Annotated in this window: 43 protein-coding genes, 3 tRNA genes and 1 pseudogene (2 of these 47 only partly in view); 19 read left to right on the top strand and 28 right to left on the bottom strand. The window is 49.8% G+C overall.

All coding sequences use genetic code 11. From position 1 onward, the window contains the following. Positions 1–249, bottom strand: the beginning of a protein-coding gene (locus tag METMA_RS24960; protein ID WP_198014534.1) for a non-ribosomal peptide synthetase. Its footprint begins 6168 nt before the window's first position; 249 of the gene's 6417 nt are visible here — the first part of the coding sequence; it begins with the start codon at positions 247–249; its stop codon lies off the left edge, out of view. Positions 250–1722: 1473 nt separating this feature from the next. Between METMA_RS24960 and METMA_RS24955 the strand changes: the two genes are divergently transcribed. The 4 genes and pseudogenes from METMA_RS24955 (at position 1723) to METMA_RS0117545 (ending at position 6121) form a co-directional block, all read left to right on the top strand. Continuing rightward, entirely contained in the window at positions 1723–3492 is a 1770-nt protein-coding gene (locus METMA_RS24955; protein WP_020160417.1) for an alpha/beta hydrolase, read from the top strand. A 51-nt stretch (positions 3493–3543) separates the two neighbouring features. Beyond that, entirely contained in the window at positions 3544–3936 is a 393-nt protein-coding gene (locus METMA_RS27120; protein WP_156830539.1) for a hypothetical protein, read from the top strand. 50 nt (positions 3937–3986) lie between these two features. Then, positions 3987–5125 (top strand): annotated as a pseudogene (locus METMA_RS24945) (IS3 family transposase); the annotation flags it as partial. 6 nt (positions 5126–5131) lie between these two features. Next, the gene (locus METMA_RS0117545; protein WP_232216450.1) at positions 5132–6121 is read left to right on the top strand and encodes a hypothetical protein; all 990 of its coding nucleotides are present in this window, start codon (positions 5132–5134) and stop codon (positions 6119–6121) included. A 237-nt stretch (positions 6122–6358) separates the two neighbouring features. Here METMA_RS0117545 and METMA_RS0117540 read toward each other — a convergent pair whose 3' ends face one another. The 4 genes from METMA_RS0117540 to METMA_RS0117525 form a co-directional block, all read right to left on the bottom strand. Continuing rightward, on the bottom strand, positions 6359–7540 hold the full coding sequence (locus tag METMA_RS0117540) for a BaiN/RdsA family NAD(P)/FAD-dependent oxidoreductase (RefSeq protein ID WP_020160415.1): 1182 nt from the start codon (positions 7538–7540) through the stop codon (positions 6359–6361). 104 nt (positions 7541–7644) lie between these two features. Then, positions 7645–7959: a hypothetical protein gene (locus tag METMA_RS0117535; protein WP_020160414.1), complete on the bottom strand. Its 315-nt coding sequence runs from the start codon at positions 7957–7959 to the stop codon at positions 7645–7647. A gap of 18 nt (positions 7960–7977) precedes the next feature. Then, positions 7978–10065, bottom strand: coding sequence for a V-type H(+)-translocating pyrophosphatase (locus METMA_RS0117530; protein ID WP_020160413.1), 2088 nt, complete (start codon positions 10063–10065; stop codon positions 7978–7980). A gap of 358 nt (positions 10066–10423) precedes the next feature. Beyond that, positions 10424–10870 (bottom strand): host attachment protein, encoded by a 447-nt coding sequence (locus tag METMA_RS0117525; protein ID WP_027147424.1) that lies wholly within the window; start codon positions 10868–10870, stop codon positions 10424–10426. Positions 10871–11127: 257 nt separating this feature from the next. Between METMA_RS0117525 and METMA_RS27115 the strand changes: the two genes are divergently transcribed. Together METMA_RS27115 and METMA_RS28055 are read left to right on the top strand one after the other, a co-directional pair. Continuing rightward, positions 11128–11295, top strand: a complete 168-nt coding sequence (locus METMA_RS27115; protein ID WP_020160411.1) for a hypothetical protein — start codon at positions 11128–11130, stop codon at positions 11293–11295. Positions 11296–12057: 762 nt separating this feature from the next. After that, positions 12058–12180, top strand: a complete 123-nt coding sequence (locus METMA_RS28055) for an ATP-binding protein (RefSeq protein WP_332248888.1) — start codon at positions 12058–12060, stop codon at positions 12178–12180. Between the two features lie 300 nt (positions 12181–12480). On the opposite strand, the gene METMA_RS0117510 is transcribed toward METMA_RS28055, so the two are convergent. The 5 genes from METMA_RS0117510 to METMA_RS0117490 form a co-directional block, all read right to left on the bottom strand. After that, positions 12481–12556: transfer RNA gene (locus METMA_RS0117510), tRNA-Glu, on the bottom strand. Between the two features lie 125 nt (positions 12557–12681). After that, a tRNA-Glu gene (locus tag METMA_RS0117505) sits at positions 12682–12757 on the bottom strand. Between the two features lie 29 nt (positions 12758–12786). Next, positions 12787–12862: transfer RNA gene (locus METMA_RS0117500), tRNA-Ala, on the bottom strand. Between the two features lie 47 nt (positions 12863–12909). Further along, positions 12910–14313, bottom strand: a complete 1404-nt coding sequence (gene gltX, locus METMA_RS0117495) for a glutamate--tRNA ligase (RefSeq protein WP_020160409.1) — start codon at positions 14311–14313, stop codon at positions 12910–12912. 7 nt (positions 14314–14320) lie between these two features. Next, a complete protein-coding gene (locus tag METMA_RS0117490) occupies positions 14321–14770 on the bottom strand; it encodes a tetratricopeptide repeat protein (RefSeq protein WP_027147423.1) in 450 nt (149 codons plus the stop codon). Between the two features lie 165 nt (positions 14771–14935). On the opposite strand from METMA_RS0117490, the gene METMA_RS0117485 reads away from it, so the two are divergent. Continuing rightward, positions 14936–16123, top strand: coding sequence for an OmpA family protein (locus tag METMA_RS0117485; RefSeq protein WP_020160406.1), 1188 nt, complete (start codon positions 14936–14938; stop codon positions 16121–16123). A gap of 499 nt (positions 16124–16622) precedes the next feature. Here METMA_RS0117485 and serS read toward each other — a convergent pair whose 3' ends face one another. The 4 genes from serS to orn are packed head-to-tail and all read right to left on the bottom strand — an operon-like array spanning position 16623 to position 19509. Then, positions 16623–17894 carry a serine--tRNA ligase gene (gene serS, locus METMA_RS0117480; protein WP_020160405.1) on the bottom strand — a complete coding sequence of 424 codons (1272 nt, stop codon included), beginning with the start codon at positions 17892–17894 and terminating at the stop codon, positions 16623–16625. A gap of 23 nt (positions 17895–17917) precedes the next feature. Beyond that, the gene (locus METMA_RS0117475) at positions 17918–18235 is read right to left on the bottom strand and encodes a DUF190 domain-containing protein (protein WP_020160404.1); all 318 of its coding nucleotides are present in this window, start codon (positions 18233–18235) and stop codon (positions 17918–17920) included. Beyond that, positions 18232–18939: a fluoride efflux transporter CrcB gene (crcB, locus tag METMA_RS0117470; RefSeq protein WP_020160403.1), complete on the bottom strand. Its 708-nt coding sequence runs from the start codon at positions 18937–18939 to the stop codon at positions 18232–18234. The genes METMA_RS0117475 and crcB overlap by 4 nt, the downstream gene beginning before the upstream one ends. Positions 18940–18945: 6 nt before the next feature. Next, on the bottom strand, positions 18946–19509 hold the full coding sequence (gene orn / locus METMA_RS0117465; RefSeq protein ID WP_020160402.1) for an oligoribonuclease: 564 nt from the start codon (positions 19507–19509) through the stop codon (positions 18946–18948). A gap of 90 nt (positions 19510–19599) precedes the next feature. Here orn and METMA_RS0117460 point away from each other — a divergent pair, with 90 nt between their 5' ends. The 3 genes from METMA_RS0117460 to METMA_RS0117450 are packed head-to-tail and all read left to right on the top strand — an operon-like array spanning position 19600 to position 25514. Beyond that, the gene (locus METMA_RS0117460; RefSeq protein WP_020160401.1) at positions 19600–20847 is read left to right on the top strand and encodes a M48 family metallopeptidase; all 1248 of its coding nucleotides are present in this window, start codon (positions 19600–19602) and stop codon (positions 20845–20847) included. Continuing rightward, a complete protein-coding gene (rsgA, locus tag METMA_RS0117455) occupies positions 20847–21734 on the top strand; it encodes a ribosome small subunit-dependent GTPase A (RefSeq protein ID WP_020160400.1) in 888 nt (295 codons plus the stop codon). Before METMA_RS0117460 ends, rsgA begins: the two co-directional genes overlap by 1 nt. Positions 21735–21791: 57 nt before the next feature. Continuing rightward, positions 21792–25514 carry an FAD-dependent oxidoreductase gene (locus tag METMA_RS0117450; protein WP_020160399.1) on the top strand — a complete coding sequence of 1241 codons (3723 nt, stop codon included), beginning with the start codon at positions 21792–21794 and terminating at the stop codon, positions 25512–25514. 213 nt (positions 25515–25727) lie between these two features. Here the strand turns inward: METMA_RS0117450 and METMA_RS0117445 are convergent, their stop codons facing one another. From METMA_RS0117445 to egtD, 4 genes are all read right to left on the bottom strand, one after another. Then, complete coding sequence (locus METMA_RS0117445) at positions 25728–26180, bottom strand: hypothetical protein (RefSeq protein ID WP_020160398.1); 453 nt, start codon at positions 26178–26180, stop codon at positions 25728–25730. A 153-nt stretch (positions 26181–26333) separates the two neighbouring features. Beyond that, positions 26334–27047 (bottom strand): hypothetical protein, encoded by a 714-nt coding sequence (locus METMA_RS0117440; RefSeq protein WP_020160397.1) that lies wholly within the window; start codon positions 27045–27047, stop codon positions 26334–26336. Between the two features lie 12 nt (positions 27048–27059). Then, positions 27060–28262, bottom strand: a complete 1203-nt coding sequence (locus METMA_RS0117435) for an ammonium transporter (protein WP_081917834.1) — start codon at positions 28260–28262, stop codon at positions 27060–27062. A gap of 247 nt (positions 28263–28509) precedes the next feature. After that, on the bottom strand, positions 28510–29247 hold the full coding sequence (egtD, locus tag METMA_RS24940; RefSeq protein ID WP_269634244.1) for an L-histidine N(alpha)-methyltransferase: 738 nt from the start codon (positions 29245–29247) through the stop codon (positions 28510–28512). Between the two features lie 79 nt (positions 29248–29326). On the opposite strand from egtD, the gene METMA_RS0117425 reads away from it, so the two are divergent. Continuing rightward, a complete protein-coding gene (locus METMA_RS0117425) occupies positions 29327–30640 on the top strand; it encodes an IS1380 family transposase (protein ID WP_020158288.1) in 1314 nt (437 codons plus the stop codon). Between the two features lie 115 nt (positions 30641–30755). Here the strand turns inward: METMA_RS0117425 and METMA_RS0117420 are convergent, their stop codons facing one another. The 3 genes from METMA_RS0117420 to METMA_RS0117410 all read right to left on the bottom strand — a co-directional run bounded on the left by METMA_RS0117420 (position 30756) and on the right by METMA_RS0117410 (position 33488). After that, positions 30756–31064 carry an L-histidine N(alpha)-methyltransferase gene (locus tag METMA_RS0117420; RefSeq protein ID WP_020160394.1) on the bottom strand — a complete coding sequence of 103 codons (309 nt, stop codon included), beginning with the start codon at positions 31062–31064 and terminating at the stop codon, positions 30756–30758. After that, positions 31054–32361: an ergothioneine biosynthesis protein EgtB gene (gene egtB / locus METMA_RS0117415; RefSeq protein ID WP_020160393.1), complete on the bottom strand. Its 1308-nt coding sequence runs from the start codon at positions 32359–32361 to the stop codon at positions 31054–31056. Before egtB ends, METMA_RS0117420 begins: the two co-directional genes overlap by 11 nt. 83 nt (positions 32362–32444) lie before the next feature. Further along, a complete protein-coding gene (locus METMA_RS0117410; protein WP_027147420.1) occupies positions 32445–33488 on the bottom strand; it encodes an alpha/beta hydrolase in 1044 nt (347 codons plus the stop codon). Between the two features lie 324 nt (positions 33489–33812). Here METMA_RS0117410 and METMA_RS0117405 point away from each other — a divergent pair, with 324 nt between their 5' ends. Beyond that, entirely contained in the window at positions 33813–38096 is a 4284-nt protein-coding gene (locus tag METMA_RS0117405) for a DEAD/DEAH box helicase (RefSeq protein WP_020160391.1), read from the top strand. A 91-nt stretch (positions 38097–38187) separates the two neighbouring features. On the opposite strand, the gene METMA_RS0117400 is transcribed toward METMA_RS0117405, so the two are convergent. Continuing rightward, complete coding sequence (locus METMA_RS0117400; RefSeq protein ID WP_027147419.1) at positions 38188–39927, bottom strand: multicopper oxidase domain-containing protein; 1740 nt, start codon at positions 39925–39927, stop codon at positions 38188–38190. A 927-nt stretch (positions 39928–40854) separates the two neighbouring features. Here METMA_RS0117400 and METMA_RS0117395 point away from each other — a divergent pair. Next, the gene (locus tag METMA_RS0117395) at positions 40855–41175 is read left to right on the top strand and encodes a heavy metal-binding domain-containing protein (RefSeq protein ID WP_020160389.1); all 321 of its coding nucleotides are present in this window, start codon (positions 40855–40857) and stop codon (positions 41173–41175) included. Positions 41176–41348: 173 nt separating this feature from the next. Here the strand turns inward: METMA_RS0117395 and METMA_RS0117390 are convergent, their stop codons facing one another. The 6 genes from METMA_RS0117390 to METMA_RS27110 form a co-directional block, all read right to left on the bottom strand. Further along, a complete protein-coding gene (locus tag METMA_RS0117390; protein ID WP_161786416.1) occupies positions 41349–42176 on the bottom strand; it encodes a zinc metalloprotease HtpX in 828 nt (275 codons plus the stop codon). A 149-nt stretch (positions 42177–42325) separates the two neighbouring features. Next, on the bottom strand, positions 42326–44275 hold the full coding sequence (gene ftsH, locus METMA_RS0117385) for an ATP-dependent zinc metalloprotease FtsH (protein WP_020160387.1): 1950 nt from the start codon (positions 44273–44275) through the stop codon (positions 42326–42328). 244 nt (positions 44276–44519) lie between these two features. Further along, complete coding sequence (locus METMA_RS0117380) at positions 44520–45266, bottom strand: hypothetical protein (RefSeq protein WP_152565067.1); 747 nt, start codon at positions 45264–45266, stop codon at positions 44520–44522. A gap of 101 nt (positions 45267–45367) precedes the next feature. Continuing rightward, a complete protein-coding gene (locus METMA_RS24935; protein WP_020160385.1) occupies positions 45368–45568 on the bottom strand; it encodes a DUF2934 domain-containing protein in 201 nt (66 codons plus the stop codon). A gap of 155 nt (positions 45569–45723) precedes the next feature. Further along, positions 45724–47880 (bottom strand): sensor domain-containing protein, encoded by a 2157-nt coding sequence (locus tag METMA_RS0117370; protein ID WP_020160384.1) that lies wholly within the window; start codon positions 47878–47880, stop codon positions 45724–45726. Positions 47881–48256: 376 nt separating this feature from the next. Further along, on the bottom strand, positions 48257–48424 hold the full coding sequence (locus tag METMA_RS27110; RefSeq protein ID WP_020160383.1) for a hypothetical protein: 168 nt from the start codon (positions 48422–48424) through the stop codon (positions 48257–48259). A gap of 648 nt (positions 48425–49072) precedes the next feature. Here METMA_RS27110 and METMA_RS24930 point away from each other — a divergent pair. The 6 genes from METMA_RS24930 to METMA_RS0117335 form a co-directional block, all read left to right on the top strand. Continuing rightward, entirely contained in the window at positions 49073–51970 is a 2898-nt protein-coding gene (locus METMA_RS24930) for a CheR family methyltransferase (protein ID WP_040590651.1), read from the top strand. A gap of 117 nt (positions 51971–52087) precedes the next feature. Next, positions 52088–53212 carry a PAS domain-containing protein gene (locus METMA_RS25880; protein WP_156830537.1) on the top strand — a complete coding sequence of 375 codons (1125 nt, stop codon included), beginning with the start codon at positions 52088–52090 and terminating at the stop codon, positions 53210–53212. Positions 53213–53236: 24 nt separating this feature from the next. Continuing rightward, positions 53237–53944: a sensor histidine kinase gene (locus METMA_RS25875; RefSeq protein ID WP_020160380.1), complete on the top strand. Its 708-nt coding sequence runs from the start codon at positions 53237–53239 to the stop codon at positions 53942–53944. Next, positions 53931–54554, top strand: a complete 624-nt coding sequence (locus METMA_RS0117350) for a response regulator transcription factor (protein ID WP_020160379.1) — start codon at positions 53931–53933, stop codon at positions 54552–54554. Before METMA_RS25875 ends, METMA_RS0117350 begins: the two co-directional genes overlap by 14 nt. A gap of 452 nt (positions 54555–55006) precedes the next feature. Next, positions 55007–55504, top strand: a complete 498-nt coding sequence (locus METMA_RS24920) for a transcriptional repressor (RefSeq protein WP_036250485.1) — start codon at positions 55007–55009, stop codon at positions 55502–55504. A 126-nt stretch (positions 55505–55630) separates the two neighbouring features. Then, on the top strand, positions 55631–57671 hold the 5' portion of the coding sequence (locus METMA_RS0117335; protein ID WP_020160376.1) for a TonB-dependent receptor. It continues 59 nt past the right edge of the window; 2041 of the gene's 2100 nt are visible here — the first part of the coding sequence; it begins with the start codon at positions 55631–55633; the stop codon falls past the right edge of the window.

The raw sequence follows: 57671 nt of genomic DNA, 5'->3' as shown, positions 1-57671 counted from the left end.
ATAATGTATAGCCCAGTTTTTATCGCCGGAAAAGTATTGCCTTGGTCCTTCCTCAGTAGTAATAAAACGAAGGTGAAAGCTGTCGCTTTGATCCAGAACAGTGCTCACTGCCAATCTGAACAGGTCCGGATCAATGGCGCCTGAAATTTCGGTATATTCACCAATGTTATAGGCTGGGTTTTCAGGGTCCAACATCTGAGCAAACCATATAGAGGCTTGCGCACTAGTCAATGGATAATATAAGGACATGATTTTTGCCAATCCTTGTAGATTGAGTTGAAATAACATCCCAAGAAGTCAGCCATAACTTTAGTAGCCACTCCCGGACAACCGTTTTTTTCATATTTTTCACGCAACACTGTAAGTTTGCTTAAATTTAATTCAGCGAATTGTTGAACCAGTGAATTATTGAGTCTTAGTTCTAATGCCCACTATAAGCCGACAATCTTTATCTGACGGCCATTAGTAAGGGATAACCTCTATCTAACACTTATCATAAGCTGACAATCCTTATCCCAAATTCCTTACAAGCGGATAATCTCTATCTAACGGTCATTATAAGGGGGACGAGCATTCGATACCATCGCAATACCCATCCAACTGGATGGAGGTGCGCAATTAAGACGCCAATCAATTTGAGGAACGATTATATAGTTTTGTGGAGTTGTAGTTCATTGGTAAAAACACCTATGGCAATTCAATCAAATCTTTTCATGGTTCATGGTCGTATCGCAAAATTTGTCAGGTTAGACGGTAATTGTCAATTTAGGAATCGAATGCTCGGGTAATACGTTTTAAAGGCGTCAACTTTCCAAAGGAGTATTTTACACGCCATGTTTTTCTGATATCCGCTAGGCCGTTTCCTCCGGAGTCTCGAAGAAATTCTATCGGAAAGAGGCGTTAAGGATTTGGCTAAATGACTTCTTGAAATTAGCATCCAGCATAGGAAGTGCTAACCGGAAGTAGGCGCTCCAGGCAGCGCGGTGAAGCGCATCGCTCGCGAACGATGCGCCTCCTGGCGTCGGCGCATCCTATGTTTAAACAGGGACGTTATTTACGACCAAATCCTGAAAAGGATCACACCTCGCTCAACTGTTGGATAATTAGTTACACCTGCTCTGGTTTTGGAAGCAAGAAATCGCAAGCGGGCCATAGCTTCTTCCTGGCGCATGGATGAAACCTCCATCAAGCCAGAGGAAAATGGGGTTACTTATGCCGTGCCGTTGATATATTCGGCGATACCGTTGACTTTATGCTTTGAACATCCACGGCCACTGCCTTTTTCAAGCAAGCGATTGATGGCAATGGCTTTCCGCATAAAGTTCTCATGAATAAAAGAATTGTTTACTAAATTTCGGTCAGCAAAATTGCCATAAAAATATCTTGCCCAATCTCTAACACATAAGTAGTGGTACGTATATAACTTCAGCTATAAAAAAATAAATAATAGCTACCGTCTTATGCAGAGAAAGACTTCTTCAAGATAGATAATCATTAAATCAACTCATCATAGCAGTTAGTTATTTACTGGCCGCTTATTATATAAGTTAGAAAAATACCTTATTACTATCTATTAATAAAGGAGGTGATGGTGGTGGTAGGTGGCAGTAAGATAAAAAAAATACGACTAAACACATAATTCTGCCAACCGATAGTCCGTCTGTGCCTATCAAAAATTAAAGCAACCGAACCTATTAAAACCTTATCTAAAGTGGTGTGATAATGATTCTTAAATATTTTTATCGGTGGTCTAGTGTCTTGTTACTTATTCCGGGAATAGTTTTGGCAAACCAGGGCGGAAACAGGGAATCGCCTGCTAATGACTGGAAAACGTGTTATCAAGAATCCGGTCTCCCATTTCTTTGTGGATCCAAGCCGCCAGCTATTGACTGGGAAGCGTGTTATCGAGAATCCGGCCTCCCATTTCTTTGTGGGTCTGTCGATGTACCTCTCGACTATAATGCGCCTGAAGGGGGAAAACTAAACCTTGCCCTGATTAAATTGCCAGCCGCCATGGGTGAAAGAAGCCGGCCTGTCAGAAAAATTGGATCGCTTTTCCTCAACCCCGGAGGGCCTGGTATTTCGGGAGTCGACTTCGTGCTCGGCGCTGGCCAGGTGCTTCCGTTAGAACTCCGCGAACGCTTCGACATAATCGGCTTCGATCCTAGAGGAACAGCCCGCAGCAATCCTCTAGTGTGCTTTAACGGTCCTGTTACCGCGCCGCCGTTCTTTTTCCCCCGCACTCCTGCCGAAGAAGCCTTGACGGCAAAATTCGATTTGCGTCTGGCCACGAAATGCAAAGCTAACGGAGGCAGTGTGTTTGATCATATGTCAACCGCTAATGTAGCCCGAGATCTCGATGTGCTCCGCCAGGCAGTTGGCGATAGCAGACTCAATTATGTGGGTTACAGCTATGGCAGCTTTCTCGGCATCACTTACGCGAACCTATTCCCCAACAGGATCCGAACCATGGTTCTGGATGGCATTGTTGATCCCATAGCCTACACGACCGGTGACGGCGACGAGGGATATACGCTACCAGTTACTACCAGACTCCGCAGAGCTGAAGGGTCGCAGGCGACGCTGAATGAATTTTTCCGACTTTGCGATCAAGCGGGCCTAGATCAGTGCCCCTTCGGCAATATGGCGGCCAGCAAGTTTGATTTCTTGGTCGATCACCTGCGAGCGGCTCCAGTTCATATCATCGATCCGATCACCGGTCCTTATGACCTTACCTATGATCGGTTCATTGCAACGGTTTTCGGCGCACTGGTGAACTCATTGGAATGGCCGCTGCTGTCGGTAACCTTGAATGAAATTCACGCCGCTATCAGTGATGGTTCGGAAGACACAGCCAAGAGGGCTGGAGAAGCATTAGCTGTTTTAGCAGCCACCATAGGTGATCCGGCTGATCCCGAAGATCCGACACAGACACTCGCCGCGCAGCAATTTTCGGTCTTGTGTACCGACTCCATTAATCCCGATAATCACGAAGCCTGGTCCTTAGCGGGAGCGGCAGCCGATGAAAATGTTGGAGTATTCGGGCGCATCGCAACCTGGCAATCCAGCCCTTGCGCGGTTTGGCGGAGTAACGATCCGGATCGCTATCTCGGCCCGTTTTCCCGCGTGACCTCAAAACCGATACTCATCGTTGCAAACCTTTTCGATCCCTTAACGCCGTATGAAGGAGCCCAGCAAGTACACGGTCTCCTGCCCAATTCAGCCCTTTTGACTCTGGAAGGCTGGGGACATACGTCACTTTTTCTCTCGAGCTGCGTGGACCAGACTGTGTTTAGCTATTTGCTCACCTCCAGAGTTTCCAGAACTGAAACCAGCTGCCAGCAAGATGTAACACCTTTCGCCGATACATTGGCGGAACCGATGATAGCCGCCGACGAAACATCACCTGAAGCTAACAGAGCGAATGCAAGACGGCGGACAATGCAAAAAATCGGGGGACCAGTCCTGCTGGGCCCAGAAAACAGGCAGTAGCTTTAAGTGATAAAACCGCTCATTGTGATCTCAACTTATGAGGAAAAAACAATGGGCAAGAAAAGAAGAAATCGCTCACTGCCATTAAAAGCCAAGGTGGCCAACCACCACAGATTGCAGCAATCAAAATGCTGCCGTAGTGAGCGTTGTTGGAAAAGGCGGATTCCTCCGTCAAGTGTGAGTCAAGGAGACGAACGTGAGCGAACCGCTGATGACGTGTCGAAACGTATTCCATCGTCATCAAACTCGGGTTTCAGATTTCTGCTCCGCGACGAAGCTTGGAAGATGCCGCTTTCATGCCCAATTAGTGTTAGGCATGAAGGCGGCATGACCTTGGTTAAGGCTTTGGTAAGAAGCGTAGAAACCTGTTATCCCTATGCAAGGGATAGTGCGCAAGGCGCTGTCAACTTCACGAGCAAACGAAAGATTTATAAAACAGCATGATAAAGATAATTGTAATGGTCTGATTTTGATGGACACCGTTATAGAAGGAAAACACCCTACCTAAACGGAGAAAATTAGACGCCAGCTTCAAGCTCAAAATTGTGCATCTGATCAAAGATCAAGAGTTGAGTGTCCCAAATCTGAACGAGACGGCCGTCAGGCGTTGCCTGGAACAGTGGGACAGTTGAATGCCGAACTGGTCGGCAAGACGGGTATCGGCAAACCGTTGGCAGCTGAACAGCAGCGTATCCGCCGACTGGATACAGAGAACCGGCAACTCTGCCTGGATAATAATATATTAATACCTCTATGGCACAAGAAAAGGCTTCCGCCTTCTTTGTCCGGGAACTGAAATGAACTACCGGCTGGATCAACAGTCGTAGCAAAGGCCATCCCGGTTCAGCATAGTTTCCGAGCCTTAGAGATCAGCCGTTCAGGCTATTATGCCACTCGGCAACGTGCTCGGCGTCAAAAGCTGTCCGCACCATAAAAGAGCAGTTGCAAAGTGCTTTCGAAACCAGTAGTCGCTGTTTCGGCTGGCAGCTTCTACAGGGTGCATTAAACACCCAAGGTATTCGGATCGGTCGTTATCGGGTGGGCAGTCTGATGTGGTTCATCTGCTCAAACCGGTGTGAAAGTGTGGTTTGACCATACTGACGACAGCAGGCATAACCTGCCGGTATTCGACAATGTGCTGAATCGTCAGTTTGAAACGGCGGAACCTGACCATGATTGGGTTGCCAGACATGACCTGTGTTCGCACTTGCAGCGGCTGACTGTACTTGGCCGGCGTACTGGGTTTGTATTCGCACAAGCTGGCGGGCTGGACCATGGCGCGCGGCATGCCGGCGGAATTGGCGTGTTAGGTTTTGCAGAGGACCATCTGTCAGCATCAACCAGCGCCGGGCCTGATTATCCATTCCGACCGCGGCAGCCAGCATGCCAGCCAGAACTATCGGAATTTGCTGGATCGGTATGGTTTACAAGACAGCATGAGCCGTAAAGGTATTTGCCGCGACAACAGTATGATGGAGCACTTCTTTCCGAACCTGAAAATGGAACGGGTTTGACGGCGAAATTATATAATCATGAAGAAGCCATACGGGATATAATCGATTACATCGTAAGCTTTTACAACAGCCAGCGTTTGCATTCCAAACCTGGCTATCTGCCGCCCAATGACTATGAACGAAAAATGATAGATAAACAACCTATTCTAGCGCCCGAAAAAACTTGGCCATTACAAATGAATAATCAACCGTTTATTTTCAATCAGCTTCATATCGAAGTGGCGCGCAACGCTTCTGATGACTTCAATTTGTTTCATGATAAACACAAATGGCTACAAATTGTGCATAACCCGTTCAAAGGCCCTATCGTGTTGGGTTTTCAGCTCAATACACTGATTGAATATCAAATGCGCCTCTACAGAGAAGCTCATCATGAAAACAAAGTGATTACCGAAAACAATCTGCGTTTCAGTAACTATCAAATCACTTTTGTTAATGCCGTTCGCCCTCAAATACCCGTTTATCTGAATATAAAAAAAACACTGATTAACACTGCCCCCAGTCTGACGCTCGGTAATCGCATTGCAATGAAATCGGACGGCAAAACCGTGTTGCTGGGCTATAAAAAAGAAACGCAAGAGTCACTATTTTTAGCTGACACCAAACTTGACAATTTGCCCGATCTTGATGAAGTCCCGGATTGCACCATCGTTCCCGGCACTCATTATTTTCTTAAACGGAAATATCTAAATAATGGATCGGTTAAAAACTTTCTATCCGGGTCTTTCGCCGAGCAATCCGACTATTTCGATGAGTTACGGCAGATTGCGCAGTACCCAGAGATATTTCCTTGCAGCCTTAGCTCCGGTGCATTATTGGAAAAGGCACAATTGGAAAATCATGACTTTAAGCTCAATCCCATGGTCTATACGTCTCATGAAATTTCAGTGGATCGGCACTATTTAAGTTCAATTAGGAATAATGAAAAGCTACATATTCTGGTGGATCAACTACCGGAATCTAGTAGTAATACATTAAACCAGACCAATATCATGCTAAGGACATATAATTGTTACGGTTTGTTACAAAACAATGTCGTATTATTCAGAATGACGCTGAACCTTGTTTCCTTAAAAGACATACTCAAAAATCTTTCTGATCAGGAAACAAACTGAAACTCCCGAAATTTTTGAAATCCGATTACCAGAGCATTATCCTTCAGTTGAATACATAGCCTGAATGCTTGAAGCAGTTCGGGCATTCGTCGGCCTGAAAACGATCCATTATTCGCGTTTCGTTTTGCCGCTGTCAACGGTCTTCACGACATGCAGGCGTAGGTGGAAGTCTTATGAATCAGGATTTATTGGCTCATCCCTGATACCAACAAAACTCTATTTAGCCGTACACCATCTCTACACATACTGCCCTGCGCACCAGGCTGACGACCACGCCCATTGAAAATTGTATCCGCCTAGCCAGCCGGTAACGTCCAGCACCTCACCAATAAAATAAAGTCCCTGCACGGCTTTACTTTCCATGGTTTTGGACGAGATGGCATCACAGTCAACCCCGCCGCAAGTCACTTCAGCAGTACGGTAGCCCTCAGTACCGCCAGGCTTAATGGTCCAGTTATGGATCTGTTCTGAGACTTGCCGAATCTGTGTATCGGAAAGATCCTGCAGAGAGCGCTCCAGAATTTCTTCAGCGAATAAACGGCTAATCAATCGCTTGGGCAAATAACCTCCCAGGCAAACTTTCAGCTTGCTGTTAATTTTTTGCTGTCGCTTTGATTTCAGTTCCTCATCCAGATTTATTCTTGGCAGCAGGTTAATGCTGATTTCTTCCCCCGGATGCCAATACGATGAAATTTGTAAGACAGCCGGCCCACTCAAGCCCCGATGTGTAAATAAAATATTTTCACTAAAGCTGCGGATTTTATTACTGATGACGCAGGGAACGGCAATTCCCGATAAAGCTGAAAATTTGCTTTTATCTTCCGGTTGCAATGTAAACGGCACAAGGCCCGCATACGTAGGCTGCACTTTTATGCCAAACTGCCGCGCAATTTTATAACCTAGCGGCGTAGCGCCCATTTTAGGAATCGACAGGCCGCCGGTCGCGACCACCAATGACTGACAAATATAATTACCATTGTCTGTTGTAAGATAAAACCGCTTGTCAGCCGTTTGTTCAAGAGTATCTATATGTGTGCTTAGCTGCACAGTCGCTCCCGCGTCATCGCATTCGGCTAACAACATATTGAGAATATCGCGAGCACTTTCGTTACAAAACAACTGTCCGTGCTCTCTTTCATGAAAAGGAATATGATAGCGCCCGATCAAGGCCAGAAAATCCCATTGCGTGTATCGACTGAGCGCCGACTTGCAAAAATGCGGATTATGCGAAATATAGTTATCAGGCCCAACTTCATAATTAGTGAAATTGCAGCGGCCGCCGCCTGACATCAGGATTTTTTTGCCGGGTTTGTTAGCATGATCCAGAATAATGACTTTCCGGCCCCTCTTGCCGGCTTCTATTGCGCACATCAGGCCCGACGCACCTGCTCCGATAATAATGACATCGGCCTCTTTCATGACCTACACCTACACAAAAGCAGCCAACTATACAATAAATCAGGTCATCGTTTAACTATAAAAAGCTTGAATGCATATTGATAAAATTTCGTTTCGCTAAAGCACTAGAAAAGTTCAGGAAAACTATCTGGCTCATGCATGATTTCAGGGCCGAGCTCACTGAATTTGAACAGCCTCATTGCCCGCTCACCGTTGTAATCAACCACACGTAAATGATCCGTTTCATACAAATCATGGGTTGCGATATCAAAGTGCTTGCCATAGCGTTCTTTTGCCAATTCCAAGGGAATTTCGTGAGCGATAAACTTATAAATACCCTTGCCCGCCAATTTTTCCAGAAATAACTTGTGCTCAACATCATCGTGCTGAGATAGAACCACCAAGGTACCGCTGCCGGAGAATAACAAATACGCTTTCATAATCAATACCCCTTTCCGCTAACCTAATAAGGGAGCAATAACCAGGCTGACAATAGCCATTACATTGATGAGAATATTCATTGATGGGCCGGCCGTGTCCTTAAAAGGATCTCCAACGGTGTCTCCGACAACTGCTGATTTGTGGGCTTCAGATCCTTTGCCGCCGTGATGGCCTTTTTCAATATATTTCTTGGCATTGTCCCAGGCACCGCCTGAGTTTGCCATCATTAATGCCAATAAAACGCAGGAAAGCAACGCCCCGCCCAGCATACCGCCTAAAGCTTCAGGGCCCAGTATAAAGCCAACCACAGGCGGCGCGGCAATCGCAATTATCCCTGGTAAAATCATTTTTTTGAGCGCCGCCGCAGTCGCTATATCAATACAAGTGGCAGTATCAGGATCGGCACTCGCGTCCAGCAAACCCGGAATCTCGCGGAACTGGCGGCGAATTTCCTTTATCATCTCAAATGCCGCCTCACCGACCGCTGTCATAGTAATCGAGGCAATGAGATAAGGCAGCATGCCGCCAATAAAGAGACCGATCAGCACATCCGAATTGCTTAAATTTAACTGAAAATTCTCAATGCGCATGCTAATGGTTTCGACATAAGCCGTAATAATCGCCAAAGCCGCCAATGCCGCCGCACCGATAGCAAAACCCTTGCCGATGGCGGCAGTGGTATTGCCCACTTCATCAAGAGAATCTGTAATCGCTCGCGTTTTAGGACCCAGTCCTGCCATCTCAGCGATACCACCAGCATTATCGGCAACGGGTCCATAGGCATCGATTGCCATAGTGATACCCACGGTTGCCAACATGCCTACTGCGGCAATACCAACACCATACAGTCCAACCAGTGAGCTACTTACCAAAATTACCGCGCAAATTGTCAGTACCGGTATGGCGACTGACTCCATTCCGACAGCCAAGCCCGTGATCATCACTGTGGCCGCCCCGGTTTCACCTGACTCGGCGATCCGATGGACCGGACTACTGGCTGTATAATATTCAGTGACTAAACCAATAATGACGCCTCCAGCAGCACCAGCCAGCACGGCTAATGCGACTTTTAGATCAATCCCCATGCCGGCCACCACCAAAAAAGCTGTCAAAATAAACAGAATAGATGCGCCTAAGGTACCGCTACGTAAGGCCAATTCTGGCTTTTCGCTGGCATTTAATTTTAGTTCCATTAAAGGTTTAGCGACAAACCCTAAAACATTATGCTGCAGAAGAACTTCAATTTGTTTATTACCCGCTTGATGCACCAAAGTAATTCCGACGATGGAACAGATCAAGCCTGCGGAAGATAAAGCCAGAGGCAAAAACATCAGATCTTCACGCACTCCCAGGGGATCAATAATATCCGACGCCATGGAGCCGGCCATGGCGATCGTGGCTATCATGGCACCGCAATATGATTCGAAGATATCCGACCCCATGCCGGCCACGTCGCCAACATTATCTCCTACATTATCGGCGATAACGCCGGGGTTACGCGGGTCGTCCTCGGGAATGCCGATCTCAATTTTACCCACCAGATCAGCGCCGACATCGGCGGATTTGGTAAAAATGCCGCCGCCTACGCGTGAAAACAAGGCGACAGTTGATGCCCCCATGCCAAAACCATGAATTGCGTGGACTGTTTCCGCATCACCACTAAAAAACAAATAGAGCGAACCCAACCCCAACAGTCCTAAAGAGGCCACAGCCAGTCCCATAACTGAACCGCCAAAAAAAGCAACCGATAACGCTGAGGACATGCCTTCCTCATAAGCCGCGGTAGTTGTTCTTGCATTAGCTCTAGTGGCAGTAAACATACCCAGAAAGCCGGCCAGTCCAGACGTTGTGGCACCGACAATAAAAGCCAATGTTGTCCTCCATCCCAGCGAAAAAAACAGCAATATAGCCAATACGCCGGCAAACAAGATTAGCATCGTATATTCGCGCCGCATAAAAACCATTGCCCCCAGGTGGATCTCACGCGCAATTTTTGCTACCTTTTCGCAGCCTTCGCGATAACGCATCACTTTATGAAAAATTATATAGGCGGCCAGTAGCCCTAATAGGCCAAACAATGGCGGAATAAAAGTCGTCAGTATCATTGCATTCCCCATTTTTATATTTTCAATCCATTCAATATTAGATAACCAGCATCATCCAGTAACGTATCTTTACCAACTAAAACAATTGCTGATTTTTATGGCTCTATTTCAAGTTGTTATATTAAAAAAATAACCAGAAATATAACTCATTCAAAAACAAATTATTATGTAAAAAATATTACAAAATACAGGCGCTCATAATCAGTCATTTAGCCATTAAAATAGCCCAATATAATTTATAAAAATTTAAGAAAACAACAGCGCCATTAAGTAAGAAGAAATAAGTTTCTAAATTCTTCTTTACCTAAGCGAATTAACCGACTGTCAAGATCAGCCTCCATCTTTCTTCAATTTAATTTCACAAATTGGGCAAATATTTCGGCAGGTATCCGCGAATATCAACAGCACTTTGTGTAGTAACGTCTTTATCAAGCTCTAAGCAGACATTTTTTCTAACCTGTTCCGATAAATTATTACGCAGCATTCCCAGAAATGAAGACTCTGCAATAATCACTAACCGATCATATTTATTCGCATTGAGCGACTCTTCCAGAAGCTTAGCGATAGAATGGGCAAAATTGCTGGCTTCGTGCTTTTTTGGATCGCTGGCAGGATCGTAAGCATGCCCGCCCGCACCGCCGGCATGGCGCATCCTTCCCGGTAAATCCGACGTTATTTCTCGATCAAATAAGCGCCCTTCCGTATGGGCAATGTCTTCAATCTCTTCTAAAGGCGAAGAAGGCGTATCAGCAGTAAATATTCGTGCCCGACTACTATCGGCAGCAAGTATCCAGAATAATTTCATAGCTATTTCCTCGTTAAGAAATTGCCTAATTGGTCAATGGTCATTATTTCTTAATTATTAAAAAGATCCATACGTATCCTTACCTATGGCTTTTTGAAAATAACTACTTTATATCTCATTTCTTGCTAAGTACTTATACTTAAGTTATTGCACTAATTCCTTTACTCTATCCGTTACGTTATAAATATTAGAAAAAATGGCAAAAGGGATTTAATAAAAAAACGTGAGTTTCATAATGAGAACAGGAGAGAAATACAGTGGCTGCTTCTTATAATAATGAATTAGATCATGTTCATGTCTTGCTGCAAGATAACCCCGAAAGTGATATGGAACCACAGGAGTATCAGAACATGATTGTTGAATCTATTTATTATTCTGAACTGGCAATTTCATATGATAATGAACGAGAAACTCATGATCAATAAAGCGATTCCAAGCCATACTTACTAATGACTATGCAATATCTCATTATTGTCGCTTTAGCATGTAATCTAGTATTTGCAAAAGTTCAAGCATCAGAACTCCCAAAAGATCAGAAGTCGTATCAAAAAATACAGCAACATGACAGTAACAAATTTCTTGTCCAAAATCCGCAGTTAGAAACCTATTTCAACGAGGGTCAATGCCTGTCATGCCACAGCATCAATCAGCTACAAAGGTTATTTATGGAAGTTAAACAGACCAATGATTTAACACATGGAAAAAACTAAATCGCGCCATTACTCAAATGCGAATCAAGAGCTGAATAGAAGCGAGTTGATACCATTAAACTATTGATATTCGCAATTAAGCTTTACCAATGAAGAAGTCATCGCTATTACATAATCAGTCTTGTTCTGACGAGTATGATTTGCAGAGCATTCATAGGGTGCGAACACCCTCAAGGGGTACAAGTACCCATAGGGCATAAATGAATTCGCGCCTACAATTTGCCCGTCATAAATAAATTGGCGAAATACTATTTAGGATTTGGCTAAAAATGACTTCCTGAAATTAGACTCTTGATAGGATGTGCTGAACAAAAGTAGGCGCTCCAGGCGGCGCAGTGAAGCGCATCGCTCGCGAACGATGCGCCTCCTCGTCGACACATCCTAATGTTTAAACAGGAAAATTGTTGACGACCAAATCCTTACCTGTTCGGAGTGATGGATAAGCACAGAGCGATCAAGAGTATTTAGACTACGCGGATCGGCATTTACACCCTTGTTTTCTCCGCGACTACCGTCGACCGCATCATCCATCACTCACATATTTTTATGATCGGCGGGGAAAATTATCGGCTGAAAGCGAAGCTAAACAATTCATATTAACCGGAAAAAGTGGCTCAATTTTAATAGCCGAAACTGGCTCAATTCTGTTGGCCATTGACAAACAAGAATCCAGGGTAAGCCTGGCTGATTGACTTCTTCCCAGTAGTCTTGGTCAAGCAAGGTCACCGGTTTAACGCTTGTGCGGCTAAAGAGTTGGCGGACTCGGGTTACCGATCAACAGAGAATCTGTTTTTCTGGGACTTTTTATGAACCAGTTCTTAAATCACATTTTAAGAAAGCTGAAAAAATAGCGGACATAAAAAAAGGATATCAGTATACTGATATCCTTTTTTTATATAATGGCGTCCCCAGGGGGGTTCGAACCCCCGTTACCGCCGTGAAAGGGCGGTGTCCTAGGCCACTAGACGATGGGGACTAAAACTGGTTTAGTCAGCCTAAACTCTTGGCAAAAATAAACAACTGCCAATACTATAACTGAAGTATCTAAACATCCTGAACTTATAAAAACTCCCATGCATTAGCATGGGGCTATAAGATTCATGGCGTCCCCAGGGGGGTTCGAACCCCCGTTACCGCCGTGAAAGGGCGGTGTCCTAGGCCACTAGACGATGGGGACTAAAACTGGTTTAGTCAGCCTTTGCTGTTTGGTGGAGCCAGGCGGGATCGAACCGCCGACCTCAACACTGCCAGTGTTGCGCTCTCCCAATTGAGCTATGGCCCCTCAGTAAAGAACCGCCATTTTACACGATTTTTTAGTCCTGTCCACCTTTAATTTAAATTTTTTATATAATTTATGGATCGTAATATTCTTGCCAAGGTTTTTTCCTTACCAAGCAGCGATAAAGTCACATCAATTGCGGGCGACACAGAGGTTCCGGAAACAGCGACTCGCAAAGGTTGAGCCACCTTACCCAGATTGAGCCCCATCTCTTCGGCAACATTAATAACAATCTGATGCAATTCTTCCCCCACCCATTCAGTGACCGCGGAAAATTCATCATGCAACCGCGCTAACACTTCCTCGGCATTCGAAGTAAGATTCTTTTTAGCGGCCTTCTCATCATATGAGTCAAAATCTTTATAGAAATAAACACTTGCATTCGCCATTTCAACCAACGTTTTACTGCGCTCTCTTTGCGCCTTTACAATATCAATCAAATCCGGCCCGTCTGAAGGATCAATGCCTGACTCGCCCATATGCCAGCTTAAGTGGCGAGCGACATGAACAGGATCGCTATTCATAATATATTGATGATTCAGCCATAAAAGCTTTTCATTATTGAACACGGATGCCGATACATTAACGTTTTCCAGTTGAAAGTACTCGACCATTTCATCCAGCGAGAAAATCTCCTGATCGCCATAAGACCAACCCAATCTGACCAGGTAATTGAGCAGAGCATCCGGCAAATAACCGTCGTTACGGTACTGCATGACACTGACGGCGCCGTGTCGTTTTGACAATCGAGCGCCATCGGAACCCAATATCATGGGCAAATGCGCATACTTCGGCATCTCGGCGCCTAATGCTCGGAGAATATTCATCTGCCGCGGCGTATTGTTGATATGGTCATCGCCTCGGATGACATGCGTCACGCCCATATCCATATCATCAACCACAACGGTTAAATTATAAGTGGGCGTACCATCGGCTCTGGCAATAATCAAGTCATCGAGTTCTTTGTTAGCAACGACAATGTCACCTTTAACCAGATCGGGAATGGTTACCACGCCATCAGTCGGATTTTTGAAGCGTATGACCGGCATCCCCTCTCCGGGTCCTTCTGCAGAATCCCTGCATTTACCGTTATAGCGCGGCTTCTGTTTGTTAGCCATTTGCTCGGCACGTAATTGATCCAACTCTTCTTTACTGCAATAACAGTAATAGGCATCGCCCTGATCCAGCAATTGTTGAATAACTTCTTTATAACGATCAAAGCGCTGGGTCTGGTAAAACGGCCCCTCATCATACTCCAACCCCAACCAGGTCATACCTTCCAGAATAGCATTCACCGACTCTTGTGTTGAGCGCTCCAGATCGGTATCTTCGATTCTTAAGATAAACCGTCCGCCATGCTTGCGCGCGTAAAGCCAGGAAAACAAGGCGGTACGAGCGCCGCCTACATGCAAATAGCCCGTCGGACTCGGGGCAAAACGTGTTTTTGTACTCATTTGATATTTATTTCTTCAGTAAAATTTTTTTAGCGTATTCTGTTGGAATTTGCCGGGCCGCGCTCAAGCGAGCCGTTTTATAATTAAAGGCTACACTGCCTTTAGCCGTATCATTTCTTCCTAGAAGCGCAAGCGAGGCACCATGCCCTTTAGCCGCTGCTTTCTCATACCACTGCGTTGCCATATCAACATTGTGCGGCACACCCAATCCTCTATCATATAAGGCCGCCATAACGACTTCGGCTTCAATAAGGCCTTGCTTTGCTGCTTTCAGCATCCATTCGGCGGCTTTTTGTTCATCGCGTTCAATATCCTCTCGGCCTAATATATACATTGCCCCCAATTTAGCCTGCGCCAGGGCATCGCCTTGCTCTGCCATTTTTTGAATATCGCTTTCTGCCGCCTGTATGTTTATACTGGCCATTAACATTGATAATAAAACTAATAGTCTAACCATTTTCCAACCTCATATTCATATTTATAAAACCATTTGTATTATTTCATGTCTTATTAAAAAGGTGAATTATTCATTTAAGAAAAGCCAGCACCTAATATTATTTAAATCATTGATAATAAATAAAAATATCACCTTTTCCATTCAGCATGATCAAGGAGAAAATAAATGAAAAAAATAATGATGATTACTGCATTTATAACTGGCGGAATTTTGTCAGGCTGCGCATCCCAACCCATCAGCACTTTTCAGCTATTTCACGCTAATGATTTGAATACCCTGATTCGCTCAGGCGAATATAAGCAAAAAACGGATAATTTCTTTGTTATTAACGATTCCTCTTCATCCATGAATGAAGCTTATCAAGGCCTAGGTTTTCCCGGCCAGCCGACCCCTACCAAATTCGCGGTCGAAAAAGAAATACTCAATAGAATAAACCAAACCATTCCCGATGATTTGCAATTGACTTCGAGCATTCGCAGTTTTGGTTTCGGCCCATGCCTATCATGGGGCTTTACGAAACTCAATCTGCCACCCGCAAGCTATTCAAAATCGACTTTCGGCCAAGGTATCGACTCATTAACCTGCGCCAGCGGCGGCTCACGCATGGACTCGGCAATTAACGCAACGTCCAAGGACTTGTCGACAACATCCGGCAACATAGCGCTTTTAGTACTCAGCGATGGCCACAACTTGGACAGCGACCCCGTAACGGCGGTTCAATCCTTAAAGAAACAGTACGGTGACAGGTTATGTGTTTATACCGTTTGGGTCGGTAATAAAAAAGATGAGCAAGGCCAAATCGTATTAAACAGATTATGGAAAACGGCCGGTTGCGGCTACGGGGTAGCGGCTGACCGCATTGCAAATCCCGATGATATGGGCAAATTTGTCCATAGCATCTTCTTAACAGCCGGCACGCCGGTCGCAATCGACGGTGATGACGATGGAGACGGCGTCCCAAACAGCCAGGATCAATGTCCTGATACACCTAAAGGCGCACACGTCAACAAGTTCGGTTGCTGGATTATCGAAGGCGTGCAATTCGATTACGATAAAAGCGACATCAAACCTCAATATTATGGTGAACTGGACAAGGTCGCCGCTGTTCTTAACAACAACCCTGGTCTGAAAGTTGAAATACAAGGCCATACCGACAGCAAAGGCTCTGTCGAGTATAACCAGAAACTCTCGGAACGCCGCGCTCAAGCAGTTAAAGCTTATCTGGACCGCGCGGTCAATGTCAATGTGACATTATCGGCTCACGGCTATGGCTTGACTCGCCCTATAGATACTAACGAGACGGCAGCAGGCCGGGCTAACAACCGCCGCGTACAACTGGAAGTAATTAAATAATCGCCGCTTGATACGAACAACCGGAGTAATTTCAATAACAGCCACCGGCCATAATAGCCGGTGGTTTATCCTTGATATAAGGGAAATATTGATTTCGCCAGATCATTATTAACTAAAATAATATAATGATTCTCACTATTGCCGGTAACGAAGCATTGTCCCACGAAGGCAACCCGGACTGATTCATCAGAAAAAATACGGACTATAGCCACTACCTACGATAAAAACTGTTTTATATAACTCCTAAAAAATGCCTTGCTTTTAACATACCAATAATATTTAACGGATTTAAAGTTTAGTACAACGAATTCGCATTTTAAAAATCAACAAATACCATTTCGATATAAAGTACTATTTCCGCATTATTACTTATTTGAGCGCATATATAGAACCTGGCAAGATACTGATGATATTCTGTCGAGCAATCATATTAAATTGCAAAGCACAACGGCGGACCGATTATAAAAAATCGGTCCGCCGTTGAATAATACCAATTAAATTACTCAATAATATCCAATCCGCCCATATAAGGCAGCAAGGCCTCCGGAATGCGGATCCGTCCCTGGGCATCCTGATAATTTTCCATGATCGCAATCAGGGTTCTGCCGGCCGCCAGACCTGAACCATTCAAGGTATGCACCAACTCGGGTTTACCGGTTTCCGGATTGCGCCAGCGCGCCTGCAGGCGGCGGGCCTGAAAATCCCTGAAGTTACTGCATGAGGATATTTCTCGATAAGCGCCCTGCCCCGGCAGCCAAACCTCGAGGTCATAGGTTTTCGATGATGAAAAGCCGGTATCGCCGGCGCACAACAACACCTTGCGATAAGGCAGTTTCAGTTTTTTCAGGACGTTTTCGGCATGCTCGGTCAGTTCTTCATGCGCCTTGGCGGACTCTTCAGGCTTGACGATCTGCACCAACTCGACTTTTTCAAACTGGTGCTGGCGGATCATGCCGCGCACATCGCGTCCGTAAGCGCCGGCTTCGCTACGGAAACAGGGCGTATGCGAAACGAACTTCAGCGGCATGTCCTTGGCGTCTACGATAACGTCCCTGACAATATTCGTGACCGGCACTTCGGCGGTGGGAATCAGGTAAAAGGCCGGATCATTGTCGACCTTAAACAGATCGGACTCGAACTTAGGCAACTGACCGGTACCGCGCAGGCTGTCCGCATTAACCAGAAACGGCACATACGTTTCGTTGTAACCGTGCTCCAGCGAATGCATATCCAGCATCAGCTGAATGATCGCGCGCTGCAGTCTTGCCAATGGGCCGTTCAAGACCACAAACCGGGCGCTGGCGATTTTGGCGCCCAGCTCAAAATCCATGCCTCTCTTTGACCCCAGGTCGACATGATCCTTGGGCTCGAAATCAAACACAGGAATGTCGCCCCAACGGCTGATTTCGATGTTATCGTCTTCACTTTTGCCGTCCGGCACGCTGACATCAAGTATGTTAGGAATGCCCTCCATCAAGGCGGCCATTTGCGCTTGAATACCGGACAGTTCCGTTTCCGCCTCTTTCAGCTGATCGCCCAAATGCTGAACCTGATCCAAAAGAGGCTGAATATCCTCGCCTTTGGCCTTGGCCTGCCCGATCGACTTAGAGCGGCTGTTACGCTCGTTCTGCAGTTCCTGGGTTTTAACCTGTATGTCTTTGCGCCTGGCTTCCAGGGCAGTGTAAGACTCCGTATTAAAACTGAATGAACGCCTGCTTAATTGTTCCTTCACATAATCAAGATCAGTTCTAAATATATGGGGATCTAACATGACGGTGTAGTTACCTTTTGAAATTAAGAAATTGAGTGAGTATGAGCTGTTGCCGGCCAGCTGACGATATGTTTGAGATCCAGTTTTAACTGGAGTTCATGAATAGCCTTTTCGACTTTCAAAGGCTCGTCGTAAAACTCGATGATCAACGGCAATTCCAGCGACAGATCAAGCAGCGACGACGTATGGATCTCGCCTGAAGCACCCATTCCGGCGATACCGCGTATCACCGTGATGCCTGTAATTTTTTCTTCGTTGCGCAGAATGTCCAGGACGCGATCAAGATAATCATGACCTTCCAGCATATAGACTCTGGCAATCGTTATATCTCTTGTATTCATATCTGCCTGCCTACCCATAAACCTGTCCAAAGCACTAAAACACTGATCAAACCATTACCGACAAAAATGCCCAGCATTAAATTCAAATGCGCTTCAAATGAATAACCGTGCTCAATCAAATACAGAACCAGATACAAACCTGACAAGGTTAAATAAAGTCCTACGATGATTATCATAATCGCAGCCCGGTATTCCATCGACAGCGCTACTTTCTGCAGCAGGATAGTCGCTACAATACCTATCAAGAAAGCACCAATGGCATTGACCACAACCAACGCATAAGGAAAAAGCCCGCCCGGCCATTGAATAACACCGTCCGAATAAAGAAACAGCGACCGTCCTGAAAGCAGACCCAGCCAGACGGCCAATAATCCGGCGCTGATACTGATCAGGACATTCAGGCCGGCCTTGGTGAAACTGCCCTGCTCCATCAAATAAATCGTTTCCAGCGAAAAGCTCGAAAACGTCGTGAATCCGCCCAGGATGCCCACCAGAATGGCGGCCCGGTATTCCATTGCGAAAGTGATACGCTGCAAAATCAGTGCCTCGGCCAGCAATCCGATTAAAAACGAGCCGATGACATTGACGGCTAGCGTGCCGTAAGGAAAGCCCCGGCCCAGCCACTGATAAACGCCTGTTGAAACTAAAAAACGCAGTACTGAGCCAAGCGAACCGCCCAGTGCCACGGCAATCAATTGATTCATATTTACTCAGGCGCTGCCCGCGCCCTTATAGGCAATAAAATGATCCCGGTAGTAACGCAGTTCTTCGATCGATTCGACGATATCGTTTAGAGCGATATGCGTGGCCTTTTTACTAAAACCGCCTTTCAGTTCCGGCGCCCATCGGGCAACCAGTTCCTTAAGCGTTGAAACGTCCAGGTTGCGATAATGGAAATAGGCTTCCAGTTTTGGCATATACCGATAAAGAAAACGCCGATCCTGACAAATGCTGTTACCGCAGATGGGCGACTTGTTTTCCGGCACCCATTCCTTGATAAATTCCAGAGTCAGACGTTCGGCTTCGGCATCATCGATCGTTGAAGCCTTGACCCGATCGATCAGGCCGGATTTGCCGTGGTATTTCTGATTCCAGTCATCCATAGCCGCCAGCGCCGCATCGGACTGATGAATCGCCAGTACAGGACCTTGAGCCAGAATATTCAAGTCCTTGTCGGTGATGACCGTGGCTATCTCAATGATTAAATCGGTATCGGGATTCAGCCCCGTCATTTCCAGATCTATCCAGATGAGATTCTGTGGATCCTGCGCCATATTATTGATTCCATAATATTAATAAGGTTGCGGTAAATTGTAGCATTGGCTAATCTGTATGCCTAATTCTTAAACTTGCGTTTTAAACCCATGAATACCTTTACCATTATCTTTATAATCGCATTGATAATTTCCTTTTCGGTTCAGTTCTGGCTGTCCAAACGCCAGGCCGCCCATGTCAAAAGTCATCGTTCCGACGTGCCCGAAGCGTTTAAAAACAGCGTTTCCCTGGAAGCCCATCAAAAAGCAGCCGACTATACCATTGAAAAAGGCAAACTAGGCGATATTGACAGCATTATCGGCGTTATCGTCTTGCTGCTGCTGACGGTAGGCGGAGGCATCAATGCCGCCTTCGAATTCTGGGCATCTTTTGACTTGTCGTCTCGGATAGCCGGCATCGGCGCCATAGCCACAGTTTTCCTGGCCATGTCCCTGATTGACCTGCCGACCAGCATTTATCAGACGTTCGTCATTGAAGAAAAATTCGGCTTTAACAAAAGCACGCCCAAACAGTTCGTCAAAGACCAGTTGCTGCAGATGGCGCTGGTCGCGGCAATCGGCCTGCCTTTGCTGGCTCTGATCCTGTGGGTAATGGACAATATCGACCTCTGGTGGTTATGGGCATGGGCTATCCTGATCAGCTTTTCACTCCTGATGAGCTGGCTTTACCCTACCGTCATCGCGCCGCTATTCAATAAATTCACCCCCATGCAGGAAGGTGCGCTGAAAGACAGGATTCAGGGCTTGCTGGCGCGTTGCGGCTTTAACAGCCAGGGCATCTTCATCATGGACGGTTCCAAGCGCTCGGGCCATGGCAACGCTTATTTCACCGGCCTGGGCAATAACAAGCGCATCGTGTTCTTTGATACGCTGGTCGATTCCCTGGATGACGAGGAACTGGAAGCCGTGCTGGCCCATGAACTGGGGCATTTCAAGTGCAAGCATGTGATTAAAATGCTGATCGCCACCTCGATCATGAGTTTGATCAGCCTGGCGGTCCTGGGCTGGCTGATCGATCAGCAATGGTTCTATACCGGACTCGGCGTGGAACAACCGTCCAATGCCGCCGCCCTGTTGTTATTCATGCTGGTTTCGCCGGCCTTTACCTTTTTCATGCAGCCTGTCAGCGCTTATTTTCAACGTAAGTTTGAATTCGAAGCCGATGATTTCGCATCAAAAAATGCCCAGGCCAGCAAGATGATCAGCGGCCTGGTCAAGCTGTATGAGGAAAACGCCAGCACATTGACGCCGGACCCTCTCTACTCGGCTTTCCATTACAGTCATCCGCCGGCGGCTATTCGCATCGCGCATCTGGAATCCAAGATACAAAGCGCATAATGGCTGAACTCCTTGAAGGCTTGGTGCTCTCTCATTTAGGCCAGGGCATCGCCGTTGAAACCGACGGCAAAATCTACCTGTGTCAGACCCGCCGGCGGCTCGATACCGTCGCCGTCGGCGACAGAGTATTGTGGCTGCAATCGGCGCCCGACCAGGGCCGTATCGAAGAAATCCTGCCCAGGCGGTCGTTATTGGCACGCCCTTCCAGAAATAGCAAGGTCCGCCCGGTAGCCGCCAATATCGACACCGTCTTCGTGGTGTTCGCCACCGAACCTTATTGCGATTTTCTGCTGATCGATCAATACCTGGCCGTCTGTGAGAACCATCATATCAATGCCGCTTTAGTGCTTAACAAAATCGATCTGGGGCAATCGGATAGTATCGAGCAGGAACTGCTGGACTACCAGAAGCTAGGCTATGCCCTGTACCGGGTCAGCACCAGAATCCCGGATCATAAAGGCCTGGAGGAATTGAAACAGGCGTTAAAAAACCAGGTCAGCATCCTGGCGGGCCAATCGGGTGTCGGCAAGTCTTCCTTAACGAATGCCCTGATCCCCGACAAGGAACTTAAAACCAATACGATCTCGGCGACGACCAAGCATGGCCGCCACACGACCACGGCCGCGACGCTGTATCACATGGAGCAAGGCGGTGATCTGATCGACAGCCCCGGAGTCGCCATTTTCGGACTGGCAGGTCTTACCGAACAGCAACTGGCTTATGGTTACAGAGAATTTCAACCTTTGCTGGATGAATGCCAGTTCAATGACTGCCGTCATTTACACGACAAGGGGTGCGCCGTGCGCGCAGCGGCCGAAAATGGCCGTATTTCAATGAAGCGCTATCAGCGTTTTTTGAAACTTAGGGAGAAAATGCCGCCCACATAGCCTCTTATTATCAAGAGAATCAATGATCATTATCAAGCCGACCGGAGTATAGAAAGTATGGAACAGAGTATCTTCAAGCTGGGCATCCCCGGTTTCAACTACGCGGATTTATACGACTCCGCGCGCCTGAAGGATTTACTGGCGATATTCGATAAGACCGTCGAGCAGCAAAATCCCGAACTTTTCGCAGCCTTTCAAGATTACCGACTGACTCAGGGCTCGGGCTTGCAACCGGTGGAAATTTCCGACCTGCTGGTACGCATGGGGCCTTATGTCGGCCAGTTCGTCGCCAAACTGTTCAATGTCTCCGAGCAACATCAGAACCAATCCATAAAAATCCGGGACGACTTCGAGACGATCTTTGCCTACAAGCACGACGTCGTCGACAAGCTCAATACGCTATTTAAAGGCCAGGATGTCAGCCAGTGGGACATTACCGCCACACTAAGTCGCCTTGAACTGCTGATCGAAGCCGGCTTTCCGGAAGCCAATGCCGATACCGACCCCGAACGCCGCGTAGCCTGCGTCGGCGCCGAACTGACGCGACTGGCCCGCCATTACGAATCCATCGCCAAAGGCCAAACCAGCGACTACGCCGATGCCGATCAGGTCGTGCAGGCGTTGCGCCGGCACCTTGGCGAACATGGCTCGGTTGCCATTCTGTTCGCCGACATTCTGGCCCTGCAGGATGCAGCCGAATTCGTCAGCCGCCTGCTGGACATCGTGCAGCGCTGGAGCTTTATCGCCCTCAATGACCCGCAAGTCCGCCGGACGGTCGCCGACTGGCTCAGCTTCAAAACACCCGAAAAACGCGATTTCGACGATCTCGTCGAGCATGAAATCATCGATCGCGGCCCTTATAAAGTCTGGATGGGGCCGAAAGAACTCCGCAAGCGGCGCGATGGTTTCGCCCTGACCGATCCGCGCTTTGATGAAAGGCAGGCGCTGTATGAAGTCGACCATTGCATCTACTGCCATGAGCGCGACACGGACTCCTGCTCCAAAGGCATGCGCAACAAGAAAACCCAGACGTTCAAAACCAACCCCCTGGACGTGGTCATCACCGGCTGCCCGCTCGATGAAAAAATCTCCGAGATGCATCTGGTCAAACGCCGGGGCGACAATATCGGCGCGCTGGCCATCGTCATCATCGACAACCCCATGTGCCCCGGCACCGGCCACCGCATCTGCAATGACTGCATGAAGGGCTGCATCTATCAAAAAACCGATCCCGTCAACATTCCGCAGATCGAAACCAATGTTCTGACCGACGTGCTGTTCATGCCTTACGGGTTTGAAATCTACAGCCTGCTGACGCGCTGGAACCCGCTGAACATCAAGCGTCCTTACGCCCTGCCCTATAACGGCAAAAACGCGTTGGTCGTGGGCCTGGGGCCGGCCGGCTACACCATGAGCCATTATTTGCTGAACGAAGGTTTCGGCGTCGCCGCCATCGATGCCCTGAAACTGGAGCCGTTGCCTGCCGGATTGACCGGCGATGCCGACACGCCGCCCGAACCAATCGAGGATTTCAGCACTCTTTACGAGCAATTGAACGAGCGCCGGCTGGCCGGTTTCGGCGGTGTCGCCGAATACGGCATTACGGTGCGCTGGGACAAGAACTTTCTGAAAGTCATCTATGTCAACCTGCTCCGGCGCCGGAATTTCCGCGCTTACGGCGGCATCCGTTTCGGCGGCACGCTGACCATCGACGACGCCTGGGACCTGGGTTTCGACCATATCAGCATTGCCACCGGCGCCGGCAAGCCGACCATCATTAACTTAAAGAACAATCTGATCCGCGGCATCCGCAAAGCCTCCGACTTCCTGATGGCGCTGCAATTGACCGGCGCCGCCAAAACCTCCTCACTGGCCAACCTGCATGTGCGTTTGCCGGCCGGCGTCATCGGCGGCGGCCTGACCGCGATCGACACCTGCACGGAACTCCTGGCCTATTACCCGGTACAGGTCGAGAAAATACTGGCGCGTTATGAAAAGCTGGTGCAGGTATTCGGCGAGAAAAGCGTACGCATCCGCTACGATGCGGAAGAGATCGAAATCCTTGATGAGTTTCTGGCCCACGGCCATGAAATACGGGCCGAACGTCAGCGCGCCGACGCCGCCGGCGAGAAACCGGACTTTCATCCCCTGCTTGAAAAATGGGGCGGAGTTACCTTGTTCTACCGCAAGGGCATCAAGGATTCGCCGGCTTATCGGCAAAATCACGAGGAAATCGCCTCGGCGCTCACGGAAGGCATTGCCCTGGCCGAAGGCCTGAGCCCGAAGGAGGCGCGGGCCGATGAGCACGGCCATCTGAAAGCGGTACTGTTTGAGCAGATGGCTTTAGATAACGGCCGCTGGACGAGCGCCGGCGTCGATGTGACCGTGCCATTACGCAACCTCTATATCGCCGCCGGCACATCGCCCAATACGATTTATCAAAGCGAGCATCCCGACACCTTCGAGATGGATCGGCAATTCTTTCAGCGCTATCAGCCCGAATGGCCAGGCGGCGATCTGGAACTGGTCCCCATGACTGACGAAGCCGCGCCCAAACTGGGCAAGCCGGCGCCGCTGACCTCCTACCGGAAAGGCGATAAATTCATCAGTTTTGCCGGCGACAATCATCCGGTCTACGCCGGCAATGTCGTCAAAGCCATGGCCAGCGCCAGAGACGGCTATCCTTATATCGTCAAACTGTTCGAAAAACAACTGACCGGCCTGGATCCCGCACAACAACCGCAACGCGATGCCGCGCTGCGGACCCTGTTCGCAAACCTCGACGAGGCTCTGGTAGCCAGAATTGTCGCCATCAACCGCCTGACGCCGAATATTATCGAAGTCGTCGTGAAGGCGCCGATGCAGGCCAAGCGCTTCCAGCCGGGGCAGTTCTACCGGGTGCAGAACTTTGAAGCTCATGCCCCGGTCGTCGAAGACACGGTGCTGGCCGCGGAAGGCATCGCCCTGACCGGCGCCGAGGTGGACAAGGAAAAAGGCACGATCTCGCTGATTGCGCTGGAGATGGGCGCCTCCACGCGCCTGTGCTTCGGCTGGGACATCGGCGACCCGCTCATCGTCATGGGCGTCACGGGCACGCCGACGGAAATTCCGCAGGGCAAAACCGTGCTACTGCTGGGCGGCGGCCTGGGCAATGCCGTCCTCTTCTCTATCGGCAAAGCGTTGCGGGCAGCCGGCAATCGGGTGATTTATTTTGCCGGTTACAAAAACAAGCATGATGTTTTCAAGGTCGAGGATATCGAAGCCGCTTCGGATATTATTATCTGGTCGGTCGATAAAACGCCCGATGTCGAGGAACCCATCAGGCCGTCACGTCCGCAGGACAAAACCTTTATCGGCAACATTCTGGAAGCCATGATCGCTTACGCCACCGGTGAACTGGGCGAACAACCCATCCGCCTGTCCGAAGTCGATCATCTGGTGGTGATCGGCTCGGACCGCATGATGGCGGCCGTCAAGGAAGCCCGCTTCGGCATATTGCAACCTTACTTGAAAGAACACGTGGCCATCGGCTCCATCAACTCGCCGATGCAATGCATGATGAAAGGCGTCTGCGCCCAGTGCCTGTGTAAGCATACGGACCCGCAAACGGGCGAGGAATCCTTCGTCTATTCCTGCTATAACCAGGATCAGGAACTGGACCGCGTGGACTTTGGCCATCTGCATGGCCGGCTGCGGCAAAATTCGGTACAGGAAAAGCTGTCGAATCTCTGGCTGGACTATCTGCTGGAAAAACAAAAAGAAGCAGAGCATCATCCGTAAACCCCGCGCCATGCCGGCGTGGCTTAGGATTCGGTTAAAAATAAATTTCCGATTTTTCGCTGAAAATAAGCACTTATGTAGGGGCGAGTTCATTTATGCCCTTTTAGGGTATTCGCCCTGGGCGACTTAAGTCGCCCCCACATCTAAAAATTCAGGGAAGTTATTTCTCAGCTTATCCTTAGAATGACACCGGCAAAGGCATTGCCCTGGAGCTTACATTTTCACTGCAGCCAGTGCCGCCTCGGCGCGATCGCCAATATGACTCTTTTCGAAGTCGCCGCGCAAAATCTTTAAGGCGTATTTCTCCCGCTCTATCTCTTGGCGCGTGCGCACGCCCATACGACGAAAAATCGGGACCGGCGGACACCAGCCCTGAATGGCATGCTGGAACAGAAAAGGCAGCACAATACCCGGCAACAGCAGCCACCGCCTGTCGTACTTGCTGCCGAGAAAAAGGCCGGTAAACGCCAGCACGGAAGCGTTGGTTTCCAGCACGCGCTCTATATCCCACTCATGATCCAGCTCCCAGATGCGATGCGAAATATCCTCTTTGCTCCGGGTCGCGAAACGCCGGATCCGAGCCTCGATCTCCCGATCTATCTGACGATTGATCGCTTGCGAGCTGCTGGATCGTACCCTGTCTGTAGTTTCAACGGTAGTGCTCATCGCTAGCCTCCTTATGATGAAGTATTCAAAGCTCAATACTGCCCGCAAATACCGATAGCGTCGGTACGGAAACGTACACACTATGATAATTCGAACGCTCCGGGCGTTGCGCCTCAGCCAGACAGGCCCGGTCCGAACCGGCCGTCGTACAATTTAAAGGAACCGTGAGGGCGAAAATTGCCTGGCTTCCGGTTTTTGTTCACAGACCGCTATGGCCTTATGAAAACACTCGTCAGCAGCAACAGGCCCCAGCATTTCACACAATGCCGTGTAAACAAGATGCACCAGACCGGCAAGAGCTTTCTCGTCTAAATCCTCAGCCCAGCCGAAGTCATCAGGCTTGTTTGCCCATCGGCTGATGGGGCCGGCATTTTCTCTCGCGCCTGTTTTCTTATCTTCGGCCAGTTCCATCAGCACCTCGAATAAAGCGTTTTTTTCCGGCAGATACGCCGTCAGTTGTTTCATGAAATCCGAAAATACAACCGTATGCGCAGGCAATGAGGCCATTGCTTCTTGCCGCTCTTCGATGCGCTCCACCGCTGACAATACCGGCGCCGGCCGCCTTTGCACCGGTTTTGGCAACGGCTGGGACTGATTTTGTTCAAGCATCGTCGACAAAGGGTCCATCTGTAAATCGGTATCCTCGGTCATTAATTGATGAAACCGGCCATAGAGGGATTTGCGGATTTCCGGTCCTATATCGAATTCCGAACAAACTTTGCTGATATAAGCAATCAAATTGCTTACGCTGTCGGCTTGATAGCTTCGTTCCAGTAAATGAATCGCCTTGAACAGCTGGTCCTCGGCAAGATGCGGCTGAAAGCAAACCCAGGCCGCCTGCCTTCTGCGTTTATTAGTATCATTCATCACGGCAGCTCCTTATGCCGCATTGGAATCCAGTCGTTTTTGAAATTCAGGATACCCCACTTCATAATGCTCGGTGTAATCCAGTCCGCGCTGCTCATGCAGCGTAGAGGCCCTGACGCCCAGGTAGCTATCCAGCAATTTAAAAAACAAAAACGCGCTAGGAAATGCCCATAAAAAACATGTCACAACGCCGGTTAGTTGCACGAAAAGAGCCGAGACACTAAAAGCGCCCTGCGGAAATAACGCCACCGCCAAAGTGCCCCATGCGCCAGCCACGCCATGCACCGCAACAGCACCGACGACATCGTCCAGTTGCAATCTGTCCAGCAGGTTGACTGCCAGCAGGTAAAAAACGCCGCCGGTAAAGCCCACGACAATGGCCGCCAACGGCGATAAAGAAGCCGCTCCCGCGGTGATGCTGACCAAGCCGGCAATACTGCCGTTGACGGTTGCGGACATTAATACGGGCCGCTTTCTGAAATACATAAACAATAAGGCGCTCAGCGCTCCGGCGCTGCCGCCCAAATGGGTGTTTAAAAGCACTAGCCCCAGATTATCATGTTCCAGACCGCTGATGCTGCCGCCATTAAAACCAAACCAGCCCAACCACAAAACAAACCCGCCCAGCGCCACAAACGGCAAGTTATGGCCGGGGATTTCGCGCGTCTCCCCTTGCCTTGAATAGCGCCCCAAGCGCGGACCTAAAACGATAATTCCTGCCAGGGCGCACCATCCGCCAACCGAATGCACCACGGTTGACCCGGCGAAATCCACAAAACCCAGGCCTTTCAGCCAGCCCTGCTCGTTCCAGGCCCAACTGCCAAATATCGGATAAATAACCGCAGTCACAAAAGCGCTGAAAATCAGATAGGTGGTAAAATGCATACGCTCTGCCACCGCGCCGCTGACAATGGTGGCGGCCGTCGCTGCAAACATGGTCTGATAAGCCAGATTAACGGCTTCGGCAGGAGTGAATTGTTGCGGAAAAAAATGGTTACTCCCTAACCAACCCGTACCGCTATAGCCAAACATCAAACCAAAACCGATGCCCCAGAAAATCAAGCCGCCCAAACACATATCCATATAATTTTTCATCAATACATTGATCGAATTTTTCGCCCTTGAAGTGCCCGATTCCAGCAAAGCAAAACCCGCTTGCATAAAAAACACCAGCATCACGCACATTGCCGTCCAAATAACTTGTAGTTCGCTCATAATCATCCTTATACGTTAAAAACTTCGTAAATGGTGCTAGCAAGCATCAAGCCAAGTCATCAGGATGAACGATAAACGGGCTGTTAAAACGTCTATATCGAAAGTTGATTCAAACTCATACTGAACAATTAAATAAAATCCCTCCTGTCGTGCTTAACTGAAACGCAGCAATAACGAACCAATATGGTGCGCACTCACCTTGACGGGAAACCAGTCAGCCGTAATTTGGTGCGAGATGTGTTTTACTTCATACGCCAAAATAATGGACACAAAACAAGCCGTTCCGATCACGCCAGCAACGGCCCGGTTCGAACCCGGCATGACGGGCCAGCGTCCGGAACTCCTCGATCCCGTATTTGTAGGAGTTTTCGGTATGAATCGATTCGCCGTCCAGAAACTCGAAAGTCTCGCCGGCCACGACAACCCGCTGATGTGATTCACTGCGCAAATGCATCTCGATGCGCCCTTTCGGCTCATTGAAAAAAGCGTGATGGCGAAAACGCCCCAGATCGAAATTCGCCGCCGCCCCGGCATTGATGCAGCGCAACAGATTCAGATTGAACTGTGCCGTCACGCCTGCGCTGTCGTTATAGGCCGCCTGCAATACGGCTGCATCCTTTTTCAGATCGAAACCGATCAGCAGGCCGCCGTCAGGCTGCACGCACCGGGCAATGCCGCGCAGCAAAATCTCCGCCTCAGCCGGTTCGAAATTGCCGATGCTGGAGCCTGGGAAAAAGACTGTTTTCCTTTGCCCTTCGGGCAGAAACGGCAACTCGAAATGCCGAGAATAATCCAGGCAGGCGGCGTGGATATTCAGCCATGGATGGTCGACCGCCAGTTCCCGGCTGGCGGCGAGCAGATGCTGTCCGGCGATATCCACGGGCATGTAAACATCGGGTTTCAGCGCCTCCAGCAGCAGCCGAACCTTGCGGCTGTTGCCGCTGCCCAGTTCGATCAGCGTCCCGCCCCGCCCTAGCCCGGATATTTCATAAAAAAAGCGGGCAAATCCCGTAGAGTTCGATAAAATTCAGTTGCTTAGATTGAATTTGAACAAGGATTTGCCCGTGCCAAATTGTACCGCAGCTCAAATAGATTTTCCTGCCTTTAAACGCCGCAAAATACAAGCCCAATTCAGCGGCGGAGCCATCACCAGTGATGGTGGTGTGCTGTTGTTAAGAACCATTGACCAACAGCTCCAGTTAACCCAACGGATTGCGGAACAGATGCACGATCCCAGGGATCCTGAGCGCATCCGGCATCCGGTAGTCGACTTGCTGCGACAACGGGTTTATGGTCTGGCCTGCGGCTATGAGGATTTGAACGATCACGATACACTCCGAAACGATATCGCCTTTCAGACGGCCGTGGAAAAGGATCAGGCATTGGGTAGCCGCTCCACCTTGTGCCGGTTCGAACAGCGGGCGGACCGAGGCTTGATGTGGCGGATGCATGAGGAACTACTGGCGCAGTTCATCGCCTCCTATAAGACGCCGCCGAAGTCCCTCATTCTGGATTTCGACGCCACCGATGATCCGGTTCACGGTGAACAGCAAGGGCGTTTTTTCCACGGTTATTACCGGAATTACTGTTTTCTGCCCTTGTATGTCTTTTGCGGTAATCAGTGCCTGGTCAGCTATTTGCGCCCCAGCAATATTGACGGGGCCAAGCACAGCTGGGCGATCCTGGCCTTGCTGGTCAAACGCCTGCGTCAGGTCTGGCCGGACGTTCAGATTATCTTCCGTGGCGATAGCGGCTTTTGTCGGCATCGGATGCTGAACTGGTGCGAGCGGAAGGGCGTCCGCTATATCGTTGGTTTGGCCAAAAACCAGCGCTTGAAGCGTTTGAGTCAACCCTGGATTGAGCAAGCCCGGACACAATATGAGGCAACACAACAGAAACAACGCGTGTTCACCGATTTGCACTATAAAGCCGGCACCTGGCGATGCCGGCGCCGAGTCATCCTCAAAGCCGAACACATGAGTCAAGGCAGCAACCCGCGCTATGTCGTGACCAACCTGGCAGGCGAGGCGCAAACGCTTTACGAACAAGTCTATTGTGCCCGAGGCGAGATGGAAAACCGGATTAAAGAGCAACAACTGGATCTGTTTGCCGACCGTACCAGCTGCAGTCTGTGGTGGCCGAACCAGTTCCGCCTGCTGCTGTCGACGCTGGCCTATACGCTGATCGAGGCCATCCGCCGGATCGCCCTGAACAACACCGAACTGGCGCAGGCCACCTGTGCCACCATTCGCCTGAAACTGTTTAAGATCGGCGCCGTAGTCATCCGCAATACCCGCCGTATTCGGCTGCTGCTGAGCAGTCATTATCCCTTCCAGTCCCTGTTTCGATCTGTCTGCCAGCGCCTGTGCCCTGATTAGCGCTCGGTAAGTGCTGTACCCGGCACGCTATAAACAACGGGGTAAGGGGGAGCTGTGCCTGAAAATCGGCAATCGACCCTGAAAATAGCCCGTTGAACTTCACCTCCAAAAAATATCAGTCGTTTCTGGTCGTCGAGTGCCTCTGAGGGGCGGCTTCATGGGGCTGATGAAATATCCGGGCTAGTGTCTGTGCAATGCTGTCTGCGTGTTCGGTCAGAATGGCGATTTCAGTGCGGGTCAGGTAATACTCCGGCAAATCACAGATCGCCTCGAACAACCGGCAGCCTTCCGGATCATAGAAAAATTTCGGCGACAGCGTCTTCCGCGGGCGTCGCAGTCCCTCAATGACTTCGCTCCGGAAATCGGCCTGCGGCGGCTTCAGGTCCGAGAAACAAAGCCGCGGTTCGAGCAGTTCAGTTCGCATCGTCGGCCAACCGTATGCCCATGAACTGCCAGCGATCGGCGGGATAAAAGAAATTGCGGTAAGTGGCCGCGATATGGGACTGCGGCGTCACGCAGGAGCCGCCGCGCAGCACCATCTGATTTGCCATGAATTTACCGTTGTACTCGCCTAGCACGCCAGCCAGGGGCTGAAATCCGGGATAAGGCCGGTATGGGCTTTGCGTCCATTCCCACACATCGCCAAATAATTGATCAGGCTTACACTGGATCACAGGATCAGCGGCAACAGGCTGCAGAAAACCGGCTTCGCGCAGATTGCCGCGCGGCTCGCGATCCTGCGCCGCCACCTCCCATTCCGCCTCGGTCGGCAGCCGCTTGCCGCGCCAGCGCGCATAGGCATCGGCCTCATAAAAGCTGACATGGCAGACCGGCTCGTTCTGATCCAGACGCCTGAGCCCGGCCAGAGTCATGACCCACCACTGGCCGTCCAGACTTTTCCAGTACAGCGGCGCCTGCCAGTTTTTTTGCCGCACCACCGTCCAGCCGTCGGATAGCCACAGATCGGCGCGCTGATAACCGCCGTCCTCGATAAAGTCCAGAAACTCGCCATTCGTCACCAGTCGCGAGGCCAGGCAAAAATTTTCCAGATAAACCTTATGCCTGGGCGTTTCGTTATCATAGGCGAAACCCGTGCCCGAGAAACCGATCTCATGGATACCGCCGTCATACTCGTGCCATTGCAGTGAGGCCGGCTCTCGCTCGATACGATCAAGCTTTGCCCGATAAGCCGGATACAGAGGATTGATGGCAAAATTATATTTCACATCGGCGAGCAGCAGTTCCTGATGCTGCTGTTCGTGATGCATGCCCAATACGGTACGAAAAATAATCTGATCGAGTTGGGAAGCGTCAGCGCTGTCTACAAGCACCGCCATCGCCTTATCGACATAGGCGCGATAATAGTAGACCTCCTGCACGGTCGGACGGGACAGCAAGCCGCGCTGCGGACGCGGGAAAAAGCTGCCGACGGTTTGATAATAGGAATTGAACAAAAAGCCGAAATCGGGATGAAAAACGCGGTAGCCATGCAGATAAGGCAGCAGCAGAAAGGTCTCGAAAAACCAGGTGGTATGAGCCAGGTGCCATTTGGGCGGGCTGACATCGGGCATGGCCTGAATACCATAATCCTCGATGGCGAGCGGTTCGCACAGTTGTTCCGTTTCGGACCTGACGGTTTGATAACGCGTCAGTACTTCGTCCGCCAGGGCATGATCCAGTGCTGTCGAATTTCCAAAAACTGCAAAGTCGATACGGCGCATGAAAAACCCCTTACCAGAGTTAAACTGACTGGCATCCTAAATCCGAACACGGTTCAAGTCAAACCGAAAAACCCTCAATTTTTTCAGGAGTTGCCATTTTCCCTGACGGCCGCCAATACCTGTTCGGCGTGTTTGTCGGCACCGGATGGCAGCGGCGCCGCCGATGATTTAATCCAGGCGACGATGTCTTTCCATAATACCGGAGCCTGCAGGTCACGCAGCAGCATGTGATAACCGTTTTCATAGAAAGCGACTCTTTTTCGATGCTGCCGGTTTTGCATAAGATCCTGCAGAAAACGCAACGTAGGCTGTTTCGGAACAATCTCGTCCTTTTCGCCATACAGAACCAGCGTATCCGTCTGTATTTCCTTGGCGCTGTGCAGCGCCGCGTCCATTAAATTGGTCAGGCCGTACAGCGCTTCAACCCGCGTAGCCTTGATGACCAATGGATCACGCCCGAGTTCCCTGAGCATTTCGATATTATCGGATGGCGTGACCTTGACGATGCCTTTTCCGGTCAACGTCAGCCAGGGCATGGTATGCGACAGCGCCCACAGCAGTGTCTGTTGATACCAGGGCATCGTTTCCCGTCCCCAGACAGCCGGAGCAGCCAGAATCAGTCCATCCACCGGTGTTTTCAAGGACCGTGCCATCGTTGCGATAACAACAGCCCCACCCATGCTTTCACCCAACAAATAAACCGGCAGTCCCGGATGTTTATTCCTGATCAGCCGGACAAATAAATCCAGATCCTGCACATAGGCATCAACGCCGCTCCACAGTCCACGATGCGGACTGCCGCCGAAGCCGCGTTGATCATAGGCGTAACTGATAATGCCGTTCCGCCGGAAAAAATCGCCGGGCTGCTGCAAAAAACGGCTGTAGTCATTGAATCCATGCAATGCTATCAATACCGCCGAAGCCTTATTATTCTCGGGCAGCCATTGCCTGAGCGGTAAGCTGATGCCATCGGACGTTACATAAAGGTTTTCCAGTATTTGCCCATTCGTGACATGGGGACCGGGTTTATAAATTGCTGGGGTACAGGCGGAAAGGGTACAAGCAGAAATCACTGCCAGCATCAACATCGACAAGCTGAGCAATGAAGGAAAAATAAGGCTTTTCATTCGCGATTGTTATTCGTTCTTACAAAAAATCGATAGGTACGCACTATAGAGAGCTAATCAGGGGTGTAAGTTGCAATAGAGGCAGAGAAAGTATGACAAAATTGTTACACTATCACACATGGAAAATTCAAGCTATTGAAACAATAGATATTTTTACATTTATTCCGCAGTAATAAATATAGAGCAGCCGCCCTACCACTGGATGATAGATAGTCAAGCAAACCGCAACCTCTCAATGCTAGACTATGCAACGGTTGAAGCTAGACCCTATCGAACATTAGCTTCTTCACTGGAATATTTTATCCCTTGTCATCAGTCAGCGCCATGCCCCTAACATCGTTTCATCCCGTTATCGCCCAATGGTTCAACGCGCATTTCGATGCCCCATCGGACGTGCAATGCCAGTCCTGGCCGACCATACGCGCCGGCAAATCCACGCTCATCGCGGCGCCTACCGGATCGGGCAAGACGCTGGCGGCGTTTCTGGCCGCGATCGACCAGCTGGTGCAACAGGGACTGGAATCGCCGCTGCCCGATGAAACGCGCATTCTCTACATCTCGCCGCTGAAGGCGCTGTCGAACGATATTCACAAGAATCTGGAAGAGCCGCTGAGCGGCATCCGCGAGGGCTTGGCCGCCTTTGGCCTGCCCGACGTGCTGATCCGCGCGCAGACCCGCACCGGCGACACCTCGCCGGCCGAACGCCACGCCATGAAGCGCTGGCCGCCGCACATCCTGGTCACGACGCCCGAATCGCTGTATATCCTGCTCACCTCGGATTCGGGGCGCGCCATGCTCAGCACCGTGCGCAGCGTCATCGTCGACGAGATTCACGCACTGGCCGGCAGCAAGCGCGGCGCGCATCTGGCGCTGTCGCTGGAGCGTCTGGCGCAGCTGACCGCAACCCCGCCCGTGCGCATCGGCCTGTCGGCCACGCAGAAACCCATCGAAACGGTAGCGCGCTATCTGACCGGCACGACGGCGGCCGACTGCACGATCATCGATACGGGCCACGTGCGCCAGAGGGATCTGCAGATCGAAGTCACGGGCTCGCCTCTGGAAGCGGTCATGGCGGCGGAAGTCTGGGGCGAGATCTATAACCGGCTGGAAGAACTGATCGGCCAGCACCGCACGACACTGATCTTCGTCAACACGCGGCGTCTGGCCGAGCGCGCGGCCGCGGCGCTGGCCGAACGGCTGGGCGAACAGTACGTCACGGCGCATCACGGCAGTCTCGCCAAGGAACACCGGCTGTCGGCCGAACAGCGCCTGAAGCAGGGCTCGCTGAAAGCGCTGGTCGCGACCGCTTCTCTGGAACTGGGCATCGACATCGGCGACGTCGATCTGGTCTGCCAGCTCGGCTCGCCGCATGCGATCTCGACCTTCCTGCAGCGGGTCGGGCGTTCCGGGCACCAACTCGGCGCCGTACCGAAAGGCCGCCTGTTTCCGCTGTCGCGCGACGATCTGGTTGAATGCACGGCCATGCTGGCCGCGATCGGGCGCGATGAACTGGACCGCATCCAGATGCCGGACGCGCCGCTGGATGTGCTGGCGCAGCAGATCGTGGCCGAAGTCGCCTGCCGCGAATGGCAGGAAGCCGAACTGTTCAAAGCCTTCGTCGCCGCCTGGCATTACCGCGAGCTGAGCTACCAGCAGTTTCTCGACGTCGTCAAGATGCTCAGCGACGGCTTCCACACGCAGCGCGGCCGGCGCAGCGCCTACCTGCACCGCGATGCCGTCAACGGCCTGCTGCGACCGCGCAAGGGCGCCAAGCTGACCGCACTGACGAACGGCGGCGCCATTCCCGACCAGTTCGACTACGATGTGATCATGCAGCCGGAAGGGCTGTTCGTCGGCACGCTGAACGAGGATTTCGCGTTCGAAAGCCTGCCCGGCGACATCTTCCAGCTCGGCAACAATTCCTATCGCATGCTCAAAATCGAGCAGGGCCGCGTGTACGTCGAGGACGCGCACGGCCAGCCGCCCAATATTCCGTTCTGGTTCGGCGAAGCGCCGGGCCGCAGCGATGAACTGTCGCAGGCCGTGTCCGATCTGCGCGCGGCGCTGGACGCCAGACTCGAACTCGGCCAGGAAGCCGCCTGCCGCTATCTGGCCGACGACCTGCAACTGCCTGCCGCCGCGGCAGAACAACTGCTGCTGTATCTGGCCGCGGCCAAGGCGGCCTTGACCGTGCTGCCGACGCACCAGCGCATCGTGTTCGAGCGTTTCTTCGATGAAACGGGCGACATGCACTTCGTCGTCCACTCGCCGTACGGTTCGCGCATCAACCGGGCCTGGGGGCTGGCGCTGCGCAAGCGCTTCTGCCGGCGCTTCAACTTCGAGCTGCAGGCCGCGGCCGGCGAGGACAATATCGTGCTGTCACTGGGGCCGACGCACAGCTTTCCCTTGGAAGAGCCCGCACAGTACCTGAAAGCCGCGACCGTCAAGGACATACTGGTTCAAGCGCTGCTGGCGGCGCCGATGTTCCCGACGCGCTGGCGCTGGGTCGCCAACACGGCGCTGGCCGTGCCGCGCAACCGCGCCGGCAAGAAAGTCCCGGCCTATTTCCAGCGCAACAACGCCGAGGATCTGATCGCGGTGATTTTTCCCGATCAGCTCGCCTGTTTCGAGAATATCGCCGGCGACCGCGAAGTGCCCGACCATCCGCTGGTCAATCAGACCTTGTCCGACTGCCTGCATGAGCTGATGGATATCGACGGTTTGGAGCGCCTGCTGGCCGGCATCGAACAGGGCACGGTCGACATTGTTGCGCGCGATCTGGCCAGCCCGTCGCCGCTGGCGCTGGAAATCCTGAACGCACGGCCCTATGCGTTTCTGGACGACGCCCCGGCCGAGGAGCGTCGTACGCTGGCCGTGCAGCAGCGCCGCTTCATGGACCCGCAGACGGCCGCCGAAACCGGCCATCTGAATCCCGAGGCCATCGCGCGCGTACGCATGGAGGCCTGGCCCGAGGCGCACACACCCGACGAACTGCATGACGCGCTGGTGGTGCTGGGCTTTCTGACCGAGGCCGAAGGCGAGCGCGGCCCGCTGTCGTCATTGCATGAGCGTCTCGCGCACGGCTGGCCTGAGCTGCTGGAAACGCTGATCAAGGCCAAGCGCGCGACGGTCATGACTATAGCCGACGATACGCGCCTGTGGGTCGCGGCCGAGCGGCTGAAAGCGCTGCAATTAGTTTTCTCCGATGCCAGGATCGACCCGGTGATCCGGCCTGTGGATGCGAACGAAGCCTCGGATCGCGACAGTGCGCTGGTCGAAATCCTGAGCAGCCGCCTGGAAGGGCTGGGGCCGGTCACGGCCTCGCAACTGGCCTTATCGCTGCGGCTCGATGTATCCGAAATTGAAATCGCCCTGCTCGCCCTGCAACAGGAAGGCGGCATCATTCAGGGCAAATTCACCCCGGGCGCCGAAACCACCGAATGGTGCGAGCGCGGCTTGCTGGCCCGCATCCATCGCTACACGCTGAAACAGCTGCGCAGCGAGATCGAGCCGGTATCGCCGGCCGACTTCATGCGCTTTCTGTTCCGCTGGCAGGGCCTGGACGATCCGGGCACCGGCGAAACGGCGTTGCAGCAGCGCTTGTTGCAGCTTGAGGGATTGAGTCTGCCGGCGGCCAGCTGGGAGGCCGATATCCTGCCAGCGCGCATCCGGCCCTACGCGCCGTCCGATCTCGACAAGCTGTGCAGCGCCGGCAAGATCAGCTGGCTGCGCCTGCACCTGCCCGCCGGCGCCGCAAAACGCAAGAGCCCGGCCGGCAAGAGCACGGCTTTCAGTTTCATCGCCCGCGCGCATCTGCCGCACTGGCGCGCCTACGCGCCGCTGCCGGCTATTGAAGCGCTGGAATTGTCGGGCAAAGCCGAAAAAGTTTACGAGGCGCTGAAACAATGGGGCGCCAGTTTCTTCGAGGAACTGCTCGGCGAAACCGGGCTGCTGAAGTCGCAACTGGAAGAAGCGCTGGCCGAGCTGAGCGCCTGGGGTCTGGTCACGGCCGACAGTTTTCAGGGATTGCGCACGCTGATTACGTCCCGGCAAACCCAGCACCGGCTCAGCCAGCGCTATTCGTTTTACGATCCGTTCGCGGCGGCCGGCCGCTGGTCGCTGATCCGCAAACATCCGGCGGCCGAAACGGAGCGCCACCAGCATTGCGAGCACATTGCGCAGGTCTTGCTGCGCCGTTATGGCGTCGTGTTCCGGAAAGTGCTCGAGCAGGAAAACAACCTGCCGAGCTGGCGGGAACTGCTGTATGTGTTCCGACGCATGGAAGCACGCGGCGAACTGCGTGGCGGGCGCTTCGTGCAGGGCTTCGCCGGCGAGCAGTATGCGCTGCCGGAGGCGGTCGGCGTTTTGCGCGACATTCGCAAGCAGGCGAAACGCGGCGACCTGATCGCCATCAGCGCTGCCGATCCGTTGAATCTGACCGGCATCATCACGCTCGGTCTGCGCGTGCCGACGCAGGCAAGCCGGCGTATTCTGTACCGCGATGGTGTCCCGGCCGCCATGGGACTACGGGGAAAAGTCGATTTTCTGGAAGATATCGCGCCCCAAGACCAGTGGCAGCTCAAGAATGCCTTATTGCGCAGGCGCTAGAGAAACATAAAAAAGCCACCGCCGGTTTACCGGCGGTGGCTTTTATTCGACCAAGCATCGGAACAAGGCCCGACGCTTCTTGATTACACTTTTACTGCTGTTTTGTCAGCTTGCGCAGGTGATCGAAAATGAACTGCCTTTTAACGATCAGCACATAGCTAAACAGACCCAGCAGAATGCCATAGAACAGTCTGCCGATGGCAGAGGTTTCCTCAACAGCCGGCGCAGATCCGACCGCTGCCTGTTGAGCAGGAACTGTAGCCGTGGCCGAAGTTGCCTGGCCTTCGGCGCCTTTAACCTCAGGCAAACCTAAACTGCGCCAAGCGTCATAGTCCTGCCAGATCGGATAATTTTTCTTCCAGAAATCCTTCGAGAAGTAAGGTGTCAGGCTCATGCCATGCGTTTTAGGGATGCCTTTTTCATCCAGAAAGTCTTTATAGACTACCAGGCTGATATCGCCGCCCTCGCCCGTACCGTTGGTCGTAAAGGACTTTTCGACATGATCATGGAACATCCAGATGCCCTGGCCAAAGCTATGTAGACCGTCATCAACACCGCTCAATTCCAGATCGATACGCTGGGCGGGAACCATGGCATGCACATCGCGCGTGATATATGAACTCGGGCCGTTATCGACGCCGTCATAATGCGTGATGGTTGGTTTGTGACCATGGATATGGACACCCAAAGCTTCGGTATGGCCATTCAAAATACGCAATTTGACCTTCTTATCCGACTCCATCTCGATCAGCGATTCCCTTAATGTATAAGGGAAAGAACGGCCGTTGAGCATGAAATAGTCATCGGTCGCTTCGGTTACGTCGTAATCGACATTCAGATGTTTGGCAAGCAGGCGCGGATCATTGGCTGATCTAGCGACAATTTCATGCAGTTCCTTATCGGCAGACTCATAATGCAAGTCATATTCCCTGGCGTATTTTTCCTGGACGGCCACCGATGGATGACGCACTTGGCCATTACCGACGTTAAAGGTTTGCAGCCAGTTGTTCGGGCGATTTTCCTCAATGATGAGCATCCCTTGCAGGCCCATGGGAATATGGGTGTGTGGCTGCACGTGGCAGTGGTAATACATGGTTCCCGGTTGACGCGGCCTGAACACATAGGTTTTACTTTCGCCTGGCATGATATCCATGTTGCTGGTCTGACCTACGCCATCGTTGCCGTGGTCCATGCGGTCCATATAGGGATGATCTACACCATGCAGATGCAGGGAATGCGGCAGATAATGGGTGTTTTCAACAACCAGCCAGACCACGTCATCCTGTTCGACACGGATAGCCGGCGATGGCACGCGCAGCAAAGGATTGGCCTGAGGCTCATATAAGCTTAAGGTCGACATATCACGGGTCTTGGGCGCAAAGACCCAGAAAGTCGGCCGTATACCCGGCGCTATATCAAACTGGGTAGTCAATTCAGGGCTATCGGGGGAATGACCGTTCAGTTCGACGATTTCGAGTTTGATGACAATTTTGTCGGGGTCGCCATCGCCATCCATATCATCCGATTTGGTGATGGCATCGGCGGCCAGTTGAGTTTCCATCAAGGTTTCCATGGAAATGCCATTCGTGCCTTTAACAAAAGCGGCAATTTCGGCAGGGTTATCAGGCGTACACAACTTTGACGCCTGTATCTGTACCCCATCAATAACCTGATCCTGGCGCCATTCTTTTGGCGTGAAGTCAGAACATACCTCTTCCACCTCTCCCATTTCAACTTTGGCCGAAGGTGGTAAATCATTAGCTGCCTGTATCCAGGGAGGCATAAGGAGCATCGCAATACTCCAACTAATGGTAAGAAGTTTTTTACGCATAACATGACCTCGGAAAATTTCACTCATAAAATAACTCGCCGATATAAAACGGAAAGAATACAAACGCGACTATTTTAAACGAATCTGGCGCAAATTTCTTTCTTAACGCCCGAATAAAATAAAAACGGCAGTATTTTCAATATTTTGTGGTGGGTCTTGAATGACAATCAAACCCTTGATGTGTGATTTGATAATTGCTTATAGGATTCTGTTTGAAACGACAAACTGGTTTTTTCTCTACTGTATGGGTCATTGCTTACCCATATGGCCGGCACAAAACCGCCATGCAATATCTCTCTCATCCTTGCGAACACTCTCCTCTTTTACACAAGTCAACTGATTAGTGCCAGTCGCATTATATTAACAAAACATTCGACTTAATCAGTGACAAACAGTTCCCCCCTGCTCCATGCTAATCGATTGACTGTCAACCCACCCTAAATACCACTATTTTTTTAATGTTATTATTTTTGATTCTATTACATTTTTCTGTGATTTTTAACCTTAAATGGCAAATTTTTGCCTGAGATCGGGAAAATTCTCTTTTATGAAGCAGCAATTTTGAGAGTGTGAAAGTATTCAATTTGAAGGATTTAAGCACGGATGGCACGAACGTCCCTAAAGATGGAGGTGATAAAATTGTGTCTGGAAGTAATCGAGAGCACGAAGTTTAATGCATTGATTTAATTTATTTTTTTTCGTGTCCTCGGCAACCGCTGAATTACAGGAATGTAATGAATTCAGAAAATGCATAATGCCATGGATGGCGTGTAGTAGAGTAATGCAGGGGCAGTTGCCGAGAGGTAAAGTCCTGACCGGATATTACAGCGTCAATAGTTTGATTCCAAGGCATGATTTCGTGATTTAGAATTTAAATTGTATGGCTATACTTAAGCACACCACTCCAAAACCGACTGAGGACAAACCATGTTGATTACCACCACCCCGAATATCGAAGGCAAGAAAATCACACAATACTGTGGTGTTGTAGCCGGCGAAGCCATCCTCGGCGCAAATTTGTTCAAGGACTTTTTCGCGGGAATCAGAGATTTGGTTGGTGGAAGATCCGCCACTTATGAAAGGGAGCTTCAACATGCCCGGGAAATCGCGCTTCAGGAATTGCGGCAGCAAGCGCAAGACATGGGGGCAAATGCCATCGTCGGAATTGACCTCGACTATGAGGTTCTTGGTAAAGGGAATGGCATGTTAATGGTTTCTGCCAGCGGAACGGCGGTCGTTATTGAGTAGCGACTCAGACGGACCGGGAGCGCCTGTCGGCTATTAAGGACCCGAATGACTTGCTCTCGTTACCCGGATTGATGGAAAAGCCGGGACAGGAAAATAGCCACCCCGGCCTGAAATTGCTCCAATACAAATTTTCTCAGCGGTCGGGCCTCTGCAATTTGGGCAACAGGCCGGGCTCAATACCATAAACCGCCTATTCTCCAGCGTGGCCTGCGCTGGACTCTTTGTAAATGTAATGGAATCGTGAGCGGTTTGGAGAGCCCCGAGGAATCGGTGGCAGGGTTATGCATTATTTTGAAAGAGGATTTCAAATGTTTTATCCGTTCCTCGGTCGCAGGATGCGTTCTTAGCAATGACGGTTCAGGCGTTCCGTGTCCGGCCAGAAACAACCACTCGAACAAGCCCGCGCTATAATATTCCATCTTGAATAATGCGCTCGCCAATCCATCCGGGTCGCCTGTCAGGTAAACGGCATTCACATCGGCTTCAAACTCGCGCGCTCTCGACAACGCGAGCTGTAGCAGGCTATTGATAATAGGTGCAAAAAGCATCATTATTATTGCCGTCCAAGGCACTACAACCCCGGTCAGCAGAAACATCGGCAAGTTGATCAGCAATAATAACTGACCCAAAGTAGACAACAAACTGGTCATTCGGCTCAGCATATCGGCGATATCCATCACCTGAATGTCATTATTGTTGATATGGATGATTTCATGGGCGATAACAGCGGTAAGTTCACGCACGCTCAGTGCGCGCAGCAGGCCGTCAGTCAGCACGATAGCGGATTTATCATGGTTACCTATGGCAAAAACATTCATGGTGCGGCTGGACACATAATACAGTTGTGGAACGGCCCCAAGTTTAGCGCTTTCCGCCAATTCCGAAACCAGTTTTTGCAGCCCGGGAATCTCATTATGACTCATCGGCTTTGCCCGATACAGATTAAGAATGATATCGGGCGAGAACTTGATGACAATGGGCAGCAGGGCTATGCTGATCATCACCATCCACTTTAATCCTTCCAGCCCCGTTAACAAATAACTGATAAGGGCTAATAGGAATAGCATTGAACCAAGTAAAATCATCGACTGAAAAAAATTAGTCAGCCGGTGCTGATTGAATTGTTTTTGTTCTAGGATTGCATGCATATTCACTGTTTCATCTCGCTTTTAAGTAGTGCTGTAATTTCTTCCCTAATAACGACTTCTTTTTCTTGCAACAAATTCGCCAACTTATCCAGCACCTCCCGATTGGTGCTAATCACTTCACGGGCGCGCGCTTCGGCTTCCTCAACCAACGCCTTGATTTCATTATCAATAAGACGAGCAGTCTCATCGCTGTAATTACGGGATTCCGACACTTCCGTTTCCAAAAATTGCAACTGTTGCCGTTTGCCGTAAGTCAACGGCCCCAGCTTTTTGCTCATGCCCAGACTGCAAATCATATTGCGGGCAATCTCGCTGGCTTTTTCCAAATCATTCTGGGCACCGGTCGAGATGGTTCCCAGAGCTAATTCCTCGGCAATACGCCCCCCCATCAAAATAGCCAATTGATCCTTAAGCTCATTTTCAGTCGACATAAACTTTTCCTCCACGGGCAGTTGCAATGTAAAACCCAGAGACGATACACCGCGAGGAATAATAGAAATTTTATGCACCGGTTGTCCGGTCGGCACATGTTCGGCGACCAGCGCGTGCCCCGCTTCATGGTAGGCGACCCTGCGTTTTTCATCGGGACCTAATGCGCGATTTTTCTTTTCAGGACCGGCGAGTATGCGATCGATAGCGGCTTCGAAATCTTCCATTTCGACTTTGTTGTGGCCAACCCGCGTCGCTATGATTGCCGCCTCATTGGCGATGTTGGCGAGGTCGGCGCCGACCAGTCCCGGCGTGCGTTTGGCCACTACGGTGATATCGATGTCATCGGACATAACCATTGCCTTGGTATGTAATTTAAGAATCTCGATGCGATCCTGCAGATCCGGTTTATCAACTATAATCTGACGATCGAAGCGCCCGGCGCGCAACAGCGCTTTATCCAGAATCTCGGGACGGTTGGTTGCCGCCATGACCACCACGCCGACCGACGTATCAAAACCGTCCATTTCGGTCAGCAACTGGTTCAGAGTCTGTTCGCGTTCGTCATGACCGCCGAATGTTACCGGCCCACTGCGCGACCGGCCGATGGCATCAAGTTCGTCGATAAAGATCATGCAGGGGGCTTTATTGCGCGCCTGTTCGAACAGGTCGCGAACCCGGGCGGCGCCCACCCCGACGAACAATTCGATGAATTCGGAACCACTGATATTAAAGAAGGGCACGCCCGCTTCGCCGGAAACCGCTCGTGCCAGCAAGGTTTTACCGGTTCCGGGCTGTCCGACCAGCAATATGCCCTTGGGCATGCGCCCGCCCAGTCGTTGAATTTTTTCCGGTGATTTCAAAAAATCTATGGACTCTTTCAGTTCCTGCTTGGCGCTGTCGGCGCCGGCCACATCGTCAAAGGTAATCTTGGGCAACGTATCCTGGTGAATACGAATTTTATTACCCAGATTCAGAAATTCCCTTTGTCCCCCGGTAGTACGGCGAATAATCCAGGACCAGATAAAGACGAATATTAGAATCGGTATGATCCAGTTGAACAGAATATTGGCCAACCAGTTTTCCCCGCTCCTGACTACATATTCAACATTATTCTGTTCCAGCATTTCAGCCAGATCGTTTTGCCACAGCGGTACCGTCATGAATGGCCTGGATGGCTCGTTCGGATCGTCGGATTTGATCACGCCGGTGATGTAACGCTCGGTAACGACGGCCTTCTCGATTTTTGCTTCTTTCAGATATTTAAGAAACTGGCTGTAAGGGATTTCATCGCGTTGAACTTCCTGGATGCTGTTTAGCACAGACAGGGTCAGTATGAATAATAGCGCCAGGTAAATGATTTTGCGCTGCTTGGAGCCGGGCGTTTTTTCAGCCACGGGTTTATTAAGTTCAACCTCTGGCTCCTGCCTGGAAAAAAAACCGGAAACGGTCTGCAACAAGTTCTTCAGGTAGTTGTATAGATTGATTAATAAAGTCTTAATATTGTTTTCCGGCTTATCCATTATACTGATCCCTCAACCTAAAGCGGTGCATTAAAAGCGGCACAGATATTTAAATGATGAGCGGTCCAAATCGCCTATGGGCGGATATCCGCCTGCCCCTGAAGAAATGCGAATAAGACCGCTTCCGCACCCATGAAGCGCTTTCTGTGATCATAGAAAAATGACTCCCCAACCGCCTGGCGGGCGCGTTTTAATCTCTATTTGATTGGCATTGCATCCGTGCAGCCTGGAAAGCCCTTACCATTCAGGCACATGCCGCACGGCGATCAATTTGCGGCATTTCATGTGCGAAATCAATCGTATTCGATGACTCAAGCACGGCAATAACCTCTTCACAGCTGATCGTATTTTTATTCGAATCGGCAATATAACCGGCCAGTTTGGAAATCGCTTTCCAGTTTTCATGATCGTTTACAAAGTTAAAGGCTACATTAAATAACTCATTCAATTTCTCATCCTGTTGCTGTTTGTTGGATGAGTAACTCTGTAAATATTCATAAGCCGATTCAATATCAGAACTGCCGCCATAATTCTTCAACGCGTTTATATTGACCAAACGATGATTGAATAACTCGTTATCGGTTTCAGCAACATGTTTGGCTTCGGCCAATGGACCGACCAGCAAGTTAACGATGTCCGCATCAAAAGCGGTGACATAATCTTTTACCGTCCGACTCATTGCGTCATCCTGGCCTGTTATTTTTTCCAGCAAGGCTTCCATCGAATGAGGCAACGACTGAATTAACCGTCCTCCTTCCACTTTAGCGATACATTCACCCGGAACTGTGTGGCCTGCATTTTCAAAGTCTTCGGGAGACGCTTCTTTTATATCCTTAAATAAGATTTGAAAGAAAACCGGGGGAAGATCACGTGCCTTGTTGTTTAAATAAATAGCTGTCGCATGCCCAGCTTCATGAAAAGCGATGCATCGCTTAAGTTCCGCGGACTTGTTGTCAAAGCGTGGAACATCAATTACTTTGTTTCGCTTCATATCGAATACCATAGAGTATGATTCCGTGTATTTACACATTAATAATTAAATTTATTTTGGATAAAGACTGCAGAGAGTGGGAAATTCCTGTTAATAGAGAATCACTCTACTTCCTGAAACCAATAGAAACACTGATTGTTAATTTCCTGTTCGGCTTCAAGCCAGTCTTCTAGTTCGTGTCCGGCTGCAAAACCTCTTTTTTCGGCTTTGCAGAAAGCGCGTTCTGCCACCATATCCCGAAATACTTCGGGATCGATAGCGGTAGTGGGTATATGTTGTACGGGTTTACATTCATCTTTCATTTTTCTTCCTAAACACTGCGAAGAAATAGTCATTGGGGTTCATTTTATGAACAGATGAATAAAGCCACAATCCGTATAATCACCTACCCAATCAAATGTTTAGGCTCAGCATCAAAGATAACCAATACTGTTTGATTTTGGAAAATGTATCAATTTCACGACATCAACTTGGTGAGATTTTTAGCGTCAGGCAGAGCGAGTGGAAAATAAAAATCACCCTGTCCCAAATTACAACCCATCTCTATCAGCTTATCTTTCTGAGCTTCGGATTCAATCCCCTGAGCAATGACCTGTAAATTCAGACTGTTTCCCAAGGCTATCACTGAACGAATAACGGCTTCGTAGTTGGAATTGCACAACATTTCAGATACGAATGAACGGTCAATTTTCAGTTTCTTAACCGGAATACGTTTTAAATTAATAAGTGAAAAATAGCCCTTGCCGAAATCGGCAATAGTCAAATCCATTCCTGCGTCAGCCAATCCATTCAAGGCTTTGATGATGTGCTCGGCATTGTCCATAAGACTGCACTCATTAATTTCCAATTCCAGGCAACGGGGCGAGAGCTCGTGCTCGCGCAGTATGCGTTCCACTGTCGCTAAAAAATCGGAACGCAGTAATTGAAACGCCGACACATTCACTACGATTTTATTTACCGGCACCCTCTCGTCCAGCCAACATCGCATCTGTCTGCAAGCTGCCTCAACCATCCATTCGCCCAGCGCCAGAATGAACCCGCTTTCCTGGGCTACGGGAATAAAGCGCGCAGGCGGTATCAGTCCCATTACCGGATGCTGCCAATGCACTAATGTTTCAATACCGGCGATGTTTCCGGTTTTAAGGCAAACCCGCGGCTGGTAATACAGAACCAGCTCACGCTTATCTATCGACTGCCTTAACTCAGTCTCTACAGCCATTTTTTCAAAGGCTTGCGTGGTTAATTCCGGTCTGTAATATTGAAAATTATTGCGACCTTCTTTTTTGGCTCGATACATCGCTGCATCAGCATTTTTTATCAAGCTGTCGGAGTCATCGCCATCCCGAGGAAACAAACTGATGCCGACACTGGTAGTTACTTGCAGGGTATGACCTTTGACTTCCACCGGGATATTAAATGTCTCAATCAGCTTTCGGGCCAGAGTGGCAGGACTTTTGGTATCGGAAACATCTTCCATGAACACGATAAACTCATCACCGGCATACCGTGAGACAGTATCCTCTTTTCTGACCAGATTCTTGATCCGCGTTGCCACTTCTTTCAACAAACCATCGCCAACGGCATGCCCATAGGTATCATTGATGATCTTGAAGCGGTCAAGATCGAGAAACAAAACGGCCACTTGAGAACCTTCCCGGCGTGCATTCTGCAGCGCATGATTGATACGGTCCTTTAATAACATCCGATTGGGCAGTTTGGTCAACGGATCATGATAGGCCAGAAACCCGAGGCGGTTCTGATCCTTTTTCAGATGGGTTATGTCCATAACCACGTAAACATGATGCGTTGTCCTGCCCGTTGCGTCCTTGACCTGGTTAATGGTCGTCCAGCACGGAAAATCATCGCTATTTTTGCGCCGATGCCATAGCTCGCCTTGCCAACTGTTGCCGTTTTTTCTGCTGTTGCGCAACGCCTCATCAATTTTTATGGCATCTTTTGGGGATTGAAAACAATGAGCCCTCTTGCCCAAAACCTCCTGACGGGAAAAACCGGTTAAGATCGTGAAGGCAGGATTCACCGAAATGATTTTATTGTCCTGATCTGTGACAACAATGCCTTCGCCTGTATTATTAACGATAACCGATGCCAGACTTGACTCCTCCTCGGCCCGCTTTCGCCGGGTAATATCGGTCAAAGTCATAAAAACCTGATGAGGCTCTCGCTCTCCCGGTAGGAATTCCGGTACGGAACTGGACATCACCCAGGTATGGTTTTGCTGTGCATGATTAAACAGCCCCATGACGACATTTTCCACAGGCTTGCCGGTACGCAAGGCCAACATGGCCGGATGCTGATCATGAGCAAGAACCGAGCCGTCTTCCTTAACAATTCTTGAGCAAGTATCGGTCAATGCGCGCCCCATCATATTATCAAGCGGCATCCCCATTATTTGTCCAGCAACCTGGTTAGCGGAGATCACCGTTCCCACATTACTCAGATAGATCACGCCCAGCCCCATGTTTTCGAGCAAACTGCGGTATTTAGCTTCGCTGACTTTTAATGCTTCCGCAACCAGATTGCGATTCGCCAAGCTCTGCATGAACAGAAAAAAAGAGTTAACGCTTTGTGACTCATCCTTAAATAAATTGAACATAATTTACTTACTCCCTCATCACATTACATGATAAAGGTGTTACCGCGCCTGAATACTTCAAATATGCCTGACAATTTGTGTGGCAATTTTTACATCGGATCAACATATTGATTCTCTCCATTTGGATCCCAAACTTCAGCTTGAAAGCGACCTCTTTAAGCCACTGTTTTGCGATACGAAAAACTGGAGCCCTCTTCACGCTCGACTCCAAAAAACGCGAAGAGGAACAGCAAAATCTAACTAGTTTTTAATGATCGTTACTTGATGCGATTATCCTTATCGACCTACGGCTATCCTCATTCCTTCGGCATTCCGGTCAACGCGCCGACTGATAATTTACCGATCGATTACCCGATGGTTACAGAATTACTTCTACTTATCTTTGCATGTCTTGCCGAAATTTTTTCTTCGATCTGGTTTTGGTGGATTTGTAATATTCAAATTCATCATCCATGAATTTTTTTTCTTTTAACTCAATATCAATCCCAGCTATTTTATATTGCCAATCAAAACTTTGATGTTGTTTAGATACATTAACTGCCATTTTGAACTCACTATTTCATCTGAATTTTTTGAATATCAACCATAATTAAATTTAAAAAGCCGTCCCATTCAAAAAAACGTGCAACCCCTGAAAAGCATCCATAAAAAAATACTTAACCCAAACGGGCTCTTACAGAAGCTAAACTTTCAGATTTTCTAAATTTATTTTTATGGTTCGCATATTTATAAAAGAAAAAACTTGATTAACAAATTCGTATATTCACCTAAGTATTTTTACGCATGGCTGGTTATCGCAAAATGTAGTATTTTTCTAACAAACTTTATTTGATTCAGATTGAGACCCTGTTTCATGAGAAGTGGTCCGCAACTTATCGAAAGACAGTCATTCTGGAAAAATTCATAACTATCCAATTCCAGCTTTGCTGGAGTCATTGGTTCAGATGCTTCCTTAATTCCCATATAAGTTGAATTGATATTGCGCACCTCATCAAACAAGGCACTGAGGCTAGTGATGATCGCTTGTTTTCAACATTAATCTGGTGTGTTAAGCTGAATTTCTATAATTAAAAAAATATGATAAAACAAGAACTTAATTCAGCCAAGGTAGCAATTTAGAGGTCTCTATTCCGTGAAATCAGGCGGCAGTAAAGTAGAGCCACGAATCGCATTAGAGTCCAGTGCTCGAGACATGCACTATAAAAAGCACTTGATGAATTCCAGGCTGCCCGTGGTCGGCATCGGAGCTTCAGCGGACGGGCTGGAAGCCCTGGAGGCATTTTGCTCCAATCTTTCATCGCCTAGCGGTTTTGCCTTTGTCATCATAACCCACCACCAGCAGCCCGGGCACACGAAGCTATTATCCGATTTACTATCCGGAGTTACCGAAATACCGGTTATTGTCGTTGAAGACGGCATGGTGTTGAAAAAAAATCATATCTTTGTATGCCCGCCCGGAAAAAACCTGGCGCTATTCCATCATCGAATGTATGTTATGGATAGATCCAGCCATGGGACGATGCATTTACCTATTGATTTCTTTTTACGTTCCCTGGCGGAAGATATACAGGAAATGAGTATTGGCATCCTGCTTTCAGGTATCGGCACGGATGGCACTTTGGGCCTTAAAACGATTAAGGCAGTGTCGGGCATGACCATGGTGCACGCCCCTGAAACCGCAAAGTTTGGCGGCATGCCCAACAATGCCATAGCGATGGGCGATATTGATTTTATATTGCCTGCTGAAAAAATGGGGCAACAATTGGTCCAATATATTGAAGCGTCTTATTTTAACAATTTTCAGACGCTGGAGCCGGCGGAAATGCTGGCAGCCACCGAACCAATCCAAAAAATTTTCATTCTGTTGCGCAATCGTACAGGCCATGATTTATCGGCCTATAAACCCACTACTGTCAACCGCCGCATAAACCGGCGCATGAATATCCATCAAATCAAAAATACGGATGCTTACGTGCGATTTTTGCAAGAGAATCCGGTCGAAATAGATAAATTGTTCAAGGAATTGTTGATCAACGTCACCAATTTTTTCAGAGACGAACCTGCATTCGAGGCGCTAAAACACACTGCCTTGCCGAAACTATTTGAAGATAAACCCGACAACTACGAAATGCGTGTATGGGTTCCGGGTTGTTCCACCGGCGAGGAGGCCTATTCCCTTGCCATTTTGCTTAAAGAGTATAACGAGCAATATAAAAAATCATACAGTTTTCAGATTTTTGCCACCGACCTGGACGAGTCATCCATTCACCAGGCACGGGAAGGTACTTATCCGATCGGGATTGCCGCCGATGTTTCACCGAATCGGCTGGCGCGCTACTTCGATCAGGAAGACAATCGCTACCGTATCAGCAAGGAAATCCGCGATACCGTGATATTTGCCATACAGAATCTGCTTCAGGACCCGCCATTCACGCGTATTGATTTGATCAGTTGCCGCAACCTGCTGATTTATCTGGGCGCCGAACTGCAAAAGCAGATTTTCCCACATTTCCACTATACGCTGAAAACCGGCGGCCTTCTGTTTCTCGGCACATCCGAATCGATTGGCAATTTTAACCATCTATTCTCAGTCATTGACAAAAAATGCAAGATTTATCAGCGAAAAAACATCCATATCGATTTGCCGATATCCAAACCCGGCTTACTACCGACAAGCTCACACAACGTCTCGTCAATGGCACATAAATTACCCAAACCAATCGCTCAACCCGGTCATATCGCCCGACAAATAGAAAAGCTGTTGCTGGAATACTACGCACCGGTCTGTATTATCATCAACGAACACGGCAAAATTATTTATATTCATGGCCATACGGGAAATTATCTGGAACCCGCGCAAGGCCAGCCCAACTGGAATATCATTGAAATGGCCCGGGAAGGCTTGCGCGTACCGCTGGCGACATCGCTGCGCAAAGCCAAAAAAAAAGGTGATATGGACATCATCAGCAATGGACTCAGAATCAAAACCAACAATGGCATCGAAACGATCGACCTGAAACTGGTGAGGATTTTCGAGCCGGAAGCGCTGCAGGATTTGTTTTTAGTCAGTTTTCATCCGCATCATGACAAACTCGTCACACAGACTGGCGAACAGGATAGCAACCCGGTCCCGGGCAATGAGAGTGATAAAGAGCAACTCGCGCAGGAACTGCTGTTTACTAAAAAATCCCTGCGTGCAACGATAGAAGAGCTGGAAACCTCGAACGAAGAGCTCAAGTCCACCAATGAAGAATTGCAAAGCTCCAACGAGGAACTGGAAACCTCCAAGGAAGAAATGCAGTCATTGAACGAAGAACTGAATACCATCAACAGTGAGCTTCAAACGAAAGTCGATGCCCTGTCCAAGATTAATGATGACATGCAAAACCTTCTGAACAGCACGAATATCGCGACGATTTTTCTCGACAACAACCTTAAAATAAGACGCTTCACCAAATCGGTCGTCAACATTGTCAACCTGATCAACAGCGACATAGGGCGACCTCTTGGCGATCTGGCCTTAAGCCTTAAATATGACTATTTGATCGATGATGCCAAAGCGGTGTTGCAAACGCTGATTTACAAGGACACGGAAGTACAATCCACAAATGGTGCCTGGTACCTGTTGCGTATCCTGCCGTATCGAACCGCGGAAAACATGATTGACGGACTGGTTATCACGTTTATCGATATCGGCAGATTGAAAAAAGCCGAACAGGCGGCGGTAGATGCCAGTATGGCCAGTGCGATCGTCAACACGGTCTGCCATCCCTTGTTGGTGCTCGATGAAAATTTCAATATCATTACCGCCAATCCGGCATTTTATAAGGCTTTCAATCCTGCTAATGAAAATCTGACAGAACAATCGTTCTTCACTATCAATGGCGCTGCCTGGGACACGGAACAACTGCGCGGCCATCTAAGCAAAACATTGAATCACAACACGACCTTTGAGGCGTTTAACCACAGCTATGAATTCCCGGTAATCGGGAAAAAACATTTAATCCTCAATGGCCGCTTACTACAGCAGGCATCGACAAACAGGCGCATCCTGCTGACCATCGAGGACATCGAACGGGATAAGTCATGAGCACAACCCTCCAAACTCCACTAATGCTCAGGCTGAAATTCCGCACCATTACCCCGGCCAGCACCCGCATGGACTGTGTGCGCCCATTTTTTCACCTATCCGCGGGAATCAATCGCCATGTTTAATTCATTTGACAGGAATACCGATTACGAAATTCTCCAAACAGATGCGGAGCACCTGCTGGTCCAATACCGAGAAAACCTTCGCAAACGGGCGGAAACGATGCTTAGCAAATCCGGCACCGATATTACTCGCATGTCCAGCCAGGATATTCAAAAGCTGCTGTTCGAATTCCAGGTTCACCAGATAGAGCTTGAATTACAGAATGAGGAACTTAGCCGAACGCATCAGGAACTGCTCGCCTCTCGTGATCTGTACGCCAACCTGTATAATCTTTCCCCGGTAGGCTATCTGACCCTGAATAAAGACGGTGTGATTCTGCAAGCCAACCTTACCGCCGCCCGTTTATTAGACCATCCCAAGGAAAAGCTCATCAACCGGAAGCTGGCTCAATATATTGATCCGGCTGACCAGGACCCGTATTATTTATTCCTGCGCAGCCTGATGACGGAACAAAACAATCAAACGCTGGATGTCCGGCTCAAACACAGCAACGATGATGTTGTCTATGTGGAATGCCAGGGTAAAATCAATGACATCAATGATAATGACAGCGAAATCTGGCTGACCTTGAACAACATCACCGAACGCAAACGCGCCGAGGCAACCATCGCCAATCTCAATAAAAAACTGGCCCAAAAGGTACTTAAGCAGGATTGCGATTTGTCTCAGAGCAATCAGAACCTGACCAAGCTGGTTGAAGACCTCAGGCATTCAAAACAGCAGATACTGGAACGCGAGGCAAAGCTTAATTCCATTTTCAATGCCTCCATAGAAGGTATCATTACTTGCGACATGTCCTGCAAAATCATCTCCGTGAATGCCGCGGTCGAAACCATTTTTGGCTATACCGAGAAAGAACTGATTGGCCGGCGCATCAATAAACTCATGCCTCTTTCGCAAAACAAATGCTCCCATCGGGAACGAAAAAGCTATAAGCAGGAAGCCGACATGCCAAAAGTCCTGGGCCGCATTCGCGAAGTGGAAGGCATGCGCAAGGACGGTTCCGCGGTACCACTCGACATCTCCATCGCCGAATTTACGCTTGATGGCCAGGACTATTTCACCAGCATCGTCCGTGACGTCAGCCTGCGCAAGATGCAAGAGCGCCAGCAAAAATAGCACCTGGAGGCACTCTCCCATGTTATGCGCCTGGGTTTGATGGGAGAACTGGCGTCCGGTATCGCCCATGAAGTCAATCAACCGCTGACAGCGATTGTCAACTACACGCAGGCCTGCCTGCGTTTTATTCAGGCCGAAAAACCCGATCTTTCGAAGCTCAGCTCAATCCTGCAAAAAACCCATGATCAGGCCTTGAAAGCAGGACAAATCATTCATCACATGCGGGAGTTTGTCAGATCCAAGAAAATACATCGCTCGACCGCCGACATGAACGCGCTGATCGAAAATGCGGTCAGCTTATCGGTGACCGATTTAAAACAATATAATATTCTATTGACTTTTAACCTGGCGGACGACCTGCCTGCCATTTATGTCGATAGTGTTCAGATTGAACAGGTGATCTTAAATCTAGTCAGAAACAGCATTGATGCCCTAAAAAATTTACCACATAATAAACCGCGAAAACTGTTTATTCAGACACTGCTGAATGATGATCACTTTATAGAAGTAAAAGTTAAAGACAACGGCATCGGACTTGGCCAGTCCAGCCAAAAAAAGATATTGACGCCTTTTTATACGACTAAATCGTCCGGCATGGGAATGGGATTATCCATCAGCCAATCAATCATCAAATCCCATGATGGCGCATTATACTTTGCCAGCAAACCGGGAAAAGGCAGTACTTTTTACTTTACTATACCGGTACGGAGGAAATCTGATGACGCACAATAAGCCGGCGACCCCTATAGTCTATTTAGTTGACGATGAATTTGCCGTGCGCGATTCCCTGACGCTATTGATCGAATCGACAGGACAGCCTGTCATGAGTTTCGAATCGGCTGAAGCCTTTTTAGATCACTATAATCCTGAGCAACCCAGTTGCCTGCTTCTGGACGTTAGGATGCCATCCATGAGCGGACTCGACCTTCAGGAAGAACTCATCAAAAGAGGCATAGATATCCCCATAATCTTCATCAGCGGCCATGCCGATGTGCCGGATTCGGCAAAAGCATTCAGAGCCGGAGCCGTCGATTTTCTGGAAAAACCGTTCAATGAGGAAATTCTGCTGAGCCGTATCGAGGAAGCCCTTAGCAAGGATGCCCAAACCCGGGAACAGCTCAGGGAGAAACGCAAGATACTTGACCGCCTCGATCATTTAACGGCCCGCGAAAAAGAAGTGCTGAGCCTGATAGTCAGAAGTCATTCCAACAAAGAGGCCGCCAGAATACTCGATATCAGCAACCGCACCATTGATGTACACAGAGCCCATATCATGGAAAAGATGCAGGCTGAAAATCTCGCCGAATTGATGGTGATGGCCATGCAATGCGACCTCCTGTAAAAAACCAATCCCTATTTAGCACGATAACCACGCGCAGCAATTTAATCGATCATCCGCTAAAAATACATTAACTGATGCCACTACGCAGATAATTGGCTCAGGCGCCCGCAGGGTCGAACTCACTGGTCCTTTAGGGTATTCGACCAAGGAAAAAGCCGGAGTGCCGGCACACTAACAGGCAACGCGAAACCCTTCTGGGCACAAGTACCCCCATAGGGCATAAATGAATTCTCACCTACAGCGCGACTCAGGTACCGCAATGTTCACAGAAAAACATAAAATGATTCGTGCGTAACCAGTACATTAATTCCAGCCAGCACGTCCCAATCCGTATAAGCGCTATTTTTTTTATTTAAAATGTTATAACATAACATTTTTGAATTCCTGACAGCCGCCGCACCGCTGACGACTGTCAAATTCAGTTAATTAACGTTCAAATCCATAATGCAACCATGAGCAAACCCGATTCTCACAATACACAAGCACCCCTTGCTCACGATCACAAAAAATGCATTACCGAAGCCATCAGCATGGCGGAACGGCTTTGCGTCAAGCGAGGGGTAAATATGACTCCGATTCGCCGCAAAATACTGGAACTCATCTGGGAAAGCCACAAAGCCGTCAAGGCCTATGACCTGCTCGATCACATCAAGCCACTGAACTATTCCGCCAAACCGGCAACCGTCTATCGGGCGCTGGATTTCCTATTGGGCCAGGGCCTGATTCATAAAGTGGAAAGCCTTAATGCCTATGTCGGCTGCAACTGCTCCGACAGACAGCATGAGCAATTATTGTTGATTTGCGATCAATGCCATGAGATCGAAGAGCGCGCCGCATTCGATGTCATGCACGCCCTGACATCGGAAATCCAAAAAGCCGGCTTTATCATCAGTTATAAATCAATTGAGATCCACGGCACTTGTGCCGCTTGCGCGAGAGCGAATGCCTGAGTCGGGCCAATATCCGCACGAATCAGGCTTTTTGGTTGTTATGTTATAACATAATTTAAGAATAATCGCGTAATCCCCATTTCAATCTATTTGCTACTTAATATTTAACACATCCAACTAACAACAATGAAGAAAAAAATCGCCCTTTTTTTCATCTCGGCTGGAGCGGTCAGCGTTACCGCTAAAGCAGATGACGAACAACCCCAGAAGCTGGAAACAATCGTCATCAGCACCCCACTGACGCAAACGATCTCCAGTGCCGCACGCCCGGTAACGGTATTAAACGATGATGAACTGCGCCTGAAAGCAGCAAGTACGATTGGTGAAACCTTGAAAGATGAAGCCGGTATTACCAGCCAGTCATTCGGGCCGGGCGTCGGCACGCCCGTTATTCGCGGCCAGTCCGGGCCGCGCGTACAGGTTCTGCAAAATAGCCTGGGCACCAATGACGCATCGTCATTAAGCCCTGATCATGCCAACAGCATAGAACCGTTCTTTGCCGACCAAGTCGAAGTCCTGCGCGGCCCCGCGACCTTATTGTACGGCAGCGGCGCCATCGGCGGCATCGTCAACGTCATCGATAACCGCATCCCGGAGCAGGTTCCCGAGCGCCTGATTCAGGGTGCCGTCGAACAGCGCTATAATTCCGTTTTCGAGGGCAAAACCAGCGCCTTTAAACTGGAAGGCGGCAAGGACATGTTCGCCTGGCATCTGGACGGTCTGTTCCGCGAAAGCATCCCGATGCAAATTCCGGGACTGGCTATCGACGAATCCGCCGAAGCCGCGACACACACCGAAGACGAGCATGAAGAGGAAATACTCAACAGCAACGGACGCCTGCCTAACAGTAACGCGCGCGCCAAGAACGGCAGCGCCGGATTTTCCATAATCGGCGACAAAGGCTTGCTAGGTTTTTCCGTCAATCATCTGGAAAACAATTACGGCGTACCGCCAGGCGCTCATGATCATGTCCACGAAGAAGAAAGTCATGATGATCAAGCCGAGATGCCAGAAGCCGTGCGCGTCGATATGCGGCAAACACGCTACGACATCAAAGGCGAACTGATAGACCCTTTCGCGCATGCCGACAGTTTGCGCATGCGCCTGGCCTACACCGATTATCAGCATGTGGAACTGGAAAACAACAGCCCCAGCACGCGCTACGAAAACGAAACCTTCGAAAGCCGGCTGGAGATGATGCAGAAATCATGGGCTGTTTTCGATCACGGCGTCATCGGCATGCAAACCAAAAACAGCACCTTTTCAGCGACCGGCGCCGAAGCCATCGTACCGAAATCGCAAATAGACTCCTACGGTTTCTTCGCCGTCGAAGACATCCACCACGGCGACTGGATTTATGAGTTCGGCCTGCGCGGCGAACACCAGACGATCTCGCCTGAAAGCCGGACGGCACGCACGCATACGCCGATCAGCGGCTCGGTGTCGGCCCTTTGGAACATCACCGACCAGGAATCGGTCAGCCTGGCCTTCTCGCGCGCCGAGCGCGCCCCGGGCGTGCAGGAACTGTTCGCCAACGGCTTGCATCTGGCTACCCGCAACTATGAAATAGGCAATGCCGACTTGCGCGAGGAAACCGCGCATAACCTCGATCTGGGCTTTCATGTCGATAGAAACTGGATACAGGCCGACGTCAGCTTTTACTACAATTGGGCTAATGACTATATCGCGCAGATTTACGACGGCACATTCTTCGATCGTGACGCCGACGCCTTTGTCGACGCATGCCCCGCCGGCGACTGCACGCCGGTCGTCCGAGCACAGCAGCGCGACGCCGAGTTCCAGGGCTTTGAAGCCAATTTCACCTTTCCCTTGCTCGAAACCCGCTACGGCAAGCTCGACAGTACCTGGTTCGGCGATTACGTGCGCGGCCGCTTTACCGATGGCACAGATGTCCCGCGCCTGCCGCCGCTGCGCTACGGCACGCAGCTGACCTGGTCCGACATGGACTGGCAGGCCAACATCCGCCTGACCCGCGCCGAACGGCAAAACCGGCCCGGCGAGAACGAAACCGAAACGCCCGATTACTGGCTGCTGAACACCAGTGCCAACTACCGCCTGGGCGTGGCCGAAAATACCGACTTAATGCTGTACGTCAAAGGCAACAATCTGCTGAACCAGGAAATACGCAATTCCGTCTCGTTCCTGC

The sequence above is a fragment of the Methylobacter marinus A45 genome (assembly GCF_000383855.1).
GTDB lineage: Bacteria > Pseudomonadota > Gammaproteobacteria > Methylococcales > Methylomonadaceae > Methylobacter > Methylobacter marinus.
The sequence above is the reverse complement of the archived record's forward strand: the minus strand, read 5'-3'. Positions and strand labels throughout refer to the sequence as shown.

What these genes read in the sequence shown, in the direction of transcription:
- METMA_RS24955 (WP_020160417.1), top strand. Translation starts at nt 1,723, where the DNA reads ATGATTCTTAAATATTTTTATCGGTGGTCTAGTGTCTTGTTACTTATT.
- METMA_RS27120 (WP_156830539.1), top strand. Translation starts at nt 3,544, where the DNA reads ATGGGCAAGAAAAGAAGAAATCGCTCACTGCCATTAAAAGCCAAGGTG.
- METMA_RS0117545 (WP_232216450.1), top strand. Translation starts at nt 5,132, where the DNA reads ATGATAGATAAACAACCTATTCTAGCGCCCGAAAAAACTTGGCCATTA.
- METMA_RS0117540 (WP_020160415.1), bottom strand. Translation starts at nt 7,540, where the DNA reads ATGAAAGAGGCCGATGTCATTATTATCGGAGCAGGTGCGTCGGGCCTG.
- METMA_RS0117535 (WP_020160414.1), bottom strand. Translation starts at nt 7,959, where the DNA reads ATGAAAGCGTATTTGTTATTCTCCGGCAGCGGTACCTTGGTGGTTCTA.
- METMA_RS0117530 (WP_020160413.1), bottom strand. Translation starts at nt 10,065, where the DNA reads ATGATACTGACGACTTTTATTCCGCCATTGTTTGGCCTATTAGGGCTA.
- METMA_RS0117525 (WP_027147424.1), bottom strand. Translation starts at nt 10,870, where the DNA reads ATGAAATTATTCTGGATACTTGCTGCCGATAGTAGTCGGGCACGAATA.
- gltX (WP_020160409.1), bottom strand. Translation starts at nt 14,313, where the DNA reads ATGAGTACAAAAACACGTTTTGCCCCGAGTCCGACGGGCTATTTGCAT.
- METMA_RS0117490 (WP_027147423.1), bottom strand. Translation starts at nt 14,770, where the DNA reads ATGGTTAGACTATTAGTTTTATTATCAATGTTAATGGCCAGTATAAAC.
- METMA_RS0117485 (WP_020160406.1), top strand. Translation starts at nt 14,936, where the DNA reads ATGAAAAAAATAATGATGATTACTGCATTTATAACTGGCGGAATTTTG.
- serS (WP_020160405.1), bottom strand. Translation starts at nt 17,894, where the DNA reads ATGTTAGATCCCCATATATTTAGAACTGATCTTGATTATGTGAAGGAA.
- METMA_RS0117475 (WP_020160404.1), bottom strand. Translation starts at nt 18,235, where the DNA reads ATGAATACAAGAGATATAACGATTGCCAGAGTCTATATGCTGGAAGGT.
- crcB (WP_020160403.1), bottom strand. Translation starts at nt 18,939, where the DNA reads ATGAATCAATTGATTGCCGTGGCACTGGGCGGTTCGCTTGGCTCAGTA.
- orn (WP_020160402.1), bottom strand. Translation starts at nt 19,509, where the DNA reads ATGGCGCAGGATCCACAGAATCTCATCTGGATAGATCTGGAAATGACG.
- METMA_RS0117460 (WP_020160401.1), top strand. Translation starts at nt 19,600, where the DNA reads ATGAATACCTTTACCATTATCTTTATAATCGCATTGATAATTTCCTTT.
- rsgA (WP_020160400.1), top strand. Translation starts at nt 20,847, where the DNA reads ATGGCTGAACTCCTTGAAGGCTTGGTGCTCTCTCATTTAGGCCAGGGC.
- METMA_RS0117450 (WP_020160399.1), top strand. Translation starts at nt 21,792, where the DNA reads ATGGAACAGAGTATCTTCAAGCTGGGCATCCCCGGTTTCAACTACGCG.
- METMA_RS0117445 (WP_020160398.1), bottom strand. Translation starts at nt 26,180, where the DNA reads ATGAGCACTACCGTTGAAACTACAGACAGGGTACGATCCAGCAGCTCG.
- METMA_RS0117440 (WP_020160397.1), bottom strand. Translation starts at nt 27,047, where the DNA reads ATGAATGATACTAATAAACGCAGAAGGCAGGCGGCCTGGGTTTGCTTT.
- METMA_RS0117435 (WP_081917834.1), bottom strand. Translation starts at nt 28,262, where the DNA reads ATGAGCGAACTACAAGTTATTTGGACGGCAATGTGCGTGATGCTGGTG.
- METMA_RS0117420 (WP_020160394.1), bottom strand. Translation starts at nt 31,064, where the DNA reads ATGCGAACTGAACTGCTCGAACCGCGGCTTTGTTTCTCGGACCTGAAG.
- egtB (WP_020160393.1), bottom strand. Translation starts at nt 32,361, where the DNA reads ATGCGCCGTATCGACTTTGCAGTTTTTGGAAATTCGACAGCACTGGAT.
- METMA_RS0117410 (WP_027147420.1), bottom strand. Translation starts at nt 33,488, where the DNA reads ATGAAAAGCCTTATTTTTCCTTCATTGCTCAGCTTGTCGATGTTGATG.
- METMA_RS0117405 (WP_020160391.1), top strand. Translation starts at nt 33,813, where the DNA reads ATGCCCCTAACATCGTTTCATCCCGTTATCGCCCAATGGTTCAACGCG.
- METMA_RS0117400 (WP_027147419.1), bottom strand. Translation starts at nt 39,927, where the DNA reads ATGCGTAAAAAACTTCTTACCATTAGTTGGAGTATTGCGATGCTCCTT.
- METMA_RS0117395 (WP_020160389.1), top strand. Translation starts at nt 40,855, where the DNA reads ATGTTGATTACCACCACCCCGAATATCGAAGGCAAGAAAATCACACAA.
- METMA_RS0117390 (WP_161786416.1), bottom strand. Translation starts at nt 42,176, where the DNA reads ATGATCAGCATAGCCCTGCTGCCCATTGTCATCAAGTTCTCGCCCGAT.
- ftsH (WP_020160387.1), bottom strand. Translation starts at nt 44,275, where the DNA reads ATGGATAAGCCGGAAAACAATATTAAGACTTTATTAATCAATCTATAC.
- METMA_RS0117380 (WP_152565067.1), bottom strand. Translation starts at nt 45,266, where the DNA reads ATGAAGCGAAACAAAGTAATTGATGTTCCACGCTTTGACAACAAGTCC.
- METMA_RS24935 (WP_020160385.1), bottom strand. Translation starts at nt 45,568, where the DNA reads ATGAAAGATGAATGTAAACCCGTACAACATATACCCACTACCGCTATC.
- METMA_RS0117370 (WP_020160384.1), bottom strand. Translation starts at nt 47,880, where the DNA reads ATGTTCAATTTATTTAAGGATGAGTCACAAAGCGTTAACTCTTTTTTT.
- METMA_RS27110 (WP_020160383.1), bottom strand. Translation starts at nt 48,424, where the DNA reads ATGGCAGTTAATGTATCTAAACAACATCAAAGTTTTGATTGGCAATAT.
- METMA_RS24930 (WP_040590651.1), top strand. Translation starts at nt 49,073, where the DNA reads ATGCACTATAAAAAGCACTTGATGAATTCCAGGCTGCCCGTGGTCGGC.
- METMA_RS25880 (WP_156830537.1), top strand. Translation starts at nt 52,088, where the DNA reads ATGTTTAATTCATTTGACAGGAATACCGATTACGAAATTCTCCAAACA.
- METMA_RS25875 (WP_020160380.1), top strand. Translation starts at nt 53,237, where the DNA reads ATGCGCCTGGGTTTGATGGGAGAACTGGCGTCCGGTATCGCCCATGAA.
- METMA_RS0117350 (WP_020160379.1), top strand. Translation starts at nt 53,931, where the DNA reads ATGACGCACAATAAGCCGGCGACCCCTATAGTCTATTTAGTTGACGAT.
- METMA_RS24920 (WP_036250485.1), top strand. Translation starts at nt 55,007, where the DNA reads ATGAGCAAACCCGATTCTCACAATACACAAGCACCCCTTGCTCACGAT.